The organism is Acidithiobacillus sp. IBUN Pt1247-S3 (assembly GCF_041146875.1).
GTDB lineage: Bacteria > Pseudomonadota > Gammaproteobacteria > Acidithiobacillales > Acidithiobacillaceae > Igneacidithiobacillus.
This window is the reverse complement of sequence record NZ_JBFRXP010000014.1, coordinates 1-57112: the sequence shown is the minus strand read 5'-3', so window position 1 is coordinate 57112 and position 57112 is coordinate 1. Positions and strand designations below refer to the sequence as shown.

Annotated in this window: 57 protein-coding genes and 1 tRNA gene (1 of these 58 cut by a window edge); 30 read left to right on the top strand and 28 right to left on the bottom strand. The window is 55.6% G+C overall.

The window, feature by feature from the left end; translation table 11 throughout:
- Positions 1–129 carry the 5' portion of a hypothetical protein gene (locus AB4090_RS10635; protein ID WP_369573855.1) on the bottom strand. 1140 nt of this gene lie to the left of the window's left edge, so 129 of the gene's 1269 nt are visible here — the first part of the coding sequence; the start codon lies at positions 127–129; its stop codon lies off the left edge, out of view.
- Between the two features lie 779 nt (positions 130–908).
- On the opposite strand from AB4090_RS10635, the gene AB4090_RS10630 reads away from it, so the two are divergent.
- The 11 genes from AB4090_RS10630 to AB4090_RS10580 all read left to right on the top strand — a co-directional run bounded on the left by AB4090_RS10630 (position 909) and on the right by AB4090_RS10580 (position 11754).
- Positions 909–1895 carry an ABC transporter substrate-binding protein gene (locus tag AB4090_RS10630; protein WP_369573854.1) on the top strand — a complete coding sequence of 329 codons (987 nt, stop codon included), beginning with the start codon at positions 909–911 and terminating at the stop codon, positions 1893–1895.
- A gap of 2 nt (positions 1896–1897) precedes the next feature.
- Positions 1898–2809: an ABC transporter permease gene (locus AB4090_RS10625; RefSeq protein WP_369573853.1), complete on the top strand. Its 912-nt coding sequence runs from the start codon at positions 1898–1900 to the stop codon at positions 2807–2809.
- A 113-nt stretch (positions 2810–2922) separates the two neighbouring features.
- Complete coding sequence (locus tag AB4090_RS10620; protein WP_369573852.1) at positions 2923–3669, top strand: ABC transporter ATP-binding protein; 747 nt, start codon at positions 2923–2925, stop codon at positions 3667–3669.
- A gap of 688 nt (positions 3670–4357) precedes the next feature.
- Positions 4358–5137, top strand: a complete 780-nt coding sequence (locus AB4090_RS10615) for a hypothetical protein (protein WP_369573851.1) — start codon at positions 4358–4360, stop codon at positions 5135–5137.
- A gap of 1 nt (position 5138) precedes the next feature.
- The gene (gene hydA / locus AB4090_RS10610; protein ID WP_369573850.1) at positions 5139–6542 is read left to right on the top strand and encodes a dihydropyrimidinase; all 1404 of its coding nucleotides are present in this window, start codon (positions 5139–5141) and stop codon (positions 6540–6542) included.
- A 140-nt stretch (positions 6543–6682) separates the two neighbouring features.
- Positions 6683–7426 carry a GntR family transcriptional regulator gene (locus AB4090_RS10605; protein ID WP_369573849.1) on the top strand — a complete coding sequence of 248 codons (744 nt, stop codon included), beginning with the start codon at positions 6683–6685 and terminating at the stop codon, positions 7424–7426.
- Positions 7423–8160, top strand: a complete 738-nt coding sequence (locus AB4090_RS10600) for an aspartate/glutamate racemase family protein (protein ID WP_369573848.1) — start codon at positions 7423–7425, stop codon at positions 8158–8160. The genes AB4090_RS10605 and AB4090_RS10600 overlap by 4 nt, the downstream gene beginning before the upstream one ends.
- Positions 8157–9071: an allantoinase PuuE gene (gene puuE / locus AB4090_RS10595; protein ID WP_369573847.1), complete on the top strand. Its 915-nt coding sequence runs from the start codon at positions 8157–8159 to the stop codon at positions 9069–9071. The genes AB4090_RS10600 and puuE overlap by 4 nt, the downstream gene beginning before the upstream one ends.
- A gap of 22 nt (positions 9072–9093) precedes the next feature.
- A complete protein-coding gene (gene alc / locus AB4090_RS10590; protein ID WP_369573846.1) occupies positions 9094–10122 on the top strand; it encodes an allantoicase in 1029 nt (342 codons plus the stop codon).
- A 17-nt stretch (positions 10123–10139) separates the two neighbouring features.
- Positions 10140–10616, top strand: coding sequence for an ureidoglycolate lyase (locus AB4090_RS10585; RefSeq protein WP_369573845.1), 477 nt, complete (start codon positions 10140–10142; stop codon positions 10614–10616).
- Between the two features lie 274 nt (positions 10617–10890).
- On the top strand, positions 10891–11754 hold the full coding sequence (locus AB4090_RS10580; protein WP_369573844.1) for a polysaccharide deacetylase family protein: 864 nt from the start codon (positions 10891–10893) through the stop codon (positions 11752–11754).
- A gap of 140 nt (positions 11755–11894) precedes the next feature.
- On the opposite strand, the gene AB4090_RS10575 is transcribed toward AB4090_RS10580, so the two are convergent.
- The 5 genes from AB4090_RS10575 to hemA all read right to left on the bottom strand — a co-directional run bounded on the left by AB4090_RS10575 (position 11895) and on the right by hemA (position 17867).
- On the bottom strand, positions 11895–13763 hold the full coding sequence (locus tag AB4090_RS10575; RefSeq protein ID WP_369573843.1) for a dynamin family protein: 1869 nt from the start codon (positions 13761–13763) through the stop codon (positions 11895–11897).
- 110 nt (positions 13764–13873) lie between these two features.
- Positions 13874–14686 (bottom strand): bifunctional DNA-formamidopyrimidine glycosylase/DNA-(apurinic or apyrimidinic site) lyase, encoded by an 813-nt coding sequence (mutM, locus tag AB4090_RS10570; protein ID WP_369573842.1) that lies wholly within the window; start codon positions 14684–14686, stop codon positions 13874–13876.
- Positions 14679–15539: a peptide chain release factor N(5)-glutamine methyltransferase gene (prmC, locus tag AB4090_RS10565; RefSeq protein WP_369573841.1), complete on the bottom strand. Its 861-nt coding sequence runs from the start codon at positions 15537–15539 to the stop codon at positions 14679–14681. Before prmC ends, mutM begins: the two co-directional genes overlap by 8 nt.
- On the bottom strand, positions 15529–16626 hold the full coding sequence (gene prfA, locus AB4090_RS10560; protein ID WP_369573840.1) for a peptide chain release factor 1: 1098 nt from the start codon (positions 16624–16626) through the stop codon (positions 15529–15531). Before prfA ends, prmC begins: the two co-directional genes overlap by 11 nt.
- A complete protein-coding gene (hemA, locus tag AB4090_RS10555; protein ID WP_369573839.1) occupies positions 16623–17867 on the bottom strand; it encodes a glutamyl-tRNA reductase in 1245 nt (414 codons plus the stop codon). The genes prfA and hemA overlap by 4 nt, the downstream gene beginning before the upstream one ends.
- On the opposite strand from hemA, the gene AB4090_RS10550 reads away from it, so the two are divergent.
- From AB4090_RS10550 to AB4090_RS10530, 5 genes are all read left to right on the top strand, one after another.
- Positions 17859–19655 carry a tetratricopeptide repeat protein gene (locus tag AB4090_RS10550; RefSeq protein WP_369573838.1) on the top strand — a complete coding sequence of 599 codons (1797 nt, stop codon included), beginning with the start codon at positions 17859–17861 and terminating at the stop codon, positions 19653–19655. The two genes, hemA and AB4090_RS10550, sit on opposite strands and share 9 nt — an antisense overlap.
- Positions 19652–20266, top strand: a complete 615-nt coding sequence (gene lolB / locus AB4090_RS10545; RefSeq protein ID WP_369573837.1) for a lipoprotein insertase outer membrane protein LolB — start codon at positions 19652–19654, stop codon at positions 20264–20266. Before AB4090_RS10550 ends, lolB begins: the two co-directional genes overlap by 4 nt.
- Entirely contained in the window at positions 20263–21126 is an 864-nt protein-coding gene (gene ispE / locus AB4090_RS10540) for a 4-(cytidine 5'-diphospho)-2-C-methyl-D-erythritol kinase (protein ID WP_369573836.1), read from the top strand. Before lolB ends, ispE begins: the two co-directional genes overlap by 4 nt.
- Positions 21117–21191, top strand: a tRNA-Gln gene (locus tag AB4090_RS10535). The genes ispE and AB4090_RS10535 overlap by 10 nt, the downstream gene beginning before the upstream one ends.
- A gap of 39 nt (positions 21192–21230) precedes the next feature.
- A complete protein-coding gene (locus AB4090_RS10530) occupies positions 21231–22178 on the top strand; it encodes a ribose-phosphate pyrophosphokinase (protein WP_369573835.1) in 948 nt (315 codons plus the stop codon).
- Positions 22179–22193: 15 nt separating this feature from the next.
- Here AB4090_RS10530 and AB4090_RS10525 read toward each other — a convergent pair whose 3' ends face one another.
- The 4 genes from AB4090_RS10525 to pgi form a co-directional block, all read right to left on the bottom strand.
- The gene (locus AB4090_RS10525) at positions 22194–22421 is read right to left on the bottom strand and encodes a hypothetical protein (protein ID WP_369573834.1); all 228 of its coding nucleotides are present in this window, start codon (positions 22419–22421) and stop codon (positions 22194–22196) included.
- 8 nt (positions 22422–22429) lie between these two features.
- The gene (locus AB4090_RS10520) at positions 22430–24913 is read right to left on the bottom strand and encodes a penicillin-binding protein 1A (protein ID WP_369573833.1); all 2484 of its coding nucleotides are present in this window, start codon (positions 24911–24913) and stop codon (positions 22430–22432) included.
- 41 nt (positions 24914–24954) lie between these two features.
- On the bottom strand, positions 24955–26106 hold the full coding sequence (locus AB4090_RS10515; RefSeq protein WP_369573832.1) for a D-alanyl-D-alanine carboxypeptidase family protein: 1152 nt from the start codon (positions 26104–26106) through the stop codon (positions 24955–24957).
- 70 nt (positions 26107–26176) lie between these two features.
- Positions 26177–27796, bottom strand: a complete 1620-nt coding sequence (gene pgi, locus AB4090_RS10510) for a glucose-6-phosphate isomerase (RefSeq protein WP_369573831.1) — start codon at positions 27794–27796, stop codon at positions 26177–26179.
- Positions 27797–28104: 308 nt separating this feature from the next.
- Between pgi and AB4090_RS10505 the strand changes: the two genes are divergently transcribed.
- From AB4090_RS10505 to typA, 5 genes are all read left to right on the top strand, one after another.
- Complete coding sequence (locus tag AB4090_RS10505) at positions 28105–29562, top strand: cytochrome ubiquinol oxidase subunit I (protein WP_369573830.1); 1458 nt, start codon at positions 28105–28107, stop codon at positions 29560–29562.
- Between the two features lie 52 nt (positions 29563–29614).
- Positions 29615–30703: a cytochrome d ubiquinol oxidase subunit II gene (cydB, locus tag AB4090_RS10500; RefSeq protein ID WP_369573877.1), complete on the top strand. Its 1089-nt coding sequence runs from the start codon at positions 29615–29617 to the stop codon at positions 30701–30703.
- A 115-nt stretch (positions 30704–30818) separates the two neighbouring features.
- Positions 30819–31091 carry a hypothetical protein gene (locus AB4090_RS10495; protein WP_369573829.1) on the top strand — a complete coding sequence of 91 codons (273 nt, stop codon included), beginning with the start codon at positions 30819–30821 and terminating at the stop codon, positions 31089–31091.
- A 131-nt stretch (positions 31092–31222) separates the two neighbouring features.
- Positions 31223–32446, top strand: coding sequence for a porin (locus AB4090_RS10490; RefSeq protein ID WP_369573828.1), 1224 nt, complete (start codon positions 31223–31225; stop codon positions 32444–32446).
- Positions 32447–32594: 148 nt separating this feature from the next.
- Complete coding sequence (gene typA, locus AB4090_RS10485) at positions 32595–34415, top strand: translational GTPase TypA (protein WP_369573827.1); 1821 nt, start codon at positions 32595–32597, stop codon at positions 34413–34415.
- 15 nt (positions 34416–34430) lie between these two features.
- Here typA and AB4090_RS10480 read toward each other — a convergent pair whose 3' ends face one another.
- Both AB4090_RS10480 and apaG read right to left on the bottom strand, forming a co-directional pair.
- Positions 34431–35030: a class I SAM-dependent methyltransferase gene (locus AB4090_RS10480; RefSeq protein ID WP_369573826.1), complete on the bottom strand. Its 600-nt coding sequence runs from the start codon at positions 35028–35030 to the stop codon at positions 34431–34433.
- Positions 35027–35404, bottom strand: a complete 378-nt coding sequence (gene apaG / locus AB4090_RS10475) for a Co2+/Mg2+ efflux protein ApaG (protein WP_369573825.1) — start codon at positions 35402–35404, stop codon at positions 35027–35029. The genes AB4090_RS10480 and apaG overlap by 4 nt, the downstream gene beginning before the upstream one ends.
- 152 nt (positions 35405–35556) lie before the next feature.
- Between apaG and pal the strand changes: the two genes are divergently transcribed.
- The 4 genes from pal to queC are packed head-to-tail and all read left to right on the top strand — an operon-like array spanning position 35557 to position 38293.
- A complete protein-coding gene (gene pal, locus AB4090_RS10470) occupies positions 35557–36132 on the top strand; it encodes a peptidoglycan-associated lipoprotein Pal (protein WP_369573824.1) in 576 nt (191 codons plus the stop codon).
- Between the two features lie 17 nt (positions 36133–36149).
- Positions 36150–36962: a tol-pal system protein YbgF gene (gene ybgF, locus AB4090_RS10465; RefSeq protein ID WP_369573823.1), complete on the top strand. Its 813-nt coding sequence runs from the start codon at positions 36150–36152 to the stop codon at positions 36960–36962.
- A gap of 3 nt (positions 36963–36965) precedes the next feature.
- Positions 36966–37604, top strand: a complete 639-nt coding sequence (gene queE, locus AB4090_RS10460; RefSeq protein WP_369573822.1) for a 7-carboxy-7-deazaguanine synthase QueE — start codon at positions 36966–36968, stop codon at positions 37602–37604.
- The gene (gene queC / locus AB4090_RS10455) at positions 37574–38293 is read left to right on the top strand and encodes a 7-cyano-7-deazaguanine synthase QueC (RefSeq protein ID WP_369573821.1); all 720 of its coding nucleotides are present in this window, start codon (positions 37574–37576) and stop codon (positions 38291–38293) included. The genes queE and queC overlap by 31 nt, the downstream gene beginning before the upstream one ends.
- Positions 38294–38353: 60 nt before the next feature.
- On the opposite strand, the gene tolB is transcribed toward queC, so the two are convergent.
- From tolB to AB4090_RS10385, 14 genes are all read right to left on the bottom strand, one after another.
- Positions 38354–39616 carry a Tol-Pal system beta propeller repeat protein TolB gene (gene tolB / locus AB4090_RS10450; protein WP_369573820.1) on the bottom strand — a complete coding sequence of 421 codons (1263 nt, stop codon included), beginning with the start codon at positions 39614–39616 and terminating at the stop codon, positions 38354–38356.
- Positions 39609–40616: a cell envelope integrity protein TolA gene (gene tolA / locus AB4090_RS10445; protein WP_369573819.1), complete on the bottom strand. Its 1008-nt coding sequence runs from the start codon at positions 40614–40616 to the stop codon at positions 39609–39611. The genes tolB and tolA overlap by 8 nt, the downstream gene beginning before the upstream one ends.
- Positions 40613–41032: a protein TolR gene (gene tolR / locus AB4090_RS10440; RefSeq protein ID WP_369573818.1), complete on the bottom strand. Its 420-nt coding sequence runs from the start codon at positions 41030–41032 to the stop codon at positions 40613–40615. The genes tolA and tolR overlap by 4 nt, the downstream gene beginning before the upstream one ends.
- Positions 41029–41724 carry a protein TolQ gene (gene tolQ, locus AB4090_RS10435; protein ID WP_369573817.1) on the bottom strand — a complete coding sequence of 232 codons (696 nt, stop codon included), beginning with the start codon at positions 41722–41724 and terminating at the stop codon, positions 41029–41031. Before tolQ ends, tolR begins: the two co-directional genes overlap by 4 nt.
- A gap of 12 nt (positions 41725–41736) precedes the next feature.
- On the bottom strand, positions 41737–42159 hold the full coding sequence (gene ybgC, locus AB4090_RS10430) for a tol-pal system-associated acyl-CoA thioesterase (protein ID WP_369573816.1): 423 nt from the start codon (positions 42157–42159) through the stop codon (positions 41737–41739).
- Positions 42149–43177 carry a Holliday junction branch migration DNA helicase RuvB gene (gene ruvB / locus AB4090_RS10425; RefSeq protein WP_369573815.1) on the bottom strand — a complete coding sequence of 343 codons (1029 nt, stop codon included), beginning with the start codon at positions 43175–43177 and terminating at the stop codon, positions 42149–42151. Before ruvB ends, ybgC begins: the two co-directional genes overlap by 11 nt.
- Positions 43178–43212: 35 nt before the next feature.
- Positions 43213–43794: a Holliday junction branch migration protein RuvA gene (gene ruvA, locus AB4090_RS10420; RefSeq protein ID WP_369573814.1), complete on the bottom strand. Its 582-nt coding sequence runs from the start codon at positions 43792–43794 to the stop codon at positions 43213–43215.
- Positions 43791–44300, bottom strand: coding sequence for a crossover junction endodeoxyribonuclease RuvC (ruvC, locus tag AB4090_RS10415; RefSeq protein ID WP_369573813.1), 510 nt, complete (start codon positions 44298–44300; stop codon positions 43791–43793). Before ruvC ends, ruvA begins: the two co-directional genes overlap by 4 nt.
- Positions 44301–44334: 34 nt before the next feature.
- Positions 44335–45090 (bottom strand): YebC/PmpR family DNA-binding transcriptional regulator, encoded by a 756-nt coding sequence (locus tag AB4090_RS10410; RefSeq protein ID WP_369573812.1) that lies wholly within the window; start codon positions 45088–45090, stop codon positions 44335–44337.
- A 75-nt stretch (positions 45091–45165) separates the two neighbouring features.
- Positions 45166–45693 (bottom strand): lysophospholipid acyltransferase family protein, encoded by a 528-nt coding sequence (locus AB4090_RS10405; protein ID WP_369573811.1) that lies wholly within the window; start codon positions 45691–45693, stop codon positions 45166–45168.
- A gap of 86 nt (positions 45694–45779) precedes the next feature.
- The gene (nadA, locus tag AB4090_RS10400; RefSeq protein WP_369573810.1) at positions 45780–46871 is read right to left on the bottom strand and encodes a quinolinate synthase NadA; all 1092 of its coding nucleotides are present in this window, start codon (positions 46869–46871) and stop codon (positions 45780–45782) included.
- A 41-nt stretch (positions 46872–46912) separates the two neighbouring features.
- Complete coding sequence (gene nudB, locus AB4090_RS10395) at positions 46913–47362, bottom strand: dihydroneopterin triphosphate diphosphatase (RefSeq protein ID WP_369573809.1); 450 nt, start codon at positions 47360–47362, stop codon at positions 46913–46915.
- On the bottom strand, positions 47343–49133 hold the full coding sequence (gene aspS / locus AB4090_RS10390) for an aspartate--tRNA ligase (RefSeq protein WP_369573808.1): 1791 nt from the start codon (positions 49131–49133) through the stop codon (positions 47343–47345). Before aspS ends, nudB begins: the two co-directional genes overlap by 20 nt.
- A gap of 69 nt (positions 49134–49202) precedes the next feature.
- Positions 49203–49463: an FmdB family zinc ribbon protein gene (locus AB4090_RS10385; RefSeq protein WP_369573807.1), complete on the bottom strand. Its 261-nt coding sequence runs from the start codon at positions 49461–49463 to the stop codon at positions 49203–49205.
- A gap of 62 nt (positions 49464–49525) precedes the next feature.
- On the opposite strand from AB4090_RS10385, the gene AB4090_RS10380 reads away from it, so the two are divergent.
- The 3 genes from AB4090_RS10380 (at position 49526) to AB4090_RS10370 (ending at position 53063) form a co-directional block, all read left to right on the top strand.
- Positions 49526–50236, top strand: coding sequence for a MarC family protein (locus AB4090_RS10380; RefSeq protein ID WP_369573806.1), 711 nt, complete (start codon positions 49526–49528; stop codon positions 50234–50236).
- 159 nt (positions 50237–50395) lie between these two features.
- Positions 50396–51889, top strand: coding sequence for a DUF202 domain-containing protein (locus AB4090_RS10375; protein ID WP_369573805.1), 1494 nt, complete (start codon positions 50396–50398; stop codon positions 51887–51889).
- The gene (locus AB4090_RS10370) at positions 51879–53063 is read left to right on the top strand and encodes a type II secretion protein (RefSeq protein WP_369573804.1); all 1185 of its coding nucleotides are present in this window, start codon (positions 51879–51881) and stop codon (positions 53061–53063) included. Before AB4090_RS10375 ends, AB4090_RS10370 begins: the two co-directional genes overlap by 11 nt.
- Before the next feature lie 59 nt (positions 53064–53122).
- Here the strand turns inward: AB4090_RS10370 and AB4090_RS10365 are convergent, their stop codons facing one another.
- Both AB4090_RS10365 and AB4090_RS10360 read right to left on the bottom strand, forming a co-directional pair.
- Entirely contained in the window at positions 53123–53626 is a 504-nt protein-coding gene (locus AB4090_RS10365; protein WP_369573803.1) for a hypothetical protein, read from the bottom strand.
- Between the two features lie 19 nt (positions 53627–53645).
- Positions 53646–54971 carry a porin gene (locus AB4090_RS10360; protein WP_369573802.1) on the bottom strand — a complete coding sequence of 442 codons (1326 nt, stop codon included), beginning with the start codon at positions 54969–54971 and terminating at the stop codon, positions 53646–53648.
- A 301-nt stretch (positions 54972–55272) separates the two neighbouring features.
- On the opposite strand from AB4090_RS10360, the gene tyrS reads away from it, so the two are divergent.
- Positions 55273–56481 (top strand): tyrosine--tRNA ligase, encoded by a 1209-nt coding sequence (gene tyrS / locus AB4090_RS10355; RefSeq protein WP_369573801.1) that lies wholly within the window; start codon positions 55273–55275, stop codon positions 56479–56481.
- 14 nt (positions 56482–56495) lie between these two features.
- Positions 56496–56990, top strand: a complete 495-nt coding sequence (locus AB4090_RS10350) for a glutathione peroxidase (RefSeq protein WP_369573800.1) — start codon at positions 56496–56498, stop codon at positions 56988–56990.
- Positions 56991–57112: the final 122 nt, after the last annotated feature.

Below are 57112 nucleotides of genomic sequence, written 5' to 3'. Positions count from 1 at the left end.
AAAGCCATTGAATTTAAAACCGTCTACGACAGTGGGAGATGCACCGTAAATAGCACCGGTGAACGCGGATGCGTAGCAAGAGTAAGTGAGCAGCGCTAACGCGGACAGGGACAACACTGACTTTTTCATCTAGTTTTCCTCAACAGTTGGTGGTCTGACCCAATGGAAAGCAGGATCCGTGCCAACTATCGTCACCACCGGAGGCTGCACGCGCCAACCTTCGTAATGGCGGGATCCTGGATCGCACCTATCGCATTGTTTATAAGTGTGTTATGTCTGGAACAGCCACGACGACAAAAAGATTATGCGCTCTCTAGCGGTTTTTAAATTTTGCCATTATGACAGCTCCATAAATTTATATGTTGACCTAGCGTCACACCCTGTATTTTGGCCAGGTAGTGGCCGAAGAGGTTTGCACAACAACCACCGCACGATCGTATACTATCTTGTATACAATATGCACTATTATTGTACACTACTGCTCTTGGTTGGTGCGCCCTGCACTCTTGTAGTGCTGATTAATATATCCAAGCTAGTCGTTTTCTGACGTGCACAGCCTTCCGGGTTGAACTGGCGATCTGGCCATAGGAGCCCATGCTCCTCCGGCTCCAATCTGCGATGTGTAGGCCAAAACAACTCCCGTAGGACGGACATCGGATCTATGGGAAGAGAGTGAAATCGTTGCTTTTGTGAGCTCTCGCTGTAGTGTGAGTATGCACGTGACAACTCGACCGTGGCGGCCGAAACCCATCAAATCCGCTCTTGCAATATCTTCTTTACCTGTTGGGCGCGGCTTGGCCAGCGCATTTCAAATTCCAGTTATTGAACTGCTGACGTACCGCATCAGCTAATGGCATAGAATGTGCTTGTAGGGTTTCGAGACCTGACTATTAATTGGAGAGCACTTCGTGAATATCTCAAGACGAACCTTTATAACCAACATAGCTATCGCTGGTGTATCGCTTGCCTTACCGCCAATCGTATATGGTGCCACTCCGAAACCTAAGCTCACCGTTGGATTTCTGCAGGGCGCGAATTCTGTGGCGATCACCCTCCTAGGCCGGTTTATGCCAAACTACCAAGTTAGTTACAGGTCGTTTAGCGATATCTCAACAATCACAGCTGCGCTTACGGAGAATGATATTCAGGTGGCGCAGAACATATATACGGCGTTCCTTGGCATGGTTAGCAAGGGTCTCCCGGTCTCAGCCGTGTCCGGGCAATGCAACGGGGGTTCGGACCTCGTAGTCAGAAAGGATTTACTGATACCTCCCGGCTCTTGGCAAGACCTCAAGAAAGTGATTACAGAATATAAGGCAAAAGGAAAGCATTTTCGCATTGCCTCATTTTTTGGATCAGTTCAAGACATCGAGTTACGGCTATTGCTGGAAAAAATGGGAATAACAGTAAACGCCGATGTTCATTTGATTAACGTACCATATCCCGGTATGTCGCAAGCGATGGCGTCGGGTGCGGCCGAAGCTGCTGCTCCTGTCCAGCCGTTTGGCGTCGAAATGGAGCTATCAGGTTTAGCTTCCCATTTCGTTTATCCCTATGACCAGCCGGCCGGTGATTTAACCAATCTCGTACTTATGGCAGATCCATACATAAGTTCTTCACCCGCCGTCTTCAAGGACGTCGGTACCGGAATGATAGCGCTAACCGAATATCTTAAAACAACAGAAGGACAACACTTGTGGGGTCAAGTGGTGGCAAAATATTCTAACGTGTCTTCGAAAGCTATAGATCTAACATTGGAACAGTTAACCCCATCATACACTCTTCCTATCCAGAAGATGCTGAGCATGGGTGACGCTATGGCAAAATATGGATTTCTCGACAAGCCAATTAGTAAAGAGCAACTGCTCCAGCACATTCACTATGCCCCAGCATAACAATGGAAAGCGCGACCTTCGGAGGGATCGACTACGTGAACAGCGTTAACGTACAAGATGAAAAATTTTACAGTGGAAAGAGCATGTCTAAATGGTGGAGGCGGGCAGGACTCCGGGCTGCCAATGTCTCTCTAGGGCTAATTATTCCGAGCGTAATCTTAACAGTTTGGTTGCTCGATGGCTTTTTTCATTGGCTTCCTTCTGCACTGATCCCGACACCGCGTGAAATATTTATAGCCCTTGAAGTTTGGAGTGGTCACGGTGCGGAGCGGTATCATCAGCTTTTCTACTGGAATATGCTTGCGTCAGATACAAGTATAACTCTAATTCGGTTGAGTATCGGTTTCGTTCTGGCAGTGTTTATTGGAGTCGGCAGTGGCATAGCAATCGGCATGAGTCCGTTTGCCGACAATTTATTAACGCCGACATTTCGTGTTCTTGGACCAATTCCACCAATAACGATTTTCCCGCTAGCGATTATCTTGCTTGGGTTGGGATCACAAACCAATATTTTCTTAACTTTTTATGGTGCGTTTTTCCCAATTATGGCTGCGAGCGCCACAGCAGTCGCCAGCGTTCCTAGAGATTTTTTACGTGCAGGTAGAATGTTGGGATATAGTGGTTTTCATCGCATCATCTTAGTGGTCTTACCCAGCGCGCTTCCCGCAATCATTGGGAGTATTAGGCTAGGCTTAGGCTTGGCATGGATGATGGAGGTTACCTCTGAGATGATGGGTGTACACAGTGGTCTTGGCTATACGATGTGGAACGCGTATAATTATTTCGACTATTCAGAGGTTTATGCAGCCATGTTAGTGATTGGGTCTTGTGGCTTCGCAAGTGATTATATTGTAAGGCTAATTACCAAAAAGTCAGTCGCCTGGCATGAGCAGACAGGTGTAAGGGGTTCTTGATCAGTTAGTCAATGGCTAAAGCAGGCAGTCAAAATATAATTTATCTTAAATGCCGCAGAAGTCATCGTGAATGATATGCCATACATTGTACCACCCTGCCATCACGAGGGAATATGAGTTATATAGAGGTTAAAAATCTCAGCAAGCATTATCACAATGAAACTGAAAATATAATTTTTTCCAATCTTTCCATGTCGTTCGCGGAGAATAGGATAATTGTAGTGCTCGGAAAAAGCGGAGCTGGTAAAACAACACTCCTAAATTTGTTTGCGGGCTTTGAAAAACCGTCGTATGGTGAGATAAACGTCGCCGGGGAAACGGTTCTAAAGCCGTCTCCCAGTCGGGCGGTAGTATTTCAACAGCCTACACTTTTCCCCTGGAAATCTGTTCGTGACAACATTCTCACGGGGCTCCATCATAAATCGTTTGCGATGGCACGGAAACTGGATATTGTTATGTCAGCACTCGATGAAGTTGATTTGCGAAGCAGCGTTAATAATTATCCTCATCAATTATCCGGCGGCATGCAACAGCGCGTCGGCATCGCTCGCGCTCTCGTAATGTTACCTCAGCTACTATTAATGGATGAACCATTTTCTGCTCTAGATACAAGCGTAAGAAATAGTATGCAAGCGCTTGTAATTTCTCTTTGGAAAAAATATAAGCTTTCTATCCTTTTTATCACCCATTCAATTACAGAGGCAGTATCTATTTCGACAGATATCGTGATTATTAGAAAAGGTGCTAGCCCGGTGATATTGCAGAATTCACTCCCATATCCCAGGAATGAGTCGGATGGCGCGTTTGTAAGTTTGGAGCGGCACGTTTCGAGCTTGTTAGCACAGCAAATTGATCCGTGATTGTAAACATATTCATATGGGTCATATCCACGCCGACAAGACAGCTCTCATTATTCCGGGTGCGCTCAAGTATGAATTGCAACACTTCGCCCCGTGTCAGGCTATCCGGCCTTTTCTGTTGGTGTAAAGTGATAGTATCTGAGGGGCGCGTAGGAGAGATGAGGATGCGGTACGGTCGAGAGCCGAGAGGAGCCATTCTGAAGAAGGAAAAGCGAGGTAGGATAAGAGAGGCATGGGATTGCAGCGGGTAACAAAGGACTATACTGGCGAACATAGTTCCATAGGGCAGTTCACGTCCCACTGCACCTAGAGGTGAATCATGGAACTGGGTGCTATGTGTTTGGAGAATCACGCGACCGGGCAGCAAAGGTGGAGGCCTGCGATACAACACGTATGGAAGCGATTACACCTCAGTCTGGTTTTTACATGGCACCAGAGCCGGGGTCGAACATAGTAGATGTGCCAACAGGAATGGCACATTAGAATATTTATTTGAGAGGGACTAAAGAATTGATTGTTTCTAATATAACTAGCAACCAGAGTGAAACCGTTAAATCAAACGAATGGCGCGAAAATCTGGATCAGATAGAACGTACTAATGATATATGTTTCGATTATTTCGGCGTCCACTATTTGCGAAATCTCACGTACATGATATTTCGATTATCCGAAGGTAGGATACCGTCTTGTGAGCAACGTCGAACAGATTTATCGGCAATGCCGTCTGCTCATCGATGAACAAGTCCAAGGAGTTAGCCATATGGATACGAAGCGTCTCGATACACGATTGGAAGGTCTGCCTAGGTATATCGTAATAATTCCAACCACAAATATTTGGGTCGAACGATATATTCAAACGAGTGGAATTTCTACCAGAATTGATGTTCATATATTTAGGCTCCCGGTGTTATCCATATCTGATGAGGGTAGTGGATCAGATACATTCTCCCTCATTAACTTTGAAAATATATTAGACCACGCCTCCCTTATAAAACCGGACGTAGTCATATGGGCTGGGACATCGGGAAGCTGGCTAGGCTCAGATTTTGAGGAAGAACTACTCAAAAAAATAAGCGTCCGAGCCGGCGCACCAGCGATTGGCTGCTTCACTTCGCTGATCGCGGAATTAAAAGAGAAGGAGCTTGACAACATAGGATTATTTACCCCTTACATTACGCCTATACATAACCGTATAATTAAAAATATTAGCGCTCATGGCTTTGAAGTAACGGATTTAGGACATCTAGCTATTGAAGACAATTATAGTTTCAGTAACGTAACTTGCGAGCGCATATTAAGCGCGGCAAAGTCTAAGTTGTCAACATCGTTGCGATTAATTATTCCAATGTGTACGAATATGGTATCATGCGTAATGGATGAATATTTGGCAAGCCACCTCGCCTGTCATGTTTTAGACCCAACCGTCTGTGTTTTTGAAAGAGCGGCCAGATTTATCGCTAGGAGGTAACATGTCGTCGGGTAATGACAGGACTTTCGTGCTAAAGAATTGCACGTGTGTTACCGCTACTGATACCTTCCTATCAGATTTATGTATCCGAGGTGGTCTAATCACGGGAATCGGAACTGATCTCACCGGAGACGACGTATATGATGTGAACTATCGTGTGGTTACCCCAGGGGGAGTAGACGCCCACTGCCATATCGAGCAACCAGCAGATGATGGTGGCCGCCAAACGGTGGATGATTTCCCTTCAGCCACGGCTGCGGCCGCTCATGGCGGCACCACGACAATTATCCCGTTCGCCCTGCAACAACGCGGGCAGCGACTTCTTGACGCAATACGTCGGTATACGACACAGGTAGAATCTAGAAGCTACGTAGACTATGGGATACATTCTATCATTACTGATACTTGCAATGGTAATACGGTGAAAGATATTCCTGAGGCAATTAAGATGGGATATCCGTCATTCAAGATATATATGACTTACGATAGCTTGCGTATGAATGACTATGATATATTATCGTTAATAGAGGTTATCTCTGAGCACGGCGGATTGGCTATGATACACGCGGAAAATGCTGACTGCATAAGCTGGATGACTGATAGGTTGTTATCTCGTGGACTTAAGGCGCCGATATGTCATGCGCTCTCTCGCCCACCTCTTGTAGAGAGAGAAGCTGCCTATCGTGCGATTGTCTTAAGTGAGTTGGCTATGGCGCCAATTCTCCTTGTTCATGTGTCCGGCGGTAAAACGATTGATGTGATACGTGATGCAAAGCTTTCCGGAAAGCCGGTGTTTTCGGAGACCTGTCCTCAGTATCTTTTATTAACGTCAGCTGATCTCGGTAATGAGACTGAGCATAACGGAGGGGAGAAGTATGTGTGCAGTCCGCCTCCTCGTGACAAGGAATCTCAGGAATCACTATGGAATGCCATGCGCACCGGAGACATAAATATTGTTTCGTCAGACCATGTCGCATTCAATTACGAAAAGGGGGATAAAATTCAGGACGATTTCTCTACCGTTCCGAATGGCGTGCCTGGGCTTGAAACACGGTTGCCATTACTATACACGTATGGTGTCCAGGCAAACAAGATAACCCTCAACAAATTCGTCGATCTTACAGCCACTACACCAGCCAAAATCTACGGTTTATATCCCAAGAAAGGAACAATAGCTATTGGATCTGACGCAGATTTAGTCGTCTGGGATGAAAGAAATAGCGTTATCTCGTTCGCGGATCTTCACCAAAAAGTAAACTACACTCCGTATGAGGGGGTTCCGCTAAGAGTTTGGCCGGCAATTGTGATTTTGCGAGGGAAAATAATTATTTCGGATCGCTCCATTCGGAAAACTTATGGTGGCGCTTTCGTTCAGAGAAAGGGACTGGTGCTACCTTCTTACTAAGTCCAGGCTTATATGTCACGGTGTCTGTTTACCGTAACGCAGATCTGCATCGTTTTTACTTAAGAGGCGTTTCACGTAGCGTATGGCGATATTAAAAATTTTGGCCGCGTGTTTTCGATCCCGCGAGTGTTGTAATTGTAATGTCTATTGTATATATTTGTGCCATGGCAAACTCGCGAAATCACCGACTACTTGATAGACCCGAGCTCGATAGTGGGGCCGGAGACCGCGTCTATAACGAAATTGTGGATGCGATAGTTAGTCGCAAGGCATCCCCTGGCTACCCACTGCGTGAGGAGAAGCTTGCTGCCGTTTTCCAGGTCAGCAGGACCATTGTCCGCTCAGCTCTGCAACGACTCAGCATAGAGGGGTTGGTTGAAATCACGCGTTACGTTGGAGCGAAAGTTGCAGCTCCGGACCCTCTTGAAGCCAGGGACGTGTTTTTTGCGAGAAAAATGATTGAATCCTACTGTATCCCTACGGTTATATCCCGTATAACTCCTGAAGACATGACCGCTCTTAGGGAGATTGTTACGCACGAGACTTCCATTCAGCTAAGTGAGGAATTAAATCGTGATTCTATATCTCACTCTATTCACTTTCACCATGCGTTAATTGGGATCCTTAATAATCAGTCAATTTCATACTATTTATCCCAATTACTTGCGCGAACATCGCTAATTCTCTCTCTGTACGGTACAAGAGATAGCGTGGCATGCAGCCATCATGATCACTTGTTGAATCTGATTTCTGATAAAGAGGTATCCTCTGCGACACGCTGGGTTGAGGAACATCTCGATCATATTGAGAATTCGCTAGTTTTTATATCGGATTCTGACGGTCAAGAGGACTTGTACGAAATTTTTAGTAGGAGATTAAAATGAAGATTAATGTCATTAATCCTAATACCAGCAAACAGATGACTCGTTTAATTGGCGATATAGTTAATAAGTTTGCATCCCACGATACTATTGTGGAGGTCGTGTCCCCGACCGACGGGCCTATTTCGATCGAATCACATTTGGATGACGCGATTGCCGCTGCAAGTATTTTGGAACTCGTCGCGGTCGGTGAACAGCAGCGCGCAGACGGGCAGGTGATAGCATGTTTTGGCGATCCGGGTCTTCTCGCGGCGAGAGAGATATCATCAGGTCCAGTAGTTGGTATCGCTGAAGCAGCAATGCATGCTGCAACCCTTGTTGCGACACGATTTTCAATCGTCACGTCTATGGCTCGTACGGCTATACAGTCCGAGGAGCTCTTGGTCCGATATGGGTTTGAAAGACATTGCCGTAATATCCGATCCGTAAATGTTCCCGTCCTCGGGATTGCGCAAAATGGTTGTGATATCGTTGATCTGATCACACACGAATGCTATCGGTCTCGGGATGAGGATAATATTGGAGCGATTGTGCTCGGATGTTCGGCGCTGGGCCTGCACGCGGAGCGATTAACTATTGAGCTTGGAATTCCCGTCATAGACGGTGTACGTACAGCAATTTGTCTCATTGAAGCGATGGTGAAGTCGGGCTTAAAGACGAGTAAACATGGAGATTTAGCTCGTCCAACAAAGAAGGAGTTTTCCGGCCGTTATTCAGTATGGAATAGCATGTTATGAAGATTACGATTGAGGGAGAAAGAAATTTTATCGGTTATGGCTCGACGCCACCGCATGCCGACTGGCCGGGCAGGGCGCGCGTCGCTCTCCAGTTCGTCTTAAATTATGAAGAGGGTAGCGAACACTGTGTATTAGATGGGGATTCTAGGTCAGAGACTTTTCTATCGGAGGTTAGTCAAGCTCAGCCGTACAGCAGCCGTCATATGAGCGTCGAATCATCATTTGAGTATGGCTCTAGAGTTGGTATCTGGCGCGTATTGCGGGAATTTGAAAAGAGAAAATTGCCGCTAACAATATTTGCGGTTGCGCAAGCGTTAGCTCGCAACCAAGAAGTTGCGTCTGCACTCCGTACATCTATCCATGAAGTGGCATGCCATGGTTTGCGTTGGATAAGTTATCAAGAATTGCATAGTAGTGAAGAACGTTTACACATGCAGAAAGCTATTGGTATTTTTCAGGACTTACTAGGTTCCCGTCCTCTCGGCTGGTATACCGGTAGGGATAGCCCTAATACCAGAAAGTTAGTAATAGAAGAAGGCGGATTTGAATATGACTCTGATTACTATGGAGACGAACTGCCATTTTGGGTAATCGGTAACGGAGGAACGGAACAGAAACATTTGATAATCCCCTATACATTAGATGTAAACGATATGCGGTTTCTTCTGCCCAACGGGTTTGTTACTTCGGAGGAGTTTTTTCTCTATTTACGTGATACCTTTGATACGCTGTACGAAGAAGGAGGGGAATCTCCTAAACTAATGTCTGTGGGACTGCATGGTCGTATCATTGGCAAACCAGGTAGATTTATTGCATTAAAGAAATTCCTTGATTACATCGAAAAGAAGGATCGAGTATGGATTGCAAGACGCATTGATATCGCGAGACACTGGCGAGAATTTCATCCATAAGGCAAGTTATTTGTTATTTAGCATGAACGTGAGAGATTATCATATGGACGATGATGCAATTATATCGCGCGAATTTGAGCGCTTTTACAACGTCGCGGACTCGTCTCTTGGTGCGGCAGTCGTCGAGGTGACTGACGAGTTCTTTGGACGTTGCGAGAACCTTATTGCGCACGCACCACCGAAATTTGATCCTGATTTGTACGATGACCACGGTAAAGTCGTGGATGGGTGGGAGACTCGTCGCCGACGTGGCCCCGGTCATGATTATTGCGAAGTGAAATTGGCTGCGCTTACCTCCATCAAGTTTGTTGAAGTGGACACTCGGTTTTTCACTGGAAACTCCCCTCGCGGTATTATGATCGAGGGTAATATGTTTGGCTCAGAAGTTAATGCCTATGAATATAGCAATTGGTTTCCTATTGTCGATTATATGGAGATAGAACCAAATACAGTCGCCATCATCCCAGTGGACAAAGAAAGTATCTGTTCTCATGTCAAGTTGAATATTTTCCCAGACGGTGGCGTTGCTCGTTTGCGTGTTTATGGAGAAGTCAAGCGCTTTGCATTATCAGACTCTGCTGGCTCGACGGAGACGGATTTGGCATCCATGTTGAACGGCGCACAAGTTTTGGCGTGGAGCGACGCTCATTATGGACACCCGCGCAACATGTTGCTTCAGACAAAGCCAAGAAGTATGGCGGATGGATGGGAAACTAGACGACGTAGAGAGCCGGGATTTGATTGGTGTATCATTAAGCTAGGGCAAGCCGGATGCGTTGAGCGTATTGAGTTGGATACCACGCACTTTAAAGGTAATTATCCTGAGTCGTTCGAAGTATTGGGGGCTTACATAGATGTGCATAAAGGCAACAATGTTAGGTCGGATAGCATGTTTTGGACAACCCTGCTTCCACGGCAAGTGTTAGGTCCGGATCAAAAGCATTGTTACTGTAGTGAGGTAAAAGACCTTGGCACTTTGTCCCATGTGCGTTTGAACATTTTTCCAGATGGTGGCGTTAGCAGATTTCGCGCATACCAACTAAATCCATAGTTTCGATACGATATAGCATGTTTTCTATCTTAGCTGATCCGGTTACTGAAAAAATGTTCGCCCCGTATGGGCATATCATCGACATTGCTGGTCAAGACGCGCGTGAGATCAATCACGGATGTGCGTTACGAATTGGTTCCATCACCCGCATTGACGCAGAGGATGCTTGTGTCAACATTTATCGTACAAAAGCTAGTAGTTCAACTATACATGTAGAGGAATTGGAACGTCACCCGCGCGGCAGTCAATTATTTATGCCTTTGTTCAGACAGACGTTTATAGTCGTAGTTGCAGGGACAGAAGAGTATCCTAGTCGAGAATGCTTGCGTGCTTTTGTGTTTAGCGGTGGGAAAGGAGTTAATTTATTTCGCGGTGTGTGGCATCATTCATTAATTTCCTCCGATGGAGGGGATTTTCTCGTTGTGGAACATTGTAAGCCACAAACAAATATTGAGACTTTCGAGTTCTCCGAAACGCTGGAAGTCACTTGGTGAATAGGTATTTTATATTTCTGTGTTCCGCTAGGTAGTTGTTTTTTTGGGAGTCCGCGTATGGTAAGAAATTATGTTGCTGACACTTTTCTCCCCGATTTGTGCCAGGGCGGGTTTTGCTTTGGCACGCTGTGGCCGGATTGTGATCGCCATGGGAGTCAGTCAGCAATTCGGGAGCGCGCCGCCGCCCGTGTTGGAGGAACTAAAAACACTTCGGGTGCACGGGATTCGTGCAGTTTTTTGAGTTTGGGAAAGTACTAATGTTGGAGTTCTTACTATGAAGAAAAGTGGCACCTATAATGAACCTTCGGAAGACTATTTTTGTATATCAGTCGTTGTCAACTTTGAGGAAGGAGCAGAACTCTCTATTCTTAATGGAGACAGCGAAAATAATGCCAGCTATGACGGTATTGACAATATACCGGGAGAAGATCTATGTTTGCAATCCCACTATAATTATACCATAAATACCGGCATGGAACGTCTGATGAACGTTTTAGATGAGTTTAATATTTTCGCCACGATTAGCTCTTGCGGACTTGCAGTTGAAAAATATCCGGACATGGTCAACAACTGTTTCGTGAAAGGACACGAAATATCTGGCCATGGTTGGAGATGGGAGAGCCATTCCAATATGGATTATAATACAGAATTAACCAAAGTAGCGCGGACAAAAGACGCGATATTTAATGCCATAGGTTCTTATCCTTTAGGCTGGCACACCAGAAGCAGCTCGTCTACCAATACCAGAAGGATCCTTATGAACTCGGGCTTTCTCTATGATAGCGACGACTACTCTTCTGAAATACCATACAGGATTCAGGCGCCAGTTAAGTTCGTCGTCATACCGTACTCTTTTGAATGTAACGACATGCAATTTAAAGCAGGGATATTTTCATCTGGAAAATCGTTTTCTGAATACATAATACCCGCAATAAAGTATTTGCGAGATGAAGCTAACTCCAAAAGGCAGAGAAGACTTCTAACAATTGGATTGCATCCAAGAATTATTTCTCGACCCGGCAGGATTTATGGGTTAGTGGAAATCTTATCGTACATTAATAATAACAATATAAAAACTGCGCGTCGCGTAGATATAGCATCAGAGTTGCTAGCAGAGTTGAACGAAGGAGAGGGTTAAAATCTAGAGTAACTGCTGTAGAATCGCTTCTTTACCTTTCCGGACTGAACTGCATCATCCTCTCCAGTTTCCCCTCTATACTCTTGCTCTACATCGGTCGGGGGGAACAGATGGCCTGACAACAGGGGTGTCCATCTGAATCAAGTGAAAGTCGCGTCGAGGGCGTTATGCACCTGCGCGCCGACTCTCTCGAGTTCTACTAATTGGTCCTGCGTCGCAGCCCGCTGCGTCTGTAAGCGCAGTACCCGACTATCAATGCTATCCATGGCCTGAGAGATTCGTTCCAAGGCTTCAAGTTCCTCTGCCGCTTTTTGATGGTGAGTCTCGAGGTACTGATTCATGACCGCCATGACCTCGTCTACCCAGTTTTGCGCATCGCGACGAGTCTCAACAATATAGTCGCGTACTTTTCCTGCCACCGTCAAAAAAGCCTTGCGTACTACGGCACTTTGGGTATTTACGGCAATTTCCAACATCATGCCAAAGCGTTCGTAGTCTTCTGCCATGGCTAGTAATTCTGCGCGTCGCGGAAGAATGGCATAAGGAATGGTTCCCAGCGGCGGTAAAGAATAACGCTTCTGTAGCGCCGCATATTCTCTGGCAATTTCGCCATTGACCGTTTCGGCGCCAGCCAGTGCTATGTCAAATTGCCGCGTTGCTTCGGCGAAGAAGTTGCGAAAGCGATCGACGATTCCCGCAGTCGTCCAGGCCGAAAGCATCTCACCCTTGGCGTTGCTAATGATCAGATCAAAGGTGGCCGTGGAGAGGGGGGAGAGAAGGTGTTTTTGCACGGAATTCTGAAAGGCTAGTTTCTGCCCTTCGAAGGCTGCGCGATCGTGGTCGAACTGTGTCAAACGCTGTTGATGTTGTCGAATCAGCTTTGGAACTTTCTCGCCAGTACGCTCCTTGAGGTCGTGCAGACTTTGTATTTGTGTGACGAGTCGCTGGTCCTGCTCGGATAATAATGCTTGTTGATCTGCTAGGATGCGTTTTGCGAGAGGCCGACTTTTCTTTTCTAGCGATTCTCGGCGGCCGGGGATGATTAGTTCGGCGATGGCTTTTTCCAATTCCAGAATACCACTTCGCTGCAGCAGCTCCTCATTTCCTCGGATACGTCCTAGCAGGGCCTTCTGCCCACTAATCGGGATAATCTGTTGCCGCGAGATCCCCAGACGTTCGGCCGTGCGCTGCGCCTGGACTTCGATTTCTTCCTCGATCTCAAAGGGATCGCGCAACTCGTCCCACAGCGTGTCAACTTTATTCAGAAGAACGAGCTGACGCTGGTTCTGGTTGCGCTTGAGATACTGTTCCCAAATCACCATGTCGCTTTGCGTTACCCCAGTATCGATGCCCAGAATAAATAGCAGTGCATCGGCACCAGCGAGCATACTGAACGTCAATTCAGGCTCCGCACCGATGGCATTTAATCCTGGCGTATCCAGTACGGTCAGACCAGCATCGAGAATCGGATGGGGGAGAAAGAGCATGGAGTGTCGCCAACGCGGAATCAAAACTTTGCCTAGGCCACAGGATGGGCATACGGTGTTTTCACGACTTTTGGCGACCCGATTGAGTGGCGGGCAGAGACCAAGGCGCCTGGCTTCTTCGATAGTGACGCAAATGGTTTCTGTCAAAACTTTCAAGCGTTGGCCTCGGTTCGCCTCCTCCCCAAAATCCACACGCACCCAAGCGCTTCCTGCACGCTTAAGTTTCTCGATGCTGATGTCCATGCTGCGGCTCGCTATAGGCAACAGTTGAAGCCCAGGACGCCCTTGGGGTGCACCTCTGATTTCCACTGGGCACATGGTTGTTTGGCCCGTACTGGAGGGCAAAAAACGCTGCCCGAGATCGGCGAAAAGGAGGGCGTTGATCAGTTCGGTTTTGCCACGAGAAAACTCTCCCACCACCGCCAAGCGCAAATTGTCCTGTTCGACTTCAAAGGCGAGATTCTCAATGTGGAGAATGCTCCCGCCAGGAACTAGACCGAGATCTCCGGTGAGCTCAGCCATTTGATGCAGCGATTGCGCTACTTTCTCCCGCCAAAGGTGAAAAGATCGCAGACTTTGCAGGATCGGCGAACTGTTCAGTGAATTCGGCATATCGCTCCCTTTTGCTGCTTCTAGCGCTGACACTGCCCACAAAAAAATGACGAGCGTCCCCCGATACGTAAGCTCCGCAGCGGATTCCCGCAGCGCACACAGGGTTCATTCTCGCGTCCGTACACCGAGAGAGATAGTCGAAAATACCCCTTTTCGCCATCGGGGTGGGTAAAATCCCGCAGGGTAGTGCCGCCCTCGGCAATGGCCTTCTGCAATATCTCTACAATGGCTTCTGCCAGTCGTCGATAGCGGGGGAGAGCGACGCGCCCGGCCGTCCGGCGTGGGTCGATTCCAGCACGAAACAGAGATTCATTGGCGTAGATGTTGCCGACGCCAACCACAACATGCGAGTCCATCAGGAAGCTCTTGATGGCCTGATGGTGCCCACGACTGCGCGCGAAGAGATAATCGCCATCAAACCCGCTTCCCAGCGGTTCAGGTCCGAGACTTCGGAGCAACGGGTCGCTTGCCCAGTCCTCGCCCCATAGAAGCAGGCCAAAACGGCGGGGATCATGAAAGCGCAGGCAGTTGCCATCGTCCAGCACTAGGTCGATATGGTCATGACGTTGTACGGCAGTACCTTGCGGGAGAATGCGCAGGTGCCCGGACATGCCCAAGTGCAGCAAGATCTGCCCCTGATCGAGCTCGGCCACGAGATATTTTCCGCGCCGGCGCAGCTGGCGGATGCTTTGTCCCTGCAGGCGCGTTGCGAGATCACTATTCACCGGGCGGCGCAAACGCGACTCGCGCACCATCACCGCCACGATGCGTCGACCCACGAGATGTGGCTCGATACCTAGGCGCGTTACCTCTACCTCGGGTAATTCAGGCACAGTCCTTGCTCCAAACGGCGGTACTGACTCGCTTTCGGCCGGCAAGATCAGTCAAGGTGTCCACCTCTTGCCAGGCATGGCGCTGCAAGAGCCCGCGTACGGCTTGCGCTTGCTCGTGGCCATGCTCGAATCCTATGCGGGCACCCGGCTCCAGGTGTGGCGCAAGCCCGGCAAGAATGGCCTGATACGCTTCGAGTCCAGTTTCTCCTGCCACCAGGGCGGCGATGGGCTCTGCCGCAAGCTCCATCAGGTGCGGATCATTTGCCGCCAGGTAGGGCGGATTGCTTACGATCAAAGAAAAACGCTGTCCTGCGGGTAACGCGGTACACCAGTCCCCCGCGCACCAATGGATGTTTTGACCCAAGGCCGCGCCATTTTTATGAGCGAGGGCCAAGGCCGCGTTGCTACAATCCACGGCCCAATAGTCCAGGTCTGGCCGTGCCTGCGCCAAGGCGAGAATGATGGCGCCGGAACCGGTACCCAGATCGAGTACCGCGCCCTCCACAGGCAAATGCGCCAGGGCCCAGCGTACCAAGGTTTCGGTATCCGGGCGGGGGATCAGCACGCGTGGATCAACGCGCAAGTCGAGTTCCATAAAAGACCAGTGACCGAGGCAATAGGGGAGTGGTTCGCCGTCAAGACGACGCGCGAGCAGGGACAACAAGCGTGCCCGGCGCGCCTCCCCCAGGGGAGCCTGTGGGCTGCGCCATAGCTCCATGCTGCTTTCCAAGACATCTTCGAGAATCCAGCGTGCTTCCTGCGCCGGGGCGTCACCTTGCTGTGCCAGCTGGTCGGTAAGCCAAAGTAGCCAGTGCCGCAGGGAATCCTCGGCGGCCGGTATTTCAGGCATCATCACCCAGGTTTTGCAGGAGGTCGGCCTGGTGCTCACGCAGCAGAGCCTCGTAGAGAGGGTCCAGATCTCCGGCAAGAATGGCCTCCAGGCGATAGAGGGTAAGGTTGATGCGGTGATCGGTTACCCGCCCCTGGGGGAAATTGTACGTGCGAATACGCTCCGAGCGGTCGCCAGAGCCAACTAAGGAACGCCGCGCCGCAGCCGTAGCGCTCTGCTGCTTTTCCTGCGCCATCTCCATCAAGCGCGCTTGCAAGAGGGACATGGCCTTGGCGCGATTCTTGTGTTGCGAGCGATCTTCCTGACAGGTTACCACCAGTCCTGAGGGAAGATGGGTGATGCGTACGGCCGAGTCGGTCTTGTTGATGTGCTGCCCACCGGCGCCACTGGCGCGGTAGGTATCAATGCGCAACTCGCTGTTTTGGATCTCTATTCCTTCGATCTCGTCCACTTCGGGCAAGACCGCCACGGTGCACGCGGAGGTGTGGATGCGCCCCTGGGCTTCGGTATCCGGCACCCGCTGCACCCGATGTCCGCCGGACTCAAATTTGAAGCGGGAATAGGCCCCGTGCCCGGAAATTTCCAATACCACCTCGCGGTACCCACCGCGCTCAGATTCCGAGGCTGAGAGAATCGTTACGCCAAAGCCCTTGCTCTCCGCGTAACGGGTGTACATGCGCGCTAGGTCACCGGCAAACAGCGCCGCTTCGTCGCCACCGGTGCCGGCCCGGACCTCCAGAAAGACATTGCGCTCGTCCTGCGGGTCCTTGGGTAGTAGGCGCAGGCGCAATTCCGCTTCCAGTTCAGCAAGTTCGCTTTCCGCCGCAGTCAGCTCCTCGCTGGCCATGGCGCGCAGCTCCGCGTCGCTTTCCTCCCGCAAAATGCTCTGGGCATCCTCATATTCTGTCTGCCGCCGCTCCTGGCGGGCGAGAAGGTCCCGCAGGGGCTGAACCTCGCCCAACTCGCGTGACAAGCTTTGATACTGCTGTGGGTCCTGAAGAATCTCGGGACTCGCCAGGCGATGTTCAAGTTCTTCGGCACGCAGGCGCAACTGCTCGAGTTGGCCCGCCAGACGGGGGCTGAGAGTCATCCTTCGGCGTCGCTGAGATGGAAAAGGATGTCGAGGGAGGCGACCAAGGCCTCACTGGTTGCCTCTTGGCAGGGTTGGCGCAAGGTAGAAATGGGGTCATGCAGCACTTTGTTCATAAGCGCCTTGGAAAAGGCATCGAGTACCGACTCAGGATCCTGCCCTTGCTGCAGATAGTGAAGAAAACGCTGCAACTCCAATTGCCGTGCCTGCTCTACGTGCTCGCGCAGGCGACGAATGGCAGGGACTACCTCCAGACTATCGCGCCAGTGTTGGAAGCCTTCTGCCTCTTGCGCGATGATCTGTTCCGCCTCCTTTGCCGCTTCCCGCCGCGCCTGCACTCCGGCCTGCGCGATGTCATTGAGATCATCGATGGTATAGAGGTAACAATCGTCGAGATCGCCAATGCCAGGATCAATGTCGCGGGGTACAGCGAGATCGAGCAGAAGCAAGCCGCCGCGCTCGCGTGGCAGGCCTTGTTGTACCTCTGCGGAACGCAGAATTGCCTGCGGGCTGGCAGTACAGCTTAGTACCAGATCTACGTGTGGCAGCAGGGCCGCCGCCTCTTCCAGGGGGTAAGCTTGTCCATCCAGCCGATTGGCCAGCACGCGCGCGCGCTCGGGGCTACGATTGGCGACGTGAAAGCCATCCAGCTCATGCTCGCGCAGATGGGTGGCCACTAGTTCGATGGTTTCTCCGGCGCCGATCAGCAATACCCGTTTACCCTGCAACGAGCCTAATAATTGACGCGCCAGGGTTACGGCGGCGTAAGCGACACTCACCGGCGCCGAGCCAATGGCGGTTTCGGTGCGTACTTGTTTGGCAACGCGGAAGGCCCAGTGCAACAGACGATTGAGGACGGGGCCGGTGCTGTCGATGTCTGCCGCAACCTGGTAGGCGTCTTTCACCTGCCCGAGGATCTGTGGTTCGCCAATGATCATGGAATCCAGGCCGCAAACCACACGAAACAGGTGCTGCACTGCAGCGGCATCCTGAAAGGCAAAGCTGTTCCCGGTCAGGAGCTCCGCATCGATGCCATGAAACTTGGCCAACCAGTGTTGTAAGCGACTCTCTTGTGGTCCCGGACCGCCATAGGTGTAAATTTCTGTGCGGTTACAGGTAGAAATGATCAGGGCTTCCTTGGCCAGGTTTTGGGCAAGGAGATCCCGGTGTGCCGCCGCCAGTTGGTCTGGCGCAAATGCGACTTTTTCACGCACCTCGATGGGCGCGCTGTAATGACTCAAACCGTAGCAAAAAATGGCGGCACCATCCGTAACATTGGGGCACTGACTTCACCGGCGCATTGTCCGCAAGGCTTGCCTGGATTGCAAGCCGCCGAGGCTGGCGCTATTGTCAGCGCATTGCATAGGACAGGGAATTGCATGGGCGGGAAGGCTTGGAGGTGTTGGGCAGGTTTGATCTTGCTCGGTTTGGCATCCATGGCCGAGGCCAGCGTCCAGTTGACAGGAGAAGATCTGTACTATCTCCTCAGCGCGGAATTTGCCACGCAGAAGCATGACCCCGAAATCGCCATTCCGGCCTGGAAACATAGCGTCGATCAGCTCCCCACGGCAGCGGTGCTCGCGGCAGCAAGCAAGGCCGCCGCCCAGCTTGGTGACCTCTCCCAAGCCCTGCGTTGGGCTAAACGCTGGCATGAGCTGGCGCCGGAAGATAGCGAATCGGCCCGCTTCGAAGCGGGACTACTCCTTGCCGATGGCCAGGAACCGGCCGCTATCGATCTGCTGCAGGCCACACTGGCACGCTTTCCCGAGGACGAGCGCGTCAGCAGCGAGTTGGCGGAGCTGCTGGCGCAACATGGCCGCTTTGGTGATGCCGAGCGCCTCCTCCATACGGTGATACAAAACCATCCAGATTCTGCCGCGGCGCAGCTCACCCTGGGTCGGCTCGCACTCTTGCAAAAACACCCGCGCCGCGCTGCAGAAGCCTTTGCCAAGGCGCTACAACTTCGCCCAGACTGGGAAGAGGCGGTCGTCCTCTATGCCGAAAGCCTACGCCAGCAGGGCAGCTCCTTGGCTGCCTTACAAACGGTGCAAGACTTTTGTGCCGCCCATCCTAGTGCCACAGATGCGCGCGCTTATCTTGCCAAGCTCTACCTCAATTTGGGCGGGCAGACCCAAGCCTACCGCGTTTTGCAACAACTGAGTCTGTTGCGCCCGGACGAACCGAAGATCTGGGATCAACTTCTGCTGCTGGCGATTGGCGAAAGCGATTGGACGGGCGCGCAACAGGCGCTGGAGCATTTGCGCGAGTTGAGCCCGCATTCGCCGCTGAACTCTTACTACCAGGGGCGTATTGCCGAAGCTCGCAAAGACTGGCCAAAGGCCCGGGAGGCTTACGAAAAGCTGGCCGGTACGCCGTTGGCAGATGAGGCACAGTTACGCATGGCGCAAACCTACTACGCCCAGGGACACAAGAACCAGGCCCTGTTGGAACTGCAGAAGCTGCAGGCGCGACATCCTGATGATGCACAAATCCCTCTCTTGCGTGCGCAATTGCTGCAAGAGGAGGCCGAATATGGCATGGCCGCACAGATACTCGATCAAGCCCTGGAACAGCACCCCCGCGATCCCGCCCTGTGGTATGCGCGGGGCATCGTAGCTGAGCAGCAGAAGGATTATGCAGGGATGGACAAAGCCATGCGTATCGTCATCGATCTGCGTCCGGACGATGCGCAAGCTTACAACTTTCTCGGCTATAGCCTGCTCGAACGCCACAAACAGCTGCCCGAAGCGGGGGCATATCTCGAAAAAGCTATCCAAATCGCGCCGGAAGACCCCAATATTCAGGACAGCATAGGCTGGTATTACCACCTGCAGGGCGACCAGAAGAAGGCCCTATACTATCTGCAAAAGGCGCATGCACAGATGGGGGACGAGCCAGAGCTGCTCAACCACCTGGGCCGCGTCCTTTGGCAAATGGGGCAGCAGAAGGAGGCACGCGCCCTCTGGCAGCGCGGTCTTAAAAAACATCCCGACAGTCGCCAGTTGCAAGAGGCCTTGCTGCACCCATGAAAACGATGATTGTGCGTGCTTGGGCTGCTTTGGTAGTTCCCGCACTGCTCCTGCTGAGCGCCTGCGCCCAGCTGCCGCCGCCGAGCAATGTGCATCTCCTGCTTCCGGCTGAGCAGCGGGCACAGGTGCTTGCCTCCGTACAACGGTGGACGGCCACCGGGCAGGCCTCCTTACGCAGCCCACGCGGTAGCCAGAGTTTTGGCTTTGTCTGGCAGCAACAGCCACACGGGGAACGGCTTAGCATCCTTGGCCCCCTTGGCAACACCGTTGCCGAGCTGCGGGATACGGGTCAGCAGGCATCGTTGTTGGAGGCCAATGGCAAGAAACTGACGGCGAGTAACATGAGCGTCTTGCTTGAACGCGTACTGGGCGTCGCATTGCCGGTGCAGGAGCTCCCCGGCTGGCTGCTGGGCATTCCCCCAGCCGGGCAAGTCAGCAGCTATGATGCCGCAGGTTGGCCCGATCGGGTACACTGGGGCGCTTGGCAACTGCAGTACTTGCGCTACGAGGCCGTGGGTGGTCTGCGCATGCCAGCGCTATTGCAAGCCACCGGGCCGAGCGGCATACAATTGCGTATCGCGGTCAGCAACTGGCAGTTGGGGCAATCATGACCGAGATCTGGTACCCCGCTCCAGCCAAACTCAATCTCATGTTGCGTATCGTCGGCCAACGCGCCGACGGCTATCACCTGCTGCAAAGCGTCTTTCAGTTTCTCGATCTGCAGGATGAGCTGCATTTTACCTCCGCCCCCGCGGGCGTGTTTCGCTCTTTTGGTGGGCCAGAGGGTCTGGCGCCAGAGAGGGAGCTGACCCTGCGCGCTGCGCGTCTCCTGGCCGAGCACTGTGGTATCCGCGAAGGCGTCGAGATCACCTTGCGCAAGCGTTTGCCCGAAGGCGGCGGCGTGGGTGGAGGGTCTTCCGACGCCGCCAGTACCCTGCTGGTGCTCAATCATCTCTGGAGTTGCGCCTTGTCACGTGCGGAGTTGCTCGCTCTCGGCACTACCTTGGGCGCCGATGTTCCGATTTTTTTATTTGGCCAGAGCGCCTGGGCGGAAGGCATTGGCGAGCTACTGCAGCCGATGCCGCCGATCCCGGAGCGCCGCTATCTGCTCGTGCATCCTGGCGTCTCCGTCGCCACAGCAGAAATTTTTCGTGCCCCTGAATTGACACGCCAACACCCGCCCAGCACAATAACGGCGTTTTTGGGGGGGGAGCAGGAGAATACCCTGGAGCCCCTGGTTCGGCATCGTTATCCAGTCATTGCAGAATGCATTGATTGGTTGCGCGTGCAGGGCCTGCGGAATGCAAAGTTGACGGGCAGTGGTGCCTGTTGCTTCGCCGAGCTTCCAGAAGAGATGGCCAGTGATGTCCTTCTCGCCCGACTACCGTCCCAATGGCGCGGCTGGTCGGTGCGTGGGCGCAATCGCCACCCGCTTCTCGACCTCCTCCCGGAAATCCCTGCTGGGGCGTAGCCAAGCGGTAAGGCACCGGATTTTGATTCCGGCATTCCCAGGTTCGAATCCTGGCGCCCCAGCCATTTTATTTTTGCGGACAGTGCAGAGGGACCCATCCTTTCATGTCTCACGGTAACCTGATGGTATTTAGCGGGAATGCCAACCCCGCCCTGGCAGCACAAATCGTAAAATTCCTCCAGATCCCTCTGGGACGCGCCGAAGTCAGCCGCTTTAGCGACGGAGAGGTCTTCGTCGAGATCCTGGAGAACGTCCGCGGTCATGACGTCTTCGTCCTGCAGCCGACCTGTGCCCCCACGAATGATCATCTCATGGAATTGTTGACCATGATCGATGCCCTGAAGCGCGCTTCCGCCAACCGCATTACCGCGGTGATGCCTTACTTTGGCTATGCGCGGCAGGATCGCAAATCCCGTGCGCGTACCGCCATCACGGCCAAGCTGGTAGCCGATCTGGTCACTACGGCCGGTGCACACCGCGTCCTGACCATGGACCTGCATGCCGATCAAATTCAGGGCTTTTTTGACGTTCCCGTCGACAATATCTACGCCTCGCCCATTTTGCTCGGCGACATCTGGCGGCAGAATCCAGAAAATCTCATGGTGGTGTCGCCCGACGTTGGTGGTGTGGTGCGCGCGCGCGCCATCGCCAAGCGTCTGGAAGTCGACCTCGCCATCATCGACAAGCGACGTCCGCGACCCAACGAATCGGTGGTCATGAACATCATCGGTGAGGTGGAGGGGCGCAGTTGCGTGCTGGTGGACGACATGGTGGATACCGCCAATACCCTCTGTGAGGCGGCCCATGCCCTAAAGAAGCGCGGGGCGCTGCGGGTGAGTGCCTACTGCACGCATCCAGTCCTTTCGGGCAAGGCCATTGAGCGCATCAGCGGCTCTGCGCTGGATGAACTGGTGGTAACAGATACCATCCCTCTCAGCAGTGAGGGCAAAGCCTGTGACAAGATTCGCGTGCTCTCGGTTGCCGAACTCTTCGCCGAAACCATCCGCCGCATTGCCGAGGAAGATTCCGTCAGCTCCCTTTTTATGGACTGACGATGTGGACTGAAGTCAGGAATACGGTGCCGCTTGACCATCTATGGTCTTGCGCTCGGGCAACTGCGGTACGGGCTGTGTGGCTTGGCCATCGATCACCGTCAACGGGTGCGGGTCGGGTTGGTCAACACCATTCACTAGCCAGGCATGCACAAAAAAATAGGCAATGACTGCCAAAATAATGATCGACAGCGCCCAAACCCAGGCATGGCCGCTATTACCTTCGCCACTCTCTTCACTCATTCCCACTCCTAAAAAATCTTCATCAGTGCGTGCACGAAGCTCTGCTCTTCGCTCTGCTGCTGCGTTTTGGCCTTGGGCGGTAGATAACCCGCCAGAAAGTACCCTAATTTGCTGGTGGAGCCTGCATCTGGACCCGGATCCGCCAGGGTGCCAGTGCGCGGATTATAGTTTGCGGTGACCACATCTGGCGGCATAAAAAAGCCATTGTCCGGCATGCCTTTCAATGCCGTTCCCATGTAACGTATCCAGATGGGCAAGGCCTCGCGCGCGCCCGCTGCCCAAGTTCCCATCGTGTGGTTATCGTCGTAGCCCACCCATACCGAGGTCGTGATCTGCGGGTTGAAACCATTGAACCAGGCATTTTCCTCGGCATTGGTGGTGCCCGTTTTGCCCGCCAGATCGTGCCGGTGCAGGATCTGCGCCGCGACGCCGGTGCCCACGCGAATCACCTTTTCCATCATCCGCGTCATCAGGTAAGCAACCCCCGGGGGAATGATCGTCTGCTTGGCGGGTGCTTGATAGGCCAAGGGGCAGTGCAAGAGCGCTACTTGCGTGCCAGTCGCGGTGACGACCTTACGAATGAGGTAGGGGTGGGGCAAGAAACCGCCGCTGGAGAAGGTGGCATAGGCGCGGGCCATTTGCAGGGGGCTGAAGTCGCCAGCACCAAGGACCATGGACGGGGTCGCGGGTACTTGTGTGGCCGGAAAGCCAAAGCGCTGCACATAGGTTTTCGCATAGGGAATGCCAACATCCATGAGCAAGCGCACGCTCGGCACGTTATGCGAATCGGCGAGGTCTTCCCAGATGGGAAAGGGCACGTTGGAAAAGGTACGGCTGTAGTTGGTGGGTGCGTAGATTTGCCCGTCCGCCAGATGGATGACGAGCGGGGTGTCGGCAATCAACGACACTGGGGTGTAGTAGCCTTTATGGCCACTGGCGAGCAGGGTGGAGGCGTCGATGGCTGAGGAATAGACAAAAGGTTTGAACCCGGACCCCGGTTGTCGAAAGGAGTACAGGGCGCGGTCAAAATGACTGAGCTCATAACTGAAGCCACCCACTAGGGCGAGGATGGCGCCGCTATGGCTATTTAGGGAAACCAGTGCCCCTTGCACGTGGGGAATCTGCGCCAACTGCCAGCCGCCGTGGGTGACGTCGTGCCACACCTTGGTACCCCAGACGGGGTTTCCCGTTCCCTCGGTAGCCGCCGATACGTAATGCCGCACCCAGATGAGGTCGCCCGGCGCCACGACTTGATCCACAGCGGTCGGGCGTTGACCGTTGGGGCGCAAGCGCGCCCAGGCAATCGCCTTGAGGGTTAGATGGCCCTGGCGTTGCCCCTCGATTTTGATCTGCGCCTGTTGTGCATCTACTTTTTCCACCACCGCCCAACGGAGATTGGCAGGGTCATAGTCCGGCAACATGGGTGGACGCTGCCCCTGAAGGGCGGCCTGGAGCATCTGGCCACGTAGTTGGGCGATAGGACCGCGCCAGGCCTTGGGATCCATGCTATCGAGACCCATTCCGTAGTTTTCCAGGCCCACGGCCATGTCTTGGCTGGCCGCACGTTGGTCGCGGGGGTCGATACTGGTGTAGACGCGCAAGCCACTGCGATAGGTGAAGTCTGGCCCGAAGTGCTTCTCTAGCCAAGTGCGGATCCAGTCGGTGACATAGGGCGCCAAATTGCTCGCCGGGGCGTGGTAGCGGGCGCGAATGGGCTCAGCAATGGCCCGTTGCGCGGCAGCCTCACTGACGAACCCAAGCTTCGCCATGCGCCGCAGCACATAGTCACGGCGGGTTTTGGCGGAGGCTGGCGAGGCAATAGGGTTGAAGGCCGATGGTGCAGCGGGCAAGCCCGCTAATGTTGCCATCTCTCCCAGGCTGAGTTGCCCAACGGGTTTGCCATAATAGGTCTCCGCCGCCGCCTGCACGCCATAGGCACCTTCGCCCAGATAAATCTTGTTGACGTAGAGATCCAGGATCTGCGCACGATCTAGGTGATTCGCCAATTTGTAAGCAAGCAGTATCTCCGCCACCTTACGGGTGATGGTCTTTTTGGGGGTAAGATAAAAATTGCGCGCCACCTGTTCGGTGATGGTGCTCGCCCCTTGTACCGGCCCCCAATGGATCAGATCCACCCAGGCGGCGCGGATGATTCCGGGAAAACTGACCGGATAGTAGATCGGGTTATGGCTATAAAAATTGGAATTTTCAGCAGCGATGAAGGCCTCTTGCAAGTGCTTGGGTACTTGTTGCAAAGGTAGCGCATAGCGCAATTGTGGGCCGATCACCTGCAGCAGCTCACCGTTGTTGGCATATATGCGCAGGGGTTCGGCGGGATGCCAGTGTTGCAGCTCATGCACCGGTGGCAGTTCTTCCCAGATGCGCCAGGTCCAGAAACCGATGGCGACGGTGGCATCCAACAGCACGAAGAGGACAACAAAGGCCAGCCAAAACCGCCAGCTGCGATGGCGGAAAGAGGTAGACATCGACATCGATCAGGCCGTGTAGCAGCGTAAAATGGGAAGCCAGCGGATCATAATGCCCCCTGCGCACGATGCCAGAGACGACTAAACCAACCGGCCTTGGCCACGGCATTTTTTGCGACTACCGGCTCCGTTTTTAATACCTTACCCTGCCAAAGCAAGTCGAGAGTTCCCACCTGCGCACCGGCTTTCAGTGGTACCTGCAATTTGGGGTCGGCGACGAAGCGACCCTCCACTTTCCCCTGACTCGGCCGGGGAATGGCTACCGTGATTGCCGTAGGGGTGATGACCGAGAGCGTCTCTGGACTCCAATCGATTCGTTTCACCTGTGCCACAACCGCGCCGGCAGGATAGACCTGTTGCTGTTGCCAACCGTGGAATCCGTAATGCAGCATAGCGGAGGCATCGGTACCCGCCACCGCACGCGAGCTGGCCCCAAATATCACCGCCACCAAGGCGCGGCCATCTTTGCTGGCACTGACCGCTAGATCCCAATTGTTGCCGGATGCCAGACCTACTCCAAGCCCGGTGATGCCGTTCTGTCCTGCCAGGGGATTGTAGTTGTACTGGGTAATGTGGTTGTACTGATAGCTCGCCAGGCCTGCGATCTGTGCTACCTGCGGAAATTTCACCAACAGGGCACGCGCCAAGCGCGCCATGCCCAACGCCGTGCTGCGCTGCCCTGGGGTCGGCATACCATCGGGATTCACGAAATGGGTCTGGTGCAGCCCCATCGCCGCCGCCTCGCGGTTCATCAGATCGACAAAGCCACCGACACTGCCGGCCACCGACTGCGCAATGGCAATAGCGGCGTCATTACCGCCATCGATGAGCAGGCCGTGGGTGAGCTGATCCACGGTCACGGGCAGACCTGGCTGAATGAACATGCGTGAGCCCGGTGCATGCCAGGCGTCCACCGACACCGTGATGTGCTCATTCGGCTGCAACATTTTCTGACCCTCTGCCTGATAGAGCAGATAGGCGGTCATCAGTTTCACCAGGCCCGAGGGGTCATAACTGGTTTTGCCATTTTGGTCGAGGAGGACTTGATCGGTATTGACGTCGAGCAACACCGCCGCCTTGACGCCGGAAATCTGCGGCGCCGGCATGGGCGGGGGTGCAGGCAAGGTGGGTGTTGGCACGACGGCATAGGCGCTGCCGGAGACCAACAAAACGGCAAAAAATGTGGCTGTTTTTTTCATAGTGGCGGCAGATCTCGCAGGTGAAAGATTTCCCTTTGGAAAAACTGCCGCCGGGAAAAGTTCCCGCCGCCTAGCTGCGGCTGGCGCGATAACGCTCAATCAAGGCCTGTGTCGAGCTATCGTGAGCATGCTGCGTTGTGCCTTTCAGGTCGGATTCCACGCGCGCCGCCAGCACCTTTCCGAGCTCTACGCCCCATTGGTCAAAAGAGTCGATGCCCCAGATCACCCCCTGGGTGAAGACACTGTGCTCGTAGAGGGCTACCAGGGCACCGAGCGAGAAAGGTGTGAGGGCATCAACGAGGAGCAGGTTGCTGGGCCGATTGCCGGGAGAGACGCGATGGGGGATCTGCGCCTCGGTTACCCCCAGGGAGCGCAACTCCTCCGCCGAACGGCCGAAGGCCAGCGCCTCGCTTTGGGCAAAGAGGTTAGCCATAAGCAGGTCGTGTTGGTCGGCAAACGCACTCATGGGCGCCAGGAAACCCAGAAAATCACAAGGCACCAGACGCGTGCCCTGATGCAATAGCTGATAAAAGGAGTGCTGTCCATCTGTGCCTGGCTCACCCCAGATGATCGGCCCGCTATCTACCGCCAAGGGTGTCCCACTCAGATCGACGCGCTTGCCGTTGCTCTCCATCTGCAGTTGCTGCATATAGGCCGGAAAGCGCGCCAGATCATGGGCATAGGGCAGTATGGCCTGGCTTTGCGCCCCCCAGAAATTGTTGTACCAAACCGAGATCAGTCCGAGCAGGACGGGAAGATTCTGCTCCAGTTCGGCATGTAGAAAGTGCTCGTCCATGGCATGAAAGCCTTGCAGCATCTCGGCAAAGCCGGCCGAGCCAATCGCCAGCATGGTCGCCAGACCGATAGCGGAGTCCATGGAATAGCGTCCGCCCACCCAGTCCCAGAAGCCGAAGCTGTGCTCCGGATTCATGCCAAAGGCGGCGACGGCTTCACTGTTGGTGGAAACGGCGACAAAGTGGCGCTCTACCGCCTGTTCTCCCAAGGCCGCGACCAGCCAGCGCCGCGCCGCATGGGCGTTGGTCATGGTTTCCAGGGTAGTAAAGGTCTTGGAGGCGACGATGAACAAGGTTTGCGCCGGGTCGAGATCGGCCAGTACCGCCGCCAGAGCCGCACCATCCACATTGGCGACGAAGTGCTCGCGCACGCCAGCAATCCGCTGCGAACGCAGCGCATGATAGGCCATCTCCGGCCCCAAGTACGAGCCGCCAATGCCAATATTGACGATCTGGCGCAGGGGTTTTCCCGTCGCCCCCAACCATTCGCCTTGGTGTACCTTATCGCAAAAGGCCATCATACGCTGGAGGACAGCGTGTACTTCTGGCATGACGTTGGCACCCTGATCGCAAATTTTGGCGCTGGCCGGGGCACGCAGGGCCGTATGCAGAACAGCGCGATCTTCGGTGCTGTTGATATGTTCGCCGGTGAACATCGCGGCGCGACGCGTTTCCAGACCACGTTCCCGCGCCAGATCGAACAGCGCCACCAAGGTCTCTTCCCGCAGCCAGTTTTTCGAGTAGTCCAGATAGATGCCGCAGGCTTGCGCCGTCATCTTGCTGCCACGCTCTGGTCCCGCAGCAAACAGCTTGGCGATTGTTGTCGCGCCCCAATCGTTGCACAGTTTCTGCAATTGTTGCCACGCTGGGGAGTCCTGCAATTTCGCTGCGCTCATGCCATATCTCCTAGGGCTGGGAAATCCGTTTTGCGAGTACTAGCAAAAGAGTAGGAGAAGGCAGGAGCCTGCGCAAGGATAAAATTTTCTCAGAATAAAAATATCTATATATATGTTTATATTGGGTTATTTAGACTGATGTGGTGCAAAACAACCCTCCAATATGGTGCATTTGAACGAATCCCTGCAGGCTATATCACCAAACCCTTATTTTTCCTGCCACACGGATCTTCCAGAAGATGGCACGCGCTTTGCTCTGCTGGCCGTAGTAGTTCCATCAATAACCCTACCGAATCGAGGAATCAGCAATGATCATCGAAAACAGCTTACCCGTCCTGCTCAGTCGGCTCGACTTCGCATGGATTACCACCATGCACATCATCTGGACGCCAATGACCATCGGCATGTCCTGGCTCCTGTTTTTTCTGGAGGTCGCTTGGTTACGCAGTGGCGATGAGCGTTGGTATAAGCTCAACCGTTTCTTTGAGAAAATCTTCATCATCAACTTTGGTGCCGGCGTGGCAACCGGGGTGACCATGGAGATGGCCTTCGGCATTCTTTATGGCCCATTTTCCCAAGCCGTCGGTCCTTTCTTCGGTAATATCCTCGGCTTCGAGACCATCACTGCCTTCATGTACGAGGCGGGCTTTATCGGTTTGATGGTGTTTGGTTGGGGCAAGGTGAGTAAGGGTATGCACCTCTTTGCCACCTTCAATGTTGGCCTGTCCTCCAGCCTCTCGGCGATGTGGATCCTGGTTGCTAACTCCTGGATGCAGACGCCCAATGGGGTCGTTCTCAAGGACGGCCTATTCCAGGTAGAAAACTGGTGGCACGCCATCCTCAATGACAACTTCATCTGGGGTTTTCCGCACATGTGGGTGGCGACCGTTGAGCTGGCGCTCTTTGTGATGGCGGGGGTGAGTGCCTGGTTCATCCTCAAAAATCGCAACGCGGATCTCTTCGTTAAAATGTTGAAGCCGACCTTGCTCGCGCTACTCATTGTCACACCCATCCAGATTTTTATCGGCGACAGCGTGGGTAAGGACGTGGCGGACACCCAGCCGACTTCCCTGGCGGCGATGGAAGGCCACTACCACACCTACACCGCGGATGGTAAGCCAAACACCAGTTGGAACCTGATCGCTATCCCCAATGCCAACAATGACGGCAACCTCTTCCAGATTTCCATCCCGCACGTTCTCAGTTTGCTCGAGACGCATACCTGGGACGGCAAGGTTACCGGCATGGATCAGTTCGCCCCCGAGGATCGTCCGGACGTCTGGGTTCCCTTCTACGCCTTCCGCGCGATGGTGATGATCGGCTTCTTCCTCTTCTTTGTCGCCCTCTGGGGCAACTGGCTACGACTGCGTGGCAAGCTGAATGCTGCCTCCCTACGCCAACATCCCTGGTTCCTCCGGGCCGTGGTCTTTTCCGCCTTCCTCCCTTATTTGGCCATCTGGACGGGCTGGTGGGTGCGGGAAATTGGACGCCAGCCTTGGGTAGTGTATGGCTTGATGCGTACCTACGAGGGTGTCAGCCACATGAGCATCGCGCAGGAGCTGATCTGGTTTGCCGGCTACATTGTCTTTGAGCTCCTGGTCTGGGCCGGCGCCTGGTACTTCTTTAGCCGCGTCATTGCCAAGGGTGTGGACGGAATCGCGCCATCTGATCAGCTTTTCCATCACGGCGAGGAAGGCGATTCCCACGCTGGCGGCGGTCACGCCCAGGCGAGCTTCGCCAAGCCGATGCTGAAAGCCGAGCGCTAACTGCCATGGGGTGGCGCGGCCACCCCATTCCCTGAATATGACGGAGGTCACCATGGATTTTACCCACGACATCGTGCGGATCACTTCCGCCCTTTCCACCTGGTGGTGGATTCTGTTGGGTCTGATGTTTCTTTTATATATTGCCCTGGACGGGGCCGATCTCGGCGCCGGCATTTTTGCCTTGTTTTCCAAAGATGAAGACGAGCGTGGCGCGATCATGGCGTCAATGGCTGGTTTTTGGGATGGCAACGAGACCTGGTTGGTCGTTGCTGGCGGTGTACTTTTTGGTGCTTTCCCGCTGGTATACGGTTCCGCTTTCAACTACCTGATGTTTCCTTTGATGATCGCGCTCTGGGCGATCATCATGCGTGCTGTGGCCTTTGAATTTCATGTACACGCGCGCAGCAGCCGCAAGGTCTGGGGCTGGTTCTTCGCTATTGGCAGCTTGCTGGCGCCATTCTTTGCCGGCGTTGCCCTTGGCGCCAGTCTGCAAGGCTTCCCCATGCAAAGCGGTCTAGCGATGGCAAACATCGCCGGGCGTGGCTATAGCACCCCGGTGCTGCACTTTGCTGGTGGAGCCTTCGACTGGCTGACCCTCTTTAGCCTCTGGACCGGCTTTGGTGCGGTCATTGCCGCGGGCTTGGCAGGCGGTCTCTACCTATGTGCCCGCTTCCTCCCCGGAGATGTGATCCACGAGCGTGCCAAGGGTTGGACCAGCCTATTCTCCTTCCTCGCGCTGGCAGCCATCGTTGTTACCTTGGTCTGGTCCTACGCCATCTTCCCTTGGGCGGCAGCCAAGTGGACGGGCCCCAACTGGTGGGTCTGGGCGACCTGGATGGTGATTGTCCTGTTCTTCGCCTTCAAGTCCATGAGCAATCATTCTTCGGGGCACAATTTTATCGCCCTGCTCTGGGGTGAGGGCGTCGTCGCCCTGCTTTGGGCGGCGATGTGGGCAACGATGTACCCCTACATCGTGCCCGGTACCTGGACCATCCACGATGCGGCCAATCCGGCCAATTCACTGGCCGTGTTCACCCTGTTCATGACGGGTTTCGTGCCAGTGATGATCATGTACAACTGGTACCAGATCTGGGTCTTCCGTGGACGCTTCACGAAAAAAAGCGTTTACGCCGCCCATTGATTTGGGCAGAAAAGAGAACCGGGGCACTGCCCCGGTTTTTTTCGTCACCACGCAACTTTTCGCTACTCATCAAGGTCGTAGTTTTATAACCTAGCTCACCGCAAAGCAGACCGCCATGGATAGCATTCATCTCCTTCATCAGCTCTGTGATTCCCAGTGTCCAACCGAGTCTCTCGACTCCCTGTGTTTCCTTGATGCCTTGTTGGCCGGCCAGGAGCGCGTCGACGACCGCTGGCACCGCCTTTTGCGCCGCTTGCCTGGGGCCTCACCGTCCGAGCTTCTCGACCAAGTGTTGGAAGTGGATCGCGAACTGGGCCAGTATCGGCGTGCCATCACCTTTTTGCGCGCCAACATGGCAGCACACCTGGGCCCACCGCCAAACGCCTGAAAAAGTCGCAGCCATTTGTTTTTGGCAGGTCGTTGCAAAAAGTTCTTGGCAGACTGTTGCAAAGGCGCAAAAGGGGTGCTATAACTTCTCACGTTGTACGTTAACAACGGCTCATGAGGAGGAGCTTAGTCATGAAGAAGAATCTCGTAGCTTTTGCAGTTGCGGCAGCGGTATTGGTACCGGGCGCGGCCTTTGCCGCGGATAGTTCCGCCAAAGACAACGGCCCGATTCTGTATGGTTATGCGCAGATCACCGGCAGCCAGCAGTTTGGTACCGGCCCTAGCGCTTCCAACGGCTTGGTTTTTGGTGCCAATCGCATCCGTTTGGGCGTGAAAGGTGAGGCGGTCCACGGTGTTACCTACAACATCATGGCGGGGTGGGATAATGCCGCGATCAGTGGAAATAATGGTGGGCTGGGAAACCTGCTGAACAACGGCTTGGGTAACGGCGGTAACGCCTCTATTGTGGATGCTTGGTTAAACTATGCGCCGGTCCCCTTTGCGCAGCTGGAAGTGGGCAAGTTCAAACAGCCAGTAGGTAATGAGTATGTGGACGTGCAGGGGAATGCGTTACCGTTCATCTTCCGCAGCATGGGTCAATCGCTGTTGCCAGGCCGATCTGCGGGCGCCATGTTGCACGGCAATGACGTTATGGGAACCGGTTTCGGTTACGCCCTTGCGATTTCCGATGCGTCATCTTTTGATTATGGCTCTGCCTACAACAACTTGGAAGCGGGTTCACACCCCTCCGGTGGCGGGCAAGGCTACTTTCTGAATGGGAGTGGTCAGTATATTTTTTCGGGCCGCTTGACCTATGACTTTATGGGACCATTGTTGCACGCTGAATTGAGCGGGGCCCAGATGACCCTTCCCTTGAGCAATATGTACAATGCAGACAGCCTCACCACGTGGAACGTTGGTGTGCATGGCGGCCTGATGGGCATTCACTATGTAGCCGGTTACACCAACCTGAACACCGGTAGGAGCCGCAACGGCCAGGCCGGAGTGTCGGCGCAGGACTGGAACGTGGGGTTGGGCGTCAACTTGCATCAGATGACCCTTACGCCGTCTTGGTTGGATATCGAACCTGCTGTGCGTTTTGATTCGTTCAGCTATAACGACCATCGGGGCACTGACGAGAAGTTGGATAACACCACGGTCGGCTTGAACTACTATGTCAACCCGAACAACCCCCATGCGGCACAGATTCAGGTGAATTACATTATCCCCACGGGGCGTAGTGGCAAGTTTGGTCCGTATGCCACTGCCAGCACCGGCGTTTTTGGTGGCTACGGTGCCCCCATCAACGGGATGGCCTACAACACCCTGATGTTGCAGTTCCAGGCTGGCTTCTAAGTTCGCTTAGGATGCCAAGGGGCGCTTCGGTGCCCCGGTTTCGCCCCGTCACAGAGTTCCGTGGCGGGGCGGTTTGCTTTTTAGGGGCTATCTCGCTATAAGGGAGCCCGCTGCCGCGCTAGTCGGCTTTGCTTTACTGGGGAATTCTGTGTCACGCCAACTTCGCAACATCGCCATCATCGCCCACGTCGACCACGGTAAGACTACCCTGGTGGATCAGCTGCTGAAGCAGTCCGGCACCTTCGCTGCCCACCAGCAGGTGGAAGAGCGGGTTATGGACAGCAACGCCCTGGAAAAGGAGCGTGGCATTACCATCATGGCCAAGAACACCGCCGTGCAGTGGGGCGACACCCACATCAACATCGTCGACACCCCCGGCCACGCCGACTTTGGTGCCGAGGTGGAGCGGGTGCTGGGCATGGTGGATGGCGTGTTGTTGCTGGTGGACGCCGTGGAAGGCCCCATGCCCCAGACCCGCTTCGTTACCCGTAAGGCGCTGGAGCTGGGCCTCAAGCCTATCGTCGTTATCAACAAGATCGACCGCCCGGGCGCCCGCCCGGACTACGTCATCAGCGCTACCCTCGATCTTTTCGATAAGCTCGGCGCCACCGAGGAGCAGCTTGATTTTCCGGTGATGTACGCATCGGGCCTGCAAGGCTACGCTGGCGAAGACCCGAGTGTGCGTGAAGGCGATATGCGCCCCCTTTTCGAGATGGTCTTGAACAAGGTGGCAGCCCCGGAAGGCGATCCCGAGGGTCCGCTGCAGATACAGATTGCCGACCTGGATTACTCCAGCTATGTAGGCCGTATTGCCGTTGGTCGCGTACGGCGCGGCAAGATTCGCCCAGGACAAGACGTGGTGCTGCTACAGGGGCAAGACCACAAGCTGGTCAAGGCGCGCATCCTGCAGGTGCTCGGCTTTGACGGCCTCAAGCGGGTGCCCTGGGAAGAGGCATCGGTGGGCGACATCATTGCCGTCACTGGCATTGAGGAGCCGTCCATTGGTGCCACCATTGCCGCGCCTGAGGCGCCCGAGGCGCTACCGTGGAAGCCCATTGATGAACCGACCCTGAACATGACCTTTCAGGTGAATACCAGCCCCTTCGCCGGGCGCGAGGGCAAGTTTGTCACCAGCCGCCAACTGCGCGACCGCCTCTATAAAGAGCTGCTGACCAATGTGGCGCTGCGGGTGGAAGATACGGACAACGCCGATGTCTTCATGATTTCCGGCCGCGGTGAGTTGCACCTTACGGTGCTTATTGAAAACATGCGCCGCGAAGGCTACGAGCTGGCGGTATCGCGGCCGCGGGTGATTCAGCGGCAGGTGGACGGGGTGTGGGAAGAGCCCTACGAAGCCTTGACGGTGGACGTCGAAGAAACCCACCAGGGCACCATCATGGAACGCCTGGGCATCCGCCGGGGCGACTTGCAGGACATGCAGCCCGATGGCCGAGGCCGGGTGCGCCTGGAATATAAGATTCCGGCTCGTGGCCTGATCGGTTTTCATACGGAGTTTCTGACCGCCACGTCGGGCACTGGTGTCATCAGCCATATTTTTGATGGCTACGGACCGGTGAAGGGTGCAATTCCGGCGCGTAACAATGGGGTGCTGATTTCGGCAGAGGAGGGCGAGGCAGTTGGCTTTGCGCTTTTCAATTTGCAGGACCGCGGGCGGATGTTTGTCAGCCCTGGCGACAAGGTCTATGAAGGCATGGTCATTGGTATCCATAGCCGCGACAACGACTTGGTGGTCAACCCGCTCAAGGAAAAGAAGCTCACCAATATGCGAGCTTCCGGTTCCGACGAAAACATCATGCTCACCCCGCCTATCAAAATGACCCTGGAAGCAGCGGTGGAATTTATCGCCGATGACGAATTGGTCGAGGCGACGCCCCAGTCCATCCGTATTCGCAAGCGCTTCCTGACGGAAAACGAGCGCAAAAAGGCGGCGCGCAGCGGCGGCAACTAAAACTGACGGGGCTTTTCAGCCCCGTTTTTGCAGGTGGATACGACGAAACCAGCCACCCAGGGCGGCGGGCTGATCTGTTTGTAACTGCAATTCGGGGTGCGGCCCGAGCAGGTCCTCGAACACTAGGTCAGTGCGCGTGGCCAACGTCGCGGAGAGTGGCGCCAAGAGTCGGCGCAGCGGTGCCTTCTGCTCTGGGCGCAGGAATTTGTCGAAGATCAGTAGCGTGCCGCCGGGGCGTAACACGCGACTCGCTTCGGCGAGGGCCAGAGACGGGTGAGGCACCACCGCCAGAATCAGGTGCATCAAGACAGCGTCAAAGCCACCATCTGCTAATGGCAAGCGTTCGGCATCTGCCTGCAATAGATGTTCATGCTCTGCTCGCGGGCGGGCGCGGGCGAGCATCGCGGAGTTGAAGTCCAGCGCCACGTTGAGGGTGCTGGTGCTTAGATAAGGGAAATCCAGGCCGGTCCCCGCGCCAATTACCAGGATCTTTTCCGCATCTGCCGGGATACTGGCGATATTGGCGGCTCGTGCTGGGGCAGAAAAGCCCGCTACCGCCCGGTCATAGATGGGCGCCCAGACGCCGTAGGCGCGTTGCAGGCTCTGATAGCTCAATGGAAGACGGTTGCCACGGCGAGGCGAAATGCCGGAATGGGTGTCTCAAAGTCTTCACCATTTTCACTCACCCATTCGTAGCTGCCGTGCATACTCCCAACCGGGGTGGGCAGAACGGTGCCGCTGGTGTACTGAAAGCGTTCTCCAGGGGCGAGGGTCGGTTGTTCGCCGACGACACCTGGTCCGCGCACTTCTTGAATCCGCCCCTCGGCGTCGGTAATGATCCAGTGCCGGTTGCGCAACTGCGCGCGCTGGGGGCCGTGATTCTCAATACGAATCTGGTAGGCGAAGACGTAATGGTCCTGCTCCGGGCTAGATTGCTCGGGAATATAACGGGTCTCGACCTGAATCTGGATCTCGGTCGGTACACTCATGAGCTTCGCTCCTTGCTTGGCATTGGCTTATCAGTCTATTCCCCTGCCTGGGGGCTGCCAAGTTGCAGATAGCCGTGAATGATAGCCGTGAATGATTGCTGAATTTCCTGCGCTCGCGATACAATCGTCATTATTCTTTAGGAGAAGAAACCATGCAGCTTCGCAGTGTCATTGTTGTTTTCGGCATTTCTTTTTTGGCCCTGTCTGGCTGCGCGCGCAATGTGGGTAGTGGTGCGCCCAAGGCAGTGGGCCCGGTGGCGCCGGTGAGTTCGGTCGCCACCAACGGCTATAATGGCCAGGGGGTCGGTTCTCAAGACCTGAATACCAATGGTCCTATCGGCGGTACTAACCGCGGCTTGACTGCAGCGGAATTGGCTGCGTTGCCTAGCCATTTGCGCGTCCATTTCCCTTTCGATAGCGACAACATGGATGCCAACGGCCAAGCCATTGCCGCCGAGAACGCCCAGTTCATGATGAACCATGCTCACGTGCAGGTACGCTTGGAAGGCAACACGGATGATCGCGGCACCCAAGAATACAATTTGGCGCTTGGCGAACGGCGTGCGGAAACTGTGAAGAGCTATTTGGAGTCTCAGGGAGTGAGCGCTGCCCGTATCAGCACCGTCAGCTTTGGCAAGGACAATCCCCTCTGCAGCCAAAATGATCAGGCTTGCTGGGCGCATAATCGTCGCGTCGATTTTGTCTATAGTGGGGGATACAACGGCTGATTTGGAGGTCGCATTTCATGAAGGTTAAGCTGACTGCAGCACTGGCTGCCGCTGTCCTGCTCGCTAGCTCACCGGTGTGGGCAGATTCCGAGGGCCAGCAAATTCTCCAACTGCAGCAGCAGATGGCGGTGATGCAGAGCGAAGTGCAAAGCCTGATCGCCGTGCAAAAAGCGAGCCGAGGTAGCCAAACTGCCCTCGGCGATTTGCTTGATCGCTCGCAGCATATGCAGCAGGAAATTCGTGAGCTGCGCGGCGACCTTGAGAGCAAAACCCACGCGCTAGAGTCGGCACAGCAGGAAATCAACGCCAAATTGGCAGCCCTGTCGACTGCAGTGGCGACGACAAGCTCCGTGACGGCGTCGACAGCGAGTACCAGCAGTGCAGCAGTTTCCAGCACGACACCAGCTGGCGCCATTGCGGCAGAGGCGAGCAGCGCTGCCAGTTCTACCGTGCAGGGTTTGGGTCAGGCCGAGTATCAGCGCGCCTTTGCCTTGTTACAGGCCGGCAAATATGGCACTGCGGCAACGTCGCTGCAGGCCTTCATCCACAAATACCCGCAAAGTAGCCTCGTGGTCGATGCCTATTACTGGCTTGGCCAGGCACAGTATGTCCTCGGGCAGAACGATGCTGCCATCAAGAGCCTTACCACGGCTGCGCAGCATACCCAGAGCAGTAAGGCGCCAGATGCACTGTTGCGCATGGGACAGATTTACGAGGCCATCGGTCAGCCGGCCAAGGCGCGGGCGACCTTCAATCGGATTCTCAAGCAATATCCAAGCACCCCCGCGGCGCAAAAGGCGCAAACGCAACTGCAAGCCAGCGGCCATTGAGTTATGGCGCGGCTGCGCATTAGCGAGATCTTTCATAGCTTGCAGGGCGAGACCAGCGCCATGGGGCGCCCGGCAACCTTTGTACGCCTTACCGGTTGCCCACTGCGCTGCCAGTATTGCGACAGTGCCTATGCCTTTCACGGTGGCATGTGGATGGAGCTGGAAGAGATCCTCACCCAGGTGCAGGAGCGCGCAGGCCAGTTGGTAGTGGTCACTGGTGGCGAGCCCCTCGCCCAAGTGGGCGTGCACGAACTACTCAAGGTGCTGTGTGACGCGGGACGCGAGGTCTATCTCGAAACCAGCGGCGCCCTGTCCGTGCGCGACGTGGACCCGCGGGTGGTGAAAATTCTTGATATCAAGACACCGGGCTCTGCCGAAAGCGAGAAAAACGACTGGGAGAATTTGCAATATCTCCACGCCCAAGATCAGGTAAAATTCGTCTTGTGCAATCGCAGCGACTACGAATGGGCACGCGACTTCTTGCGCGAGCACCCGCTGCCGGCAAAGGAAATTTTGTTCTCCCCCAGTTATGGTGAATTGGACCTGCACGACTTGGCAGAGTGGATCCTTGTCGATCAATTACCGGTGCGTTTGCAGGTGCAATTGCACAAATGGATCTGGGGCGACGTCCCCGGCCACTAGCGGAGGTGAGCGTGACAGACAAACAGGCAATTCTGTTACTTTCCGGCGGTCTTGATTCCACCACGGTTGCTGGCTTGTTGCGTCGTGACGGGGTCGTCATCCATGCCTTATCTTTCGACTATGGGCAACGCCATCAGAACGAGCTCGATTATGCCCGCGCCGTGGCTCAGACCATGGCAGTGGCGAGTCACCGCATTCTCAAAATCGATCTCGGTGGTCTTGGTGGCTCGGCACTCACGGATACCAAGCTGGCGGTGCCGGAAAGTGGCGTCGGCGAAGGTATCCCGATCACCTATGTGCCGGCGCGCAATACGGTATTTCTCTCCTATGCGCTGGCGCTGGCAGAGGTGCTCAGCGTTGCGGATATTTACGTCGGGGTAAACAGCCAGGATTACAGCGGCTACCCCGATTGTCGTCCCGCCTTTATTGAGGCTTTTTCGCGTCTCGCCGCCGTGGCTACCAAACTTGGCGTGGAGGGCGAGTCGCCACGCATCCATGCCCCGCTGCAACATTTGCGCAAGGCCGAGATTATCCGCATGGGACTTGATGCCGGGGTGGATTATGGCATCACCCGTTCCTGCTACCAGCTGGATGCGGCGGGACGCTCCTGCGGACGTTGCGATGCCTGTCGCCTGCGCCTCGCGGCCTTTGCCGAGCTCGGTCTGCCGGACCCCGCGCCTTACGTCTGACCATAAAAAGGGTGCTGGGACAGCCCAGCACCCTGCACTTTATACCCTGTTTGCCTTAGCTCAGTTCGACCAGGCTGGTTGGCTGTCTTCGCCGGCACCGTGCAGGATTGCCAGGGTGCGCCCGTCGATACTCGCCTCGGCAAGCACTTTCACGCCCGCCCGATGGGTACCGTAAATTACCATTTCCCCATTGTCGGCAAAGCTTGGGTGGTCACAGTTTCCCTGTGCATCCAGCACGTTCAGGCCGCCCCCAGTGGCATCCATCACCGCCAGGGCGTAGACGCCATCCGTGCGATGGATGAACGCAATACGCTGCCCATTGGGAGAATAGGCAGGGCTGGCGTTGTAGTTACCACTATAGGTAATGCGATGCTGCCCGCCACCCTGGGAGTTCATGACGAAAATCTGCGGACCACCATCACGGTCCGACACAAAGGCGATTTGCCCATTAGGGGACCAACTGGGCGAGGTATTGATACTGCCCCCTTGTGTTAGTTGTTGCCGCTGGCCGGTACTAAGGTTAACCGTGAAGATGTTGGTTGCGCCCCCCTCCGAACGCGCATAGGCGAGCTCCTGACCGTTAGGCGAAAAGCTGGGCGCGCTGACGATTTGGCCACCCGGGGCGATGGCTTGGCGTGTTCCCGTGGCCAGATTCTGCACGAAGATGGTGGCACGCGAATTCACATAGGTAACGTAGGCAAGGCGTTGGTTGTTTGGGGACCAAACCGGTGAGAGCAATGGCATGCGCCCCTGCACCACCACATGCGGATTCCAGCCATCTGACTCGGCGACAAGTAACGAATACTCGGCACCCACCTGGCGCACGTAAGCAATGCGACTGGCAAAGGGTCCAGGCTTGCCAGTGAAGGCCTTGTAAATCACGTCGGCTACGTGGTGTGCGGTCATATGCAATTCCGCTGGGGAACAACTGAAGCGCTTGGCAGCCAGCTCCTGCCCGGTAGCGACGTTATAGACGTAGACGGTAACGGTGTAGCCCGCTGCGGTTTTTGCCACGGCACCTACGGCGAGCCCAGTGGCACCAATCCCGGTCCAGGTGTTTGCCTGTACCGCTGCCGGTGCCTGCGGATCGCTCGGGTAGCTGGCGGGATTGAGTACCTTGAACAGACCACTGTGACTAAGATCCGCGCGTACCACGTCGGCCACCGTCGGTTGCCCCGCAACCCCTGGGCCAAAAGAAGGTATGGCAATGGGCAGAGCGCTGGAAACGCTCTTGGTTACTTGTACCGTTAGGGCAGCCTCACTAGGCAATGCGAAGGCCAGGGAGAATAACCCCAAAAAAAGGAATACGACGCTCTTACGCATGGTTAAGATCCTCGGCGTTGAATTTAATGACGACGCTTTTGAAGGCACTATAGGGTAGACCGATGGGAGGGACAAAAGGTGCCGCTGCCTCGACGGCGCGAATAACTGCCTGGTCGAAGGCCGGGTTGCCACTGCCACTCACAACGCGCGGTTGGCCGATAATCGACCCCGTGGGCGTTAGCTCTATCGCTACCTCACAATTCAGCGATGCGGCAAAGGTAGTATCCCAGGCACGATAGACCCTGCGCTGTATTTTCTGACCAAATAATGCCTCCAGACGTTGATTTTCCGCGGCCTGTTGTGCCTTGGCGGCGGCGAGGTTGGCCTCGGCCTGTGCCGCCAACTGCTGCTGCAAGGCCTTGGCGCGAGCCGCCTGTGCCGCTTGTGCGGCCTCTGCGGCAAGCTGCTTTTTCAGGGCTGCTGCACGTGCCGCGGCTGCTTTCTCTGCGGCTGCCTTCTGTGCTGCCGCTTTCTCAGCAGCTTGCTGGGCGGCGCGCTCCTCTGCTGCCTTTTGCGCGGCCGCTTTGGTTGCTGCTGCTCGTTCTGTCGCTGCCTTTTCAGCGGCTGCTTTCTGCGCTGCGGCGCGTTGCACCGCTGCCCGCCGTGCTGCCAGTTCTTCCGCGTGTTTTTCTGCCGCGGCCCGCTCAGCGGTGAGCTTGGCTGCCGCTTCCCGTGCCTGTACCTGCTTTTCGACTTGCGCGGGCGACGGCTTCTCTGGCACCGGTTTGGGTACGGGCTTAGGCGTCGGTGCCGGTTTTGGCACTGGTGCAGGTGCGGGTTTTGGCACTGGCACCGGTTTCGGTACCGGTTTGGCTACGGGAGCAGGCTTTGCCACCGGCATGGGCGCTGGTGCCGGCAGGGCAGCTTCCAGGGTGGCTTGCATGGCAGCATGCCCGGCAGCCGGAATGTTGACGTGAAAGGTCCAGAACAACGCGACCAGAATGGCCACGTTGAGCACGACGGCCAGCAGTAGCGGCAGAATGCGGGGTTGCTCGTTCAATGGCGTTCCGGTCGCGTAAGTAGGCCCACGTGGGAAATACCCGCTTGCTGCAGGGCGGCCATGACCGCCATCACTTTGCCGTAGTCGGCGTGGGCATCACCGCCTACCAAAACCTGCATCTGCGCTGGATTGCCATGACCGACTTTGTCGACCGCCGCTGCTAAATTCTGTAGCTGTGGACTGAGGTGCTGATCCTTGTACTGCAGGTCGAGCTTGCCATCCTTGGCCACCGAGATAACGATGGGGGGAGTTTTGTCCGGCACGGGTTTGCTTACGCCCTTGGGTAGATTGACGTTAACGCCCTGGGTGAGTAGTGGCGCCGAGAGCATGAAAATGACCAAGAGCACCAAAGAAACGTCGATGTAGGGCACGACGTTCATCTCAGCAAGCAGACGGCGGCGCTTCCGACTTCTCATGCTTTGCTCTCGGGTAACTGACGGTGCAGGATATTGGTGAATTCATCCATGAAGACCTCGTAATGCGCGTCGAGTTCATCCAGACGATGGGCAAAACGATTGTAGAAAAAGGTCGCCGGAATGGCGGCAAAGAGACCCGCAAGGGTCGCGATCAGCGCCTCGGCAACCGGTGGTGCCACTGCCGCCAGGGTCGCCTGTTGCGCCATGCCAATATTCATGAAGGTTGTCATGATACCCCAGACCGTGCCTAGTAGCCCTACAAAGGGTGCCACGGAAGAAATCGAAGCGAGCAGGGGGAGGTTACTCTCCAATTGGCCGATTTCGCGGATCTGGGCGCCGCGCATGGCGCGCCGTGCGGCATCCAGGGCATCACTCGCGTGTCCCTTCCGTTGCCGTTGAAACTCCTCGTAGCCAGCGCAGAAGATACTGCCGGCGCCAATCTCCAGCTGCGGGTTGTTGCTCACGTTCTGATAGATCTGCGCCATTTCGCCGCCGCTCCAGAAGCGCTTTTCAAAACGCTTCAGTGCCCGGTGCGCGCTGGAAAACACCATCCCTTTCTGAAAGATTACGAACCAGGAGACAACCGAGGCGATCAACAATAAAAGCAAAATTCCCTGTACTACAGGACTGGCATGCAGAATCAGGTGGCTGATGGATAGATGCTGGGCAGAAGGTAAGGCACTGGTGTCCATGGAGTCTCGCGTTCAGGGATGGTCGGGGAAAAAGGCATGAAGAACATGCCCAGGTATGGGCGTGGGGCGAAAATCGGCTGCCGAGAGGCAAGCTACTTCGATCTCGCCGCGGCAAAGCAACCGGTCTGCATGTGCGACGCGCTGCACAAAGCGCATGCGCAAGGGACGGACTTCGCTGATTTGGGTCTCGATTTGCAGCAATTGATTGAAACGGGCGGGGGCGCGGAAGTCGAGGCTGGCGCGGCGTACCGCAAAAACCACACCATCCTCTCGCTCCAGTCGATCCAGCTCCAAGCCTCTCTCGCGTAACATTTCCGTGCGGGCGCGCTCCATAAAGCGCAAATAATTCGCATGATACACCACCCCGCCGTGATCCGTATCTTCATAATATACCCGCACGGCGAACTGGCCTTGTGGCATATTATCAGGTGCCATCGAAGAGGCCCCCCGACTGCCCGGATTCCGGTCGTGGCAGCCCCAAAGCGAGGTAACTCTGGGCTGTAGCGCAGCGGCCGCGGGGCGTGCGGATGAGGTAGCCCGACTGAATGAGAAAAGGCTCAAGTACGTCCTCGATGGTGCCCCGGTCCTCGCCCAAGGCTGCAGCCAGGCTTTCTACCCCCACTGGCCCGCCGCCAAAGCGTTCGATGATGATGCCGAGCAGGCGACGATCCTGGGAATCAAAACCGTGTTCGTCCACTTCCATCAGCTCCAGTGCGGCACGCGCTGTGGCATGCTCGATGCTGCCATTGCCACGCACTTGGGCATAGTCGCGTACCCGGCGCAACAAACGATTGGCGATGCGTGGGGTGCCGCGCGCCCGCGCCGCAATCTCCCGCACTCCCTCGACCGCCGCAGGAACCTGCAGAATCCCCGCCGAGCGTGCGACGATGCGGCTCAGTTCCTCCACACTATAAAACTCCAGGTGAAAACTGATACCGAAGCGATCTCGCAGGGGTGAAGACAGAAGCCCGGCGCGGGTGGTGGCGCCAATCAGCGTAAACGGCGGCAAGCCGATCTTGATGGAGCGTGCTGCCGGCCCTTCACCGATCAGGATGTCGAGCTCGAAGTCTTCTAGCGCAGGATAGAGGATTTCCTCTACTACGGGGCTCAGGCGATGGATCTCGTCAACGAAGAGAACATCATGGGGCTGCAAATTGGTGAGGATGGCAGCAAGATCGCCAGCCTTGTCGAGAATGGGACCGGAGGTAACCTTCAGCCCCGCGCCCATCTCCTGGGCGATGATGTGCGCCAGCGTCGTCTTACCAAGTCCGGGGGGGCCAAAGAGTAGGACGTGATCCAGCGCCTCTTGCCGCTGCCGCGCCGCGTCGATGAAGAGCGACAAAGACTCCCGCAAACGTTCCTGTCCCAGATATTCCTGCAGCAGGCGCGGGCGCAGCGCATGGTCGATCTTGTCGCCCACTTGCTCGGCGGCAGTCAGATTGTCTCGGTTCATGGCGCTGGGAGTGCCCATTTTTCGCAAAGTTCCCGCTAGCGGCGTGCAAGAATTTGTAAAGATTGACGAATCAGTTCTTCGACCGCTAGCTCTCCAGGCAAGCCATCCACGGCCCGCTGCGCTTCGACAAGCTTATAGCCGAGGCTCTGAAGGGCTGCAATTGCCTCCTGTTTCGGGTCGTTGACCGCAGTGCCTGGACGGAAAGCGGTTCCGGCACCTTCAATCTTGTCCTGTAATTCTACAATCATGCGCTCGGCAGTCTTGGCACCGATGCCGGGGATGGCAGTGAGGCGTCTTTTGTCCCCAAGGAGCAGCGCCTCGCGTAATTGTCCGACCTCAAGCCCGGCGAGACAGGCCAGAGCGACCTTGCCACCGATCCCATTCACCTTGATCAGGAGACGAAAGAGTTCGCGCTCGTCGAGGGTCAAAAAACCATAAAGCAACTGCGCATCTTCGCGTACGACAAAATGGGTGAAGATCTGCAACGGGCTGCCCTCTGCCGGTAGCCGGTAGAAGCTCGACAGAGGCATCTCGATCTCGTAGCCCACGCCAGAGACGTCAAGCCACAACCAAGGCGGACGGCGTTGCAGGATTTTGCCTTGCAGACTGGTGATCATCGCCCGACGATCTCCCGTGCCCGCCAGAAAGCTTGCGTTCCCTCGCTGTGGGCGTGGCAAATGGCACAGGCCAGGGCATCGGCGGCGTCGGCCTGCACGCTATCGTGAATGCCAAGGAGACGGCGCACCATATGCTCCACTTGCGCCTTGTCGGCATGACCGGCCCCAACGCTGGCCTTTTTGATCTGCAGGGCAGTGTATTCAGAGACGGGCAGATTTCGTTCCAAAAGGGCAACCAGCGCCGCGCCGCGCGCCTGTCCCAGTTTCAGAGCAGAGTCCGCATTGCGTGCCATAAAGACCTGCTCGATGGCGGCCGACTGCGGCGCAAAATCCTGCAGCACTTGGCTCAAGCCTCGGTGGATGGCGGCAATGCGTTCGAGGAAAGGATGTCCCGAGACGTTGATGCAGCCGTGGGTGATATGGCGCAGCCGTCCATTGATATCGGCTTCGATGATGCCATAGCCGGTGCGCAGGGAGCCGGGGTCAATCCCGATGATGCGTCGCATGTCCGTTGGGGTCCGATCCGTTGCTTGCCGGGGCTCAGGATTCTGCCGCCTCCAGGCGTGCCATCTCTTCGTCGCTCAACTCATAGTTGGCGTAGACGTTCTGCACATCGTCGTTTTCTTCCAGAAACTCGATCAGACGCAGGAGTTTTTCTGCCTCCTCGCCACTGACCTCGATGGTGTTTTCGGGGATCATGGTGATCTCGCTATCCTCTGGTTTCAGACCTGCGGCTTCCAACGCTTGCGTCACCCCGTGCAGATCGGTGGCTGCCGTATAGACGGCAATGCGTTCGCCTTCGTTGGTTACGTCTTCCGCTCCCGCCTCCAGGGCTGCCTCGAGAATGCGCTCCTCGTTGGCATCTCCGGGGAAGGTGATCAAACCCAGTTTTTTGAATTGATAAGCTACCGAGCCGGCGGTACCCATGTTGCCGCCACGCTTGGAAAAGATGTGGCGAATCTCGGCCACCGTGCGCACCTTGTTGTCGGTCATGGTCTCGACCAAAATGGCGACTCCGCCGGGGCCGTAGCCCTCATAGGTCACTTCCTCGTAGTCCACCCCTTCCAACTCGCCGGTGCCGCGCTTGACTGCACGCTCCACGGTGTCTTTGGTCATGTTCGCGGCGTAGGCCTTGTCGAGCGCCAGACGCAAACGCGAGTTGCTGTTCGGGTCTCCACCACCGGCGCGTGCCGCCACGGTAATTTCGCGGATCAGGCGCGTAAAGATCTTGCCACGTTTGGCGTCTTTGAGTGCCTTCTTGAATTTGATGGTGGACCACTTGCTATGACCGGACATATACCGCTCCTTGAAACCCTAAGCAACTCATTCTGATGAAAGTTCGCGCATGATAACGCAAACGCTACGCAAGCGTCATGCCAAGGTGGCGATGGCGCTGCGCGTCGCGCCGAGGATCTCGGCGGCGTCGGCATCTGGATGAAAGTGCAGGGGTACCCCATAGCGCAGCACGGGATGCTGGCGCCGGAGCCAGGTTTGCCAGTCGGAGGGGTATTGACGCACGGCCAAGACGCGGGCAGGAACGACTGGTGCCGCACTCTCGCGCACCAGCCAAGCGAGACCTTTTTGCATCCCTTCGCGGGCGATGCCGCCTTCGGGAAAGATGCCCAGCACCCGCCCGGCCTGCAGCAGCCGGCGCGCCTGCAGCAGACCACGTAGGTCGCGGCCATCGCGGCGCACCGGGATGCAAGCACTGCGCTCCAGCCATGGGCGTAGCCAGCGCAGATCGTAATACTCTTGCGCTATCAGAAAAGAAATTAGCCGCTGATTGCTGGCCACCAGAAGCAGAGGGTCGAGTACGGAAAGATGATTGCAGGCGATAATGGCGGGGCCACTGCTGGGTACCGTGCTCGCGTCCCATCGCCCCCCTTGGTATTGCTGCACGTAACAGATGATTCCCCGGTGCAGGGCACGTTGCGAAAAGGTCCAGTTACCACCCGGATCGGCGGCAGCGCCGTGCAGGATACCGCTCAGGATTGCTCCAGCATGCGCTGTAACGCCACGCGCGCCTCGACGGCGATCTGCTCAGGCACGCGAATGACGTTGCGCTCGCGTCCCGCAACCAGCTCTTCAAGGGTCACTGCTAGCTGCTCGGGATCAATACGGAACATGGTCGAGCACATGCAGACCATCGGCGACATGAATTCCACTGTCTTCCCCTCGTGGCGCACCTCGTCGGCCAAGCGGGTAACCAGATTGATCTCTGTACCTACCAGCCACTCACTGCCGGGCTCCGCTGCCTTCACGGTTTTCAAAATAAAATCAGTCGACCCGACCGCATCGGCCATGCTGCAGACCTCAAATGCCGCTTCGGGGTGAGCGATGACCTTGCCCTGCGGATGCGCGGCACGCCAGCGTTCGATATGAATCGGCTGAAACATCTGATGTACCGAACAGTGTCCTTTCCAGAGCAAAATCTTCGCCCGGCGGATTTCCTCAGGATCAAGCCCACCAAGGGGCAGCTCGGGGTCCCAAACAGGCATCTCGCGCAGGGGAATCCCCAGTTGATGTCCACTCCAGCGCCCCAGGTGCTGATCGGGAAAGAAAAAGGCCTTGGGGCGCTGCTGAAAGCCCCAATCGAGAATCTTGCGGGCACTGGAGGAGGTGCAGACGGTGCCACCATGACGCCCACAGAAGGCCTTGATTTCGGCGCTGGAATTTACGTAGGTGACGGGAGTGATCTCGGTATCGGGATCAAGCACCCCGCGCAGTTCCTCCCAGGCGCGTTCCACCTGCTCGATACTTGCCATGTCGGCCATGGCACAACCCGCCTGCAGGTCGGGCAGGATGCTCTTTTGCTCGGGGCGGCTGAGGATATCCGCCACTTCGGCCATAAAGTGAACGCCACAAAAAACGATATATTCGGCATCCAGCTCGGCCGCCACGCGCGACAGCTGGAGGGAATCGCCATGAAAATCAGCATGGCGATAGACCTCCTCGCGCTGGTAATGGTGTCCGAGGATGACAGCACGCTTACCCAGCGCCGCCTTGGCCACGCGAATCCGCGTATCCAGTTCTGCTGCCTCGTTGCGCCCGCGAAATTGAACCGTGTCAACACTCATTGCAACCCTCGCATCGTCGAGTTTGCCCCAATATCTTCAAGCTAAGAGGCTAGCTGCCCGTCGTCAAGCGTACCAAACAAGCGAATGATAGCGTTGCGGTTGGTCCACGAACCACAGCGGGCGGACGCCTCGGCTGGCGCCAGCCAGGCAAAGGCGCAATGCTCGCTGGCCCGCAGCTGTGGGGTTTCCGCCTGTGCCAGGCACAACGTGAAGATTCGCTCTTCGTTCTCTTTCACCTCCGGTGCATAGCGCTCCGACCAAGGCGGCACAATGGGAAAGCGATTACGCACCCCGGTGTCGATCAAGTTCATGGCAGCAAAGCCGGTTTCTTCCGCTAGCTCCCGTTCTGCCGCCATCCGCCAGTCCTCGCCCGGCTCGAGGCTACCGGTAACCGACTGCCAAAAACCCTGCGGTCGCACCCGCTCCAGCAGCAATACCTGGGTCGCCGTATGCACCAGAACGAGGATGGATTTAGGGATTTTGTACGCCATCTCCCACTCCCGGACGCAGCCGGATACCGAGCTCCTGCAACTGACGCTCGGCCACGGGGCTCGGTGCGGCGGTAAGCAAACAGCCTGCCTTCTGCGTCTTCGGGAAGGCGATGACGTCGCGAATCGTGTCGCTGCCACTCATCAACATCACCAAGCGGTCGAGACCAAAGGCTAAGCCCCCATGGGGCGGGGCGCCAAAGCGCAGCGCATCCAGCAAAAAGGCGAATTTGTCTTGGGCTTCCTCGGGACCAATACCAAGCGCCGCGAAGACCTCCTTTTGTACATCCTGACGGTGAATACGAATACTCCCCCCACCAATCTCATTGCCATTCAGTACCAGATCGTAGGCGCGCGCCAAGGCATGTTCGGGGTCCGTGCGCAGCGCCGCCAGATCCGTGGATTGCGGCGCGGTAAAGGGGTGGTGCGTGGAACTCCAGCGCTCTTCTTTCTCGTCAAACTCAAACATGGGGAAGTCGGTAATCCACACGGGCTTCCACTCGCCCTGTAAGAGTCCAAGATCAGCGCCGACGCGGTTGCGCAAGTTCCCCAAGGCCTCGTTGACAATCTTGGCGCGGTCGGCACCAAAGAACAGTATGTCGCCGTCGCTGGCGCCGCTGCGCTGCAGGATCTCCTGTAGCACATCTTCGGGCAAGAACTTGACGATGGGCGACTGCAGGCCCGCCGCTCCTGCCGCCAGGTTGTTGACCTTGATCCAGGCCAGCCCCTTGGCGCCGTATATGGCGACAAACTCGGTATAGCCATCAATTTGCGCGCGGCTGAGGCTGGCACCGCCCGGTACGCGCAGGCAGGCAACGCGACCACGCGGCGCATCTGCCGCCGCACGGAAGACCTTGAATTCGACGCCGCGCATTAGGTCGGTCAGTTCCGTCAATTCCAGCGGATTGCGCAGATCCGGGCGATCCACGCCAAAACGCTGCATGGCCTCGGCATAGGGCATACGCGGGAAGGGCTCTGGCAACTCCACCTGCAGCACGCTACGGAATAGGCCACGAATCATCGGTTCGGCCAAGGCCATGACGTCCTTCTCTTCGACGAAGGACATCTCAATATCGATCTGGGTAAATTCCGGCTGCCGATCGGCGCGCAGATCCTCATCGCGAAAACACTTGGTAATCTGGTAGTAGCGATCAAAGCCCGCCACCATGAGTAGTTGTTTGAACAATTGCGGGCTCTGCGGCAGGGCAAAAAACTGCCCTGGCTGGGTGCGGGAGGGCACCAGGTAGTCACGCGCGCCTTCGGGCGTGGAGCGCGTCAGCACCGGAGTTTCGATATCGATACAGCCTGCCTCATCGAGATAATTGCGCACATAGCGAGTAACCTGATGGCGCAGGCGCAGATTCTGCTGCATCTGCGGGCGACGCAGATCAAGATAGCGATACTGCAAGCGCAGGTTTTCGCTGATCCCTTCTTCATCCAAGGGAAACGGCAGGGCATCGGCGCGGCTCAAAATTTCAATCTTGTGTGCCAGAATTTCTACTTTGCCACTGCTCAAGTTGGCGTTCTCTGTTCCGGCGGGACGCGCTCGCACTTGGCCCTCTACACGCAGCACAAACTCCGATCGACAGTCCTCGGCCGTGGCAAAGGCTTCCGGGCGATCGGGGTCGACCACTACCTGCACCAAGCCGCCGCGATCGCGCAAATCGAGAAAGATCACCCCACCATGATCGCGCCGCCGTTGCACCCAGGCGCAAAGCGTGACGGTTTCGTCGATTTGTTTTTCTGTAACCTGGTAACAATAGTGACTGCGCATAGGGATGTCCTGACTAAGAAACAAGGGCCCCGCAGGGCCCGCTAATGGTGTCGCGACACGCGCGCTACGTCAATGACAGGCGCAAGCACCGCCAGCGCAAGGAGGCGCCGCGCTCGTGCTACCCTCGTCACTTTTCGTCGCCTTGCTAGAACCCTTGAAATCCGTTTCGTACCAGCCGCTACCCTTCAAGGCAAAACCGCCCGCGCTTAACTGCCGCTCCAGGCCGGGTTTGCCGCAGGCTGGGCAATTCACTAAGCGCGCGTCAGACATCTTTTGCTCAGCACTGAGCTGATGCCCGCAGTCTTTACATATGTATTCATAAGTCGGCATCGCTACCACTCCTGTCCTGTACCAATCAGCATAGTATTATAGATATGTGCTCGCGCTTGCCAATGCAAGGGAGTAACATTTCGCCGCTGCACCATCACTTTTCGAGGTACACGGGCTTGCTTGGCGCTGATATCCATGGCGCGTTGCGCACACTCATTGCGTTGTTGGCGATTCTGAATCCCATTGGCGCGGTGCCCATTTTCATCGCCCTCACCAATGACGAAAGCCCGGCGCAGCGCCTGCAAACGGCCAAGATCGCCGCGCGAGCAGTGGCAGTAGTGCTGCTCATATCAGCCTTTCTGGGCGAATATATCCTGCGTTTTTTTGGGATTAGTATCGCTGCCTTTCAGGTAGCTGGTGGCATGGTTTTGATGTTGCTCGCCTTCAATATGCTCCAAGCCAAGTCTGGCGGTCGCTACAAGCACACCCCGGAAGAGGCGGCAGAGGGCATGCAGAAAGAAGCAGTGGCGGTAGTCCCGCTAGCGATTCCCCTACTTGCTGGGCCTGGGACCATGGTCACGGTAATCATCGCCCACCATCGCAGTAGCTCGTGGCTGGCGAGTGGTTTGTTAGTCGTCGATATCCTGATTATCAGCCTGGTTGCCTATGGTGCCCTGCGCCTGGCCGAACCGCTCACCAGGAGAATGGGGGTGACCGGCATCAACATCTCCACCCGCATTTTCGGGCTAATTCTGGCCGCTATTGCCGTTACGTTCTTGGCTAATGGTCTGTCGACGCTCTTTCCCGGGCTGCACTCCTCGGTCATCTCATAAGCGAATCTAACTCGCTTATTAGGCGGCATTGTTGGTAGGAAAGCCATTCGTTTGTTTACAATAGACCATATGCCGCATGCCGCACATGCGTGCCGATTGATGATTTGAGGTAAGACGATTAACGCACAAGTACGAGAAAAAGACCTGCGACTACAGGAGTTGTCTGCACGATACGACTGGCCTACCGTCGAGTATGATGAATCGCTAACCGCTTCCGCAGCGATCCTGCGCCGACTGAATGTAGACACTCTGCGCACAGAGTTGTGGTTGCCCATCGTATGGGATGCCGACAGCGCCGAGGTCATCGTCTGTGACCCAAACGATGCGGCACTTGCCGAGCACGTCCGCACGAGCCTGGGGGTCACCAATCTTCGCTTTCGTGTTGCCACGCAGCCGGACCTGGTTCGTCTGATCGAAAACAGCGCCGATCTGAATGAACATTTTCCTGTCTACGGTGGCCGCACGCCTCTGGCCAAGGTGCGTACTTACCTTGCTGGTTTGCGCACGCGCTACGCCGCCCAGCGAACCCAGTTCGCCCGCAGTCGCACAGGATTGGCATTGGTGCGCACGGGTCTCACCTTTATTACCATTGCCGTAGCGTTTTTGCGTCTGTTTGGTGCCGGTGATTTGCTGGTTTTTGAAATCCCGCTGCTCGTATTCGGTATCCTCGCGATTGTGGATGGACTCGTCTGGTATTTTCCCGCGCGGCAGGAGTCGCACAGAATCAAGCCTTACCCACCTTACCAGGTGCCGGAAGAATATACCGCCATTGATGTCGTTGATCCGGGCGGTGCCATGGATTTTGTGCGTTGCCCGATTGTCCCCGGAAGCGGGCTCTTGCGGAAAAACTGGGATGCCCTGTCGCCCGTGGAGCGGCGTCGCTTCCTCGCCAATGACCGTACCAACCTAGCCGAAGAGCGCACCATATTGGCCTATCTGCGGGTGATGATGGCAAAGGCGCGGACCGGACTCGCCTTTGCGCGCACGGGTGTCGCCTTCGCTGGTGTGGGTATCGGCTTCATCCGCAAATTCCATCCTGGCCCATGGTCAATTTTCGACTGGAGCCTCATCGTGATCGGCGTGTTCATGTTGATCGAGGGCTTTCTTTGGTATGGTCCAGGCCGCCATGCCGCCAATAAAGCGTTGGCAGCGGTCGCGGAAAAGCGCGATGTCGCTGGCCCCTGGGATACCATTTTCCCTTCCCTCTGTTTGTATAGCCAAGGGATTGACCCTGTTGTCGAAGCAAATTCGCCAGCGGCGCAGCCGGGTGTCTTTGCCACTACCGGCTTGGCCCTGGAGCGCACCACCCTGGCGGACAAGCGCAATACTATGTCGCGTTTGCGCACGATTATGGCCCGGGCGCGCACCGGTATGGCATTCATTCGTACTGGTTTCAGTGTCATGACGGTTGGTGCCGGACTCTTCATTTATTTTCATTTCACCGGTCATGTCGACACTTTGTGGACGGTCTTCGATATCGCCCTCGTTGTCATCGGACTCTATCTGATCGCTGATGGTTTGCACTGGTATCTGCCTGCCGAGCGCATCAAACGCCGCTCTTCCTATGTAGATGGTGACTTTGAAATTGCGGATGCGGACTACAGCGTCCCACAAAGCAGCTGGAGGCGTGTTCGTTACCCGCATGAGAAATAATTTGTCTCCCTATTTTGCCTTGGTCGAAAATGGTGTTCTCAACGCCGACGAACTTGCCGACGCCGAGCGTAGCGCCGCGTGGCGTGGCATCAATACGGAGCGGGTACTGTTGCATGACTTTGCTGTCTTGCGTTGTGATTTGCTCGCGGCACTGGCACAGCATTACGGCTGTGCCTTTATCCAGTACGACGAACGCCTGCCGGTGCCGACGGAATTGTTTGCTGGGCTCGATGGTAAACTACTACGCGCGAGTGGTTGGTTTCCGGTGCGAAAGCTAGAGGACACCGTCGTGGTTGCGGCTATTGACCCCGATAACCCAAAAATGCGGGAAGACGTGCAACGACTCGTGCCCGCGGCAGACTATGAATTCCGTGTCGCCCTGCACGAAGATATCCGCTGGTATACGCAGGATTATTTGCACGCCGAGGCGCCGCTTCTTATCGGCATTGAACGTACGGGACTTGCCTACTGGCGCAACACCATGGCGCACTGGCGCACCAAGCTGGCCGCGCATCGTACGGCACACGCCAGGGCGCGGACATCAATGAAGCTCCTGCGTTGGGGCTTAGCCATGGTGGCTATCTCCAGTGTGCTGGCGCATGTCTCTAACAATGTGCTGTCTTCCTGGCATCTGGCTATCTTACTGGTAGGGATCGCGCTGGCGCTCATTGGCTTGTTCGACTATCTCAAGGTGCGGCGAGCGCGTATGGATCTGCCCTGCCAGAGTGCCCTGATCGACATTACCACCCAAAATATTCAGTTTACCGAGCGCTACCATCTTCCCGAGGCGCCGATGGCAGCTAAGGATAACTCTGCGCTCGCCAAACTGGCTGCTGCCATACCGGATTATTGCTCCGTATTGCGCCCGGTCCCAGCCAGCAAGGAGCGCACGCACTTGGCACGGGAGCGCAATATGCTCGCGGCCCAGCGCACCATTGCCTCCAGTCATCGAACCTCCTACGCGCGCGCCAGAACCGGATTGTCGCTGATTCGCACGGGTATCTCCTTCGTGGGTTTGGGAATCGCCATGCATAAACTGCTGAATGCCAGTTCCTACAGTTTTACCGACTATGTTCTCATTGGTGCGGGTTGCTTGATGTTCCTTGATGGTTTGCTCTGGTATTTGCCGGCGCGCCGTCTCAAATATGGTATTGGCCGCGATAATAAACCATAACGCAACAAAAAAAGGTGGCCAGAATTCGACCACCTCAAGCGGGCTGAGAAAGCCTTGAATTATGGTTTCACATAGTTAAATCCGTGGGACTCCAGCTGCATGATGCGCACGATTCCCGCGGGTACAATTACCACCGACGGATCGAGTGGGGGCAAGTGCCCAGTCTTCTTCTTGAATTGTTCCATGCTGTTGTGACAAACATCAAACTCGACACCCTCGGCATTGATGGCGGCAATACGCGAGGCTACCGGACTCTTCGGTAGATACATCTTGATGCCGGGTCCAAAGGCGACCACCACTATCTGCACCTGCTCTTGGCCGAAATAATTGAGCATATTCTGTGTGTTGTTTAACGTCAGGTTCCAGCGTCCTGGATTATCCTGGCTGACCTGCAGTATCACGTGGTATTTCGCAAAAGGATGGTCATGGATGAAAGTGGGCTTGGCGAAATTGAAGTCGTTGAGCATAGACACATTGGCCCAGACCGGACTCGTTCCCAAGGTGAGTAGTATCGGGATGGCGAGCACGAAGACAATACGACGAAACAGCGATGATTGAGACATTTTGAGGCTCCTTGGATCGTTAGAAAGCAATCATAGCTTGGAGGGCAAAAACATTATCGACAGAATTTGCTACGCTCTGGCTGGTTGCATTCGGATGTGGCACACCTAAGGTGCGGAAGTAGTAGCCAGCCATGATTTTCGTCAGCGGCGTGAAGTGGTACTGTACGCCTAGCGCGTAGGTCTTGAATATGCGGTTCTGTACGGGATTGTTGGGTAACCGATTGTAGTAGTCATAGCGCAGATTGACTTCTATATTCTTTGTCAAAAAGAGTCCGGCTTCCGCCATATAACCCCAAGCCTTGTTGCTGATCCCTGGGTATAGCTGTGTTTCATAGAGACCAGCCTGTTTGAGGTCAACGGCTTTACTAAAGGCCGCCGGCGCATCAATCCAGCCATTACCGTGAATATATTCAAAGCGGAGTTGCCGGCCCCATGGATGCATGTAACCCTGCAAATATTGAAGGTCGACGCCATAGCGATTCATATCGTAATTCACGCCATCCCAACGTGGTGCAGCGTGTTGGTACCAAATGCCGCCCTGGATGTCGCTGCGGAATGGCCCTTTACCACCTAGGATGTATGCCTCCTGTAGTCGCACTGCTTCCATAGGCTCATTGGATTGATTGCCCGCCGCGACCGTGCCGTACATGCCCAACATAGCGCCGTAAGCGAATTCCCAATGGCCTGATCGGAACCAATCGAAGACCATGGCCCCAGGATAGCGAAAACCATTGACTCCCAGTGTCTGGGTGCCAGGGAGCAACGCACTGCCGGTTGGAGCTACCTTGCTAGAAAAGCTCGAATCGAACATCGGCTGATTCATTAATTGCGTGACTACGGTCGGGCTGAGTACATAGTTATACGTCATGAAACCTTGCATTGCGCCCTCGGCGCTCGGTGCGCGAACGAGCCCAACTTCAACACGTGCACCCGGGAGATAGCTAAAGGTCACATGGCCATCGATCAGTGCGGGTTGATAGCCCCCACGCACGCGGGTCACACCATTGTTACCGAATTCGCCAGCTACAAAATAGGAAATATAGGGGTTCAGGTTGCCACGAAACATGATCCGTGCCCGCAAAATCCCAGCGGTAGTACCCTGACTAAAATCAGGCCCAATCAGGTTGATATGCGGTACTTCATGAAGCATTTCATCTTCAGTTCCTGGCTGCGCCCACACCGTTGGCTCGATGAAGCCTGATACCCCGAACAATGGCGCGGTTGGTGGCGATATTCCCTGTAGGGCAAACCAATTCGCTGCCTCGGCGCTCGGCCCGCAAAGGAAGCCGACAGCAATGGCTGTAGATATAATCCCGGACAACAGTAGCGGTTTCGTTTTGCTCATACATCACCCCTCTAGCTATTTTGCAGTTGCGCTTCGTTAGCAATCTATGTGCCAATCGCTCTACTTGACGCAAAATCAATTGTTAATGGTCTTTTATTGTTGTGATGTACATGTATTTATGAGCTTGTTTGTGCGCCTCAGCGCATCACGCCTGTTCTTTCAGGAACACCAGAAAATTCATATATTATTGTCTACCTAGGTATCCGATCTGCGCGTTTCGGCCCCTGCGTCCGCGCTCGACTTCGTCCAGGTCCGCTGCGGTGCTACCATCGCGCTCTAATTCTGTCGGACGGAAAGCAACATGGATCACGCACAAGCCCTGGACCAACTGCAGCTCGGTGCAGCCGATATCCTGCCCGAGGGCGGACTCGCCGCTCTACTACGGCGCGCAGAAGAAGAAAAACGACCGCTGCGGCTTAAGCTAGGAATGGATCCCACCGCACCGGACCTGCACCTCGGGCACACGGTTCTCTTGCACAAGGCGCGGCAGTTTCAAGATCTTGGCCATGAAGTGCTCTTCCTTGTTGGCGATTTTACCGCGCGTATCGGCGACCCTACGGGCAAAAACAGCACCCGCCCGCCGCTCAGTGTGGATGCGGTGCAAGCAAACGCGCAGACCTACCGGGAGCAGATCTTCAACATCCTTGATCCCGAGCGTACCCAAGTCCTATTTAATTCCCAATGGCTAGACCAGTTGCAGCCGAGTGAGCTGATCCACCTGGCGGCCCAATCCACCGTTGCCCGTATGCTGGAACGAGACGACTTTAGCAAACGCTATGCCGCCGGCCAGGCCATCGCCATCCACGAATTCTTGTATCCGTTGCTGCAAGGTTATGATTCGGTGGCTATTCGTGCCGACCTAGAGCTGGGCGGCACGGACCAACGATTCAATCTATTGGTGGGACGGGAACTGCAAAAAAACTGGGGGCAGGCACAGCAGATCGTCTTCACCATGCCCATCCTCGAAGGACTCGATGGCGTGCAGAAAATGTCGAAGTCTCTGAACAACTACATTGCCGTACAAGATCCATCTACAGAGATTTTCGGTAAGATCATGTCGATCTCCGACACGCTCATGTGGCGCTACTACGAACTATTGTCCCGTCTTCCAGCGGCTACGCAACGACAATGGCGACAGGATTGTGAGGTTGGCGCACGTAACCCGCGCGATGCCAAGCTCGAACTCGCGCAGGAGCTGGTCGACCGCTTTCACGGTGTGGGCGCTGGGCGCGCCGCGTGCGATGGGTTTCTGGCGCAATTCCAGCGGCACGAGCGTCCAGACAACCTGCCCCTGCAAGAAGTTGCTCTGGACGAACCGCGCACGATCGCGCGCCTGATGCAGAGCTTGGGATGGGTACGCAGCAGTAGCGAAGGTATGCGCAAGGTGCGTGAGGGAGCGGTGCGGATGAACGATGCACGTATGGAAGATCCCGGCCTGCTCTTAACTGCAGATGAGGAATATCTTCTACAATACGGAAAGAAGCACTTCGCCCGCGTAATTCTGCGGTAAAGAGGGAGAATCCATTGGCAGAAAGCACAAAGTTCTATGATTTTTGTTTACCCCTACTCAATGGTAAGGATTGCTGCCTGCAGGATTTCGCCGGGCAGGTTCTGCTCATCGTTAATACCGCGAGTCTCTGTGGCTTCACGCCCCAGTACCAGGGTCTGCAGGCACTCTATGAACGGTATCGCGACCACGGTTTTTCTGTTCTCGCCTTTCCCTGCAACCAGTTCGCCCACCAGGAGCCAGGCAACGCCGATGCCATTGGCGACGTCTGTTACGGGCGTTTCGCGGTCAGCTTCCCAGTTTTTGCCAAGCTTGAGGTGAACGGTCCTAACGCCCACCCCTTGTTTGAGCATCTCAAAAGTTCCAAGCCCGGCTGGCTCGGGCCGCGCATCAGCTGGAACTTCACCAAGTTCCTTATTGACCGCGATGGCATCCCGCGTCGACGGTACTCACCCAGGACCGCCCCGCAAAAGATTGCCCCGGCAATCGAGGCCCTGTTGCAGCGCTCGTAAAATGGTTTTGCCGAGGGTGAGTTCTTTCCAATCCAGAGATGAGCCTGAAGGAGGGGCAGGAGTGAGGCTGTCAGGCGGCTGAGTGTTGGGCATTGTTGATGGAACGAAAGAGCTTTGCCCGA

Excerpts from the sequence above, each read along its gene's own strand:
- AB4090_RS10490 (WP_369573828.1), top strand. The coding sequence starts at position 31,223 with ATGAAGAAGAATCTCGTAGCTTTTGCAGTTGCGGCAGCGGTATTGGTA.
- nadA (WP_369573810.1), bottom strand. The coding sequence starts at position 46,871 with ATGAGTGTTGACACGGTTCAATTTCGCGGGCGCAACGAGGCAGCAGAA.
- tyrS (WP_369573801.1), top strand. The coding sequence starts at position 55,273 with ATGGATCACGCACAAGCCCTGGACCAACTGCAGCTCGGTGCAGCCGAT.
- ruvA (WP_369573814.1), bottom strand. The coding sequence starts at position 43,794 with ATGATCACCAGTCTGCAAGGCAAAATCCTGCAACGCCGTCCGCCTTGG.
- AB4090_RS10505 (WP_369573830.1), top strand. The coding sequence starts at position 28,105 with ATGATCATCGAAAACAGCTTACCCGTCCTGCTCAGTCGGCTCGACTTC.
- queE (WP_369573822.1), top strand. The coding sequence starts at position 36,966 with ATGGCGCGGCTGCGCATTAGCGAGATCTTTCATAGCTTGCAGGGCGAG.
- AB4090_RS10410 (WP_369573812.1), bottom strand. The coding sequence starts at position 45,090 with ATGTCCGGTCATAGCAAGTGGTCCACCATCAAATTCAAGAAGGCACTC.
- nudB (WP_369573809.1), bottom strand. The coding sequence starts at position 47,362 with ATGGCGTACAAAATCCCTAAATCCATCCTCGTTCTGGTGCATACGGCG.
- pgi (WP_369573831.1), bottom strand. The coding sequence starts at position 27,796 with ATGAGCGCAGCGAAATTGCAGGACTCCCCAGCGTGGCAACAATTGCAG.
- lolB (WP_369573837.1), top strand. The coding sequence starts at position 19,652 with ATGAAAACGATGATTGTGCGTGCTTGGGCTGCTTTGGTAGTTCCCGCA.
- tolB (WP_369573820.1), bottom strand. The coding sequence starts at position 39,616 with ATGCGTAAGAGCGTCGTATTCCTTTTTTTGGGGTTATTCTCCCTGGCC.
- AB4090_RS10380 (WP_369573806.1), top strand. The coding sequence starts at position 49,526 with ATGCAAGGGAGTAACATTTCGCCGCTGCACCATCACTTTTCGAGGTAC.
- AB4090_RS10370 (WP_369573804.1), top strand. The coding sequence starts at position 51,879 with ATGAGAAATAATTTGTCTCCCTATTTTGCCTTGGTCGAAAATGGTGTT.
- AB4090_RS10525 (WP_369573834.1), bottom strand. The coding sequence starts at position 22,421 with ATGAGTGAAGAGAGTGGCGAAGGTAATAGCGGCCATGCCTGGGTTTGG.
- pal (WP_369573824.1), top strand. The coding sequence starts at position 35,557 with ATGCAGCTTCGCAGTGTCATTGTTGTTTTCGGCATTTCTTTTTTGGCC.
- tolR (WP_369573818.1), bottom strand. The coding sequence starts at position 41,032 with ATGAGAAGTCGGAAGCGCCGCCGTCTGCTTGCTGAGATGAACGTCGTG.
- prmC (WP_369573841.1), bottom strand. The coding sequence starts at position 15,539 with ATGATGCCTGAAATACCGGCCGCCGAGGATTCCCTGCGGCACTGGCTA.
- AB4090_RS10620 (WP_369573852.1), top strand. The coding sequence starts at position 2,923 with ATGAGTTATATAGAGGTTAAAAATCTCAGCAAGCATTATCACAATGAA.
- ruvB (WP_369573815.1), bottom strand. The coding sequence starts at position 43,177 with ATGAACCGAGACAATCTGACTGCCGCCGAGCAAGTGGGCGACAAGATC.
- AB4090_RS10495 (WP_369573829.1), top strand. The coding sequence starts at position 30,819 with ATGGATAGCATTCATCTCCTTCATCAGCTCTGTGATTCCCAGTGTCCA.
- ispE (WP_369573836.1), top strand. The coding sequence starts at position 20,263 with ATGACCGAGATCTGGTACCCCGCTCCAGCCAAACTCAATCTCATGTTG.
- tolQ (WP_369573817.1), bottom strand. The coding sequence starts at position 41,724 with ATGGACACCAGTGCCTTACCTTCTGCCCAGCATCTATCCATCAGCCAC.
- cydB (WP_369573877.1), top strand. The coding sequence starts at position 29,615 with ATGGATTTTACCCACGACATCGTGCGGATCACTTCCGCCCTTTCCACC.
- AB4090_RS10605 (WP_369573849.1), top strand. The coding sequence starts at position 6,683 with ATGTCTATTGTATATATTTGTGCCATGGCAAACTCGCGAAATCACCGA.
- ruvC (WP_369573813.1), bottom strand. The coding sequence starts at position 44,300 with ATGCGACGCATCATCGGGATTGACCCCGGCTCCCTGCGCACCGGCTAT.
- ybgF (WP_369573823.1), top strand. The coding sequence starts at position 36,150 with ATGAAGGTTAAGCTGACTGCAGCACTGGCTGCCGCTGTCCTGCTCGCT.
- ybgC (WP_369573816.1), bottom strand. The coding sequence starts at position 42,159 with ATGGCACCTGATAATATGCCACAAGGCCAGTTCGCCGTGCGGGTATAT.
- queC (WP_369573821.1), top strand. The coding sequence starts at position 37,574 with ATGGATCTGGGGCGACGTCCCCGGCCACTAGCGGAGGTGAGCGTGACA.
- aspS (WP_369573808.1), bottom strand. The coding sequence starts at position 49,133 with ATGCGCAGTCACTATTGTTACCAGGTTACAGAAAAACAAATCGACGAA.
- AB4090_RS10360 (WP_369573802.1), bottom strand. The coding sequence starts at position 54,971 with ATGAGCAAAACGAAACCGCTACTGTTGTCCGGGATTATATCTACAGCC.
- AB4090_RS10515 (WP_369573832.1), bottom strand. The coding sequence starts at position 26,106 with ATGAAAAAAACAGCCACATTTTTTGCCGTTTTGTTGGTCTCCGGCAGC.
- AB4090_RS10625 (WP_369573853.1), top strand. The coding sequence starts at position 1,898 with ATGGAAAGCGCGACCTTCGGAGGGATCGACTACGTGAACAGCGTTAAC.
- AB4090_RS10600 (WP_369573848.1), top strand. The coding sequence starts at position 7,423 with ATGAAGATTAATGTCATTAATCCTAATACCAGCAAACAGATGACTCGT.
- AB4090_RS10585 (WP_369573845.1), top strand. The coding sequence starts at position 10,140 with ATGTTTTCTATCTTAGCTGATCCGGTTACTGAAAAAATGTTCGCCCCG.
- puuE (WP_369573847.1), top strand. The coding sequence starts at position 8,157 with ATGAAGATTACGATTGAGGGAGAAAGAAATTTTATCGGTTATGGCTCG.
- apaG (WP_369573825.1), bottom strand. The coding sequence starts at position 35,404 with ATGAGTGTACCGACCGAGATCCAGATTCAGGTCGAGACCCGTTATATT.
- AB4090_RS10530 (WP_369573835.1), top strand. The coding sequence starts at position 21,231 with ATGTCTCACGGTAACCTGATGGTATTTAGCGGGAATGCCAACCCCGCC.
- AB4090_RS10365 (WP_369573803.1), bottom strand. The coding sequence starts at position 53,626 with ATGTCTCAATCATCGCTGTTTCGTCGTATTGTCTTCGTGCTCGCCATC.
- prfA (WP_369573840.1), bottom strand. The coding sequence starts at position 16,626 with ATGACTCTCAGCCCCCGTCTGGCGGGCCAACTCGAGCAGTTGCGCCTG.
- AB4090_RS10520 (WP_369573833.1), bottom strand. The coding sequence starts at position 24,913 with ATGTCGATGTCTACCTCTTTCCGCCATCGCAGCTGGCGGTTTTGGCTG.
- AB4090_RS10550 (WP_369573838.1), top strand. The coding sequence starts at position 17,859 with ATGACTCAAACCGTAGCAAAAAATGGCGGCACCATCCGTAACATTGGG.
- AB4090_RS10575 (WP_369573843.1), bottom strand. The coding sequence starts at position 13,763 with ATGGCTGAGCTCACCGGAGATCTCGGTCTAGTTCCTGGCGGGAGCATT.
- AB4090_RS10580 (WP_369573844.1), top strand. The coding sequence starts at position 10,891 with ATGAAGAAAAGTGGCACCTATAATGAACCTTCGGAAGACTATTTTTGT.
- alc (WP_369573846.1), top strand. The coding sequence starts at position 9,094 with ATGAACGTGAGAGATTATCATATGGACGATGATGCAATTATATCGCGC.
- AB4090_RS10385 (WP_369573807.1), bottom strand. The coding sequence starts at position 49,463 with ATGCCGACTTATGAATACATATGTAAAGACTGCGGGCATCAGCTCAGT.
- hydA (WP_369573850.1), top strand. The coding sequence starts at position 5,139 with ATGTCGTCGGGTAATGACAGGACTTTCGTGCTAAAGAATTGCACGTGT.